General features: G+C 62.7%; 35 protein-coding genes. 10 read left to right on the top strand and 25 right to left on the bottom strand.

What is annotated here, in order from left to right:
* The coding region (locus tag ABF821_RS06080; protein ID WP_415529398.1) for an integrase core domain-containing protein at window positions 1–155 on the top strand (155 nt) is incomplete at its 5' end.
* A gap of 149 nt (window positions 156–304) precedes the next feature.
* On the opposite strand, the gene ABF821_RS06075 is transcribed toward ABF821_RS06080, so the two are convergent.
* Both ABF821_RS06075 and ABF821_RS06070 read right to left on the bottom strand, forming a co-directional pair.
* The gene (locus ABF821_RS06075) at window positions 305–1,411 is read right to left on the bottom strand and encodes a hypothetical protein (RefSeq protein ID WP_415529397.1); all 1,107 of its coding nucleotides are present in this window, start codon (window positions 1,409–1,411) and stop codon (window positions 305–307) included.
* Window positions 1,412–1,420: 9 nt separating this feature from the next.
* Window positions 1,421–3,616: a glycosyltransferase gene (locus tag ABF821_RS06070; protein WP_415529396.1), complete on the bottom strand. Its 2,196-nt coding sequence runs from the start codon at window positions 3,614–3,616 to the stop codon at window positions 1,421–1,423.
* A gap of 336 nt (window positions 3,617–3,952) precedes the next feature.
* Between ABF821_RS06070 and ABF821_RS06065 the strand changes: the two genes are divergently transcribed.
* Together ABF821_RS06065 and ABF821_RS06060 are read left to right on the top strand one after the other, a co-directional pair.
* On the top strand, window positions 3,953–4,954 hold the full coding sequence (locus tag ABF821_RS06065) for a hypothetical protein (RefSeq protein WP_415529395.1): 1,002 nt from the start codon (window positions 3,953–3,955) through the stop codon (window positions 4,952–4,954).
* 506 nt (window positions 4,955–5,460) lie between these two features.
* Complete coding sequence (locus ABF821_RS06060) at window positions 5,461–6,918, top strand: mannose-1-phosphate guanylyltransferase/mannose-6-phosphate isomerase (protein WP_415529394.1); 1,458 nt, start codon at window positions 5,461–5,463, stop codon at window positions 6,916–6,918.
* A gap of 577 nt (window positions 6,919–7,495) precedes the next feature.
* On the opposite strand, the gene ABF821_RS06055 is transcribed toward ABF821_RS06060, so the two are convergent.
* The 3 genes from ABF821_RS06055 to ABF821_RS06045 all read right to left on the bottom strand — a co-directional run bounded on the left by ABF821_RS06055 (window position 7,496) and on the right by ABF821_RS06045 (window position 11,214).
* Window positions 7,496–8,842 (bottom strand): glycosyltransferase family 4 protein, encoded by a 1,347-nt coding sequence (locus ABF821_RS06055; protein ID WP_415529393.1) that lies wholly within the window; start codon window positions 8,840–8,842, stop codon window positions 7,496–7,498.
* A gap of 77 nt (window positions 8,843–8,919) precedes the next feature.
* Complete coding sequence (locus ABF821_RS06050; RefSeq protein WP_415529392.1) at window positions 8,920–10,263, bottom strand: AGE family epimerase/isomerase; 1,344 nt, start codon at window positions 10,261–10,263, stop codon at window positions 8,920–8,922.
* A gap of 234 nt (window positions 10,264–10,497) precedes the next feature.
* Window positions 10,498–11,214 (bottom strand): response regulator transcription factor, encoded by a 717-nt coding sequence (locus ABF821_RS06045; RefSeq protein WP_182973034.1) that lies wholly within the window; start codon window positions 11,212–11,214, stop codon window positions 10,498–10,500.
* Window positions 11,215–11,472: 258 nt separating this feature from the next.
* On the opposite strand from ABF821_RS06045, the gene ABF821_RS06040 reads away from it, so the two are divergent.
* Window positions 11,473–11,931, top strand: coding sequence for a L,D-transpeptidase family protein (locus tag ABF821_RS06040; RefSeq protein WP_415529391.1), 459 nt, complete (start codon window positions 11,473–11,475; stop codon window positions 11,929–11,931).
* A gap of 92 nt (window positions 11,932–12,023) precedes the next feature.
* On the opposite strand, the gene ABF821_RS06035 is transcribed toward ABF821_RS06040, so the two are convergent.
* From ABF821_RS06035 to guaB, 3 genes are all read right to left on the bottom strand, one after another.
* Window positions 12,024–13,862, bottom strand: a complete 1,839-nt coding sequence (locus ABF821_RS06035) for a cation:proton antiporter (protein WP_183009578.1) — start codon at window positions 13,860–13,862, stop codon at window positions 12,024–12,026.
* A gap of 99 nt (window positions 13,863–13,961) precedes the next feature.
* On the bottom strand, window positions 13,962–15,254 hold the full coding sequence (locus tag ABF821_RS06030) for an RsmB/NOP family class I SAM-dependent RNA methyltransferase (protein WP_415529390.1): 1,293 nt from the start codon (window positions 15,252–15,254) through the stop codon (window positions 13,962–13,964).
* A 39-nt stretch (window positions 15,255–15,293) separates the two neighbouring features.
* Window positions 15,294–16,796, bottom strand: a complete 1,503-nt coding sequence (gene guaB, locus ABF821_RS06025) for an IMP dehydrogenase (protein ID WP_415529389.1) — start codon at window positions 16,794–16,796, stop codon at window positions 15,294–15,296.
* A gap of 117 nt (window positions 16,797–16,913) precedes the next feature.
* On the opposite strand from guaB, the gene ABF821_RS06020 reads away from it, so the two are divergent.
* On the top strand, window positions 16,914–17,510 hold the full coding sequence (locus tag ABF821_RS06020) for a nucleoside 2-deoxyribosyltransferase (protein WP_415529388.1): 597 nt from the start codon (window positions 16,914–16,916) through the stop codon (window positions 17,508–17,510).
* A gap of 18 nt (window positions 17,511–17,528) precedes the next feature.
* Here the strand turns inward: ABF821_RS06020 and ABF821_RS06015 are convergent, their stop codons facing one another.
* The 15 genes from ABF821_RS06015 to ABF821_RS05945 all read right to left on the bottom strand — a co-directional run bounded on the left by ABF821_RS06015 (window position 17,529) and on the right by ABF821_RS05945 (window position 33,961).
* Window positions 17,529–18,002: a cystathionine beta-lyase gene (locus ABF821_RS06015; RefSeq protein WP_415529387.1), complete on the bottom strand. Its 474-nt coding sequence runs from the start codon at window positions 18,000–18,002 to the stop codon at window positions 17,529–17,531.
* 154 nt (window positions 18,003–18,156) lie between these two features.
* A complete protein-coding gene (locus tag ABF821_RS06010; RefSeq protein ID WP_415529386.1) occupies window positions 18,157–18,612 on the bottom strand; it encodes a c-type cytochrome in 456 nt (151 codons plus the stop codon).
* Window positions 18,609–19,181: a methylamine dehydrogenase light chain gene (locus ABF821_RS06005; RefSeq protein WP_415529385.1), complete on the bottom strand. Its 573-nt coding sequence runs from the start codon at window positions 19,179–19,181 to the stop codon at window positions 18,609–18,611. Before ABF821_RS06005 ends, ABF821_RS06010 begins: the two co-directional genes overlap by 4 nt.
* A 24-nt stretch (window positions 19,182–19,205) precedes the next feature.
* The gene (locus tag ABF821_RS06000; RefSeq protein WP_415529384.1) at window positions 19,206–20,417 is read right to left on the bottom strand and encodes an amine dehydrogenase large subunit; all 1,212 of its coding nucleotides are present in this window, start codon (window positions 20,415–20,417) and stop codon (window positions 19,206–19,208) included.
* 310 nt (window positions 20,418–20,727) lie between these two features.
* Window positions 20,728–22,287: a SpoVR family protein gene (locus ABF821_RS05995; protein ID WP_415529383.1), complete on the bottom strand. Its 1,560-nt coding sequence runs from the start codon at window positions 22,285–22,287 to the stop codon at window positions 20,728–20,730.
* Window positions 22,287–23,594, bottom strand: coding sequence for a YeaH/YhbH family protein (locus ABF821_RS05990; RefSeq protein WP_182973023.1), 1,308 nt, complete (start codon window positions 23,592–23,594; stop codon window positions 22,287–22,289). Before ABF821_RS05990 ends, ABF821_RS05995 begins: the two co-directional genes overlap by 1 nt.
* Window positions 23,595–23,783: 189 nt before the next feature.
* Complete coding sequence (locus ABF821_RS05985; RefSeq protein ID WP_182973022.1) at window positions 23,784–25,730, bottom strand: PrkA family serine protein kinase; 1,947 nt, start codon at window positions 25,728–25,730, stop codon at window positions 23,784–23,786.
* 373 nt (window positions 25,731–26,103) lie between these two features.
* Window positions 26,104–26,907, bottom strand: coding sequence for an MBL fold metallo-hydrolase (locus ABF821_RS05980; RefSeq protein ID WP_415529382.1), 804 nt, complete (start codon window positions 26,905–26,907; stop codon window positions 26,104–26,106).
* A 3-nt stretch (window positions 26,908–26,910) separates the two neighbouring features.
* Complete coding sequence (locus ABF821_RS05975) at window positions 26,911–27,714, bottom strand: TatD family hydrolase (RefSeq protein WP_415529381.1); 804 nt, start codon at window positions 27,712–27,714, stop codon at window positions 26,911–26,913.
* Entirely contained in the window at window positions 27,711–29,249 is a 1,539-nt protein-coding gene (gene metG, locus ABF821_RS05970) for a methionine--tRNA ligase (protein ID WP_415529380.1), read from the bottom strand. The genes ABF821_RS05975 and metG overlap by 4 nt, the downstream gene beginning before the upstream one ends.
* Window positions 29,246–30,223: a DNA polymerase III subunit delta' gene (locus ABF821_RS05965; RefSeq protein ID WP_415529379.1), complete on the bottom strand. Its 978-nt coding sequence runs from the start codon at window positions 30,221–30,223 to the stop codon at window positions 29,246–29,248. Before ABF821_RS05965 ends, metG begins: the two co-directional genes overlap by 4 nt.
* The gene (tmk, locus tag ABF821_RS05960) at window positions 30,224–30,859 is read right to left on the bottom strand and encodes a dTMP kinase (protein ID WP_415529378.1); all 636 of its coding nucleotides are present in this window, start codon (window positions 30,857–30,859) and stop codon (window positions 30,224–30,226) included.
* A gap of 5 nt (window positions 30,860–30,864) precedes the next feature.
* Window positions 30,865–32,121 carry a D-alanyl-D-alanine carboxypeptidase family protein gene (locus tag ABF821_RS05955; protein ID WP_182973016.1) on the bottom strand — a complete coding sequence of 419 codons (1,257 nt, stop codon included), beginning with the start codon at window positions 32,119–32,121 and terminating at the stop codon, window positions 30,865–30,867.
* A gap of 2 nt (window positions 32,122–32,123) precedes the next feature.
* Entirely contained in the window at window positions 32,124–32,996 is an 873-nt protein-coding gene (locus tag ABF821_RS05950; protein ID WP_415529377.1) for a septal ring lytic transglycosylase RlpA family protein, read from the bottom strand.
* Window positions 32,993–33,961, bottom strand: a complete 969-nt coding sequence (locus ABF821_RS05945; protein WP_415529376.1) for a lytic murein transglycosylase — start codon at window positions 33,959–33,961, stop codon at window positions 32,993–32,995. Before ABF821_RS05945 ends, ABF821_RS05950 begins: the two co-directional genes overlap by 4 nt.
* Window positions 33,962–34,189: 228 nt before the next feature.
* On the opposite strand from ABF821_RS05945, the gene ABF821_RS05940 reads away from it, so the two are divergent.
* Together ABF821_RS05940 and ABF821_RS05935 are read left to right on the top strand one after the other, a co-directional pair.
* A complete protein-coding gene (locus ABF821_RS05940) occupies window positions 34,190–34,765 on the top strand; it encodes a DedA family protein (RefSeq protein WP_114726973.1) in 576 nt (191 codons plus the stop codon).
* Window positions 34,762–35,859, top strand: coding sequence for a D-alanine--D-alanine ligase (locus tag ABF821_RS05935; protein ID WP_415529375.1), 1,098 nt, complete (start codon window positions 34,762–34,764; stop codon window positions 35,857–35,859). Before ABF821_RS05940 ends, ABF821_RS05935 begins: the two co-directional genes overlap by 4 nt.
* A gap of 39 nt (window positions 35,860–35,898) precedes the next feature.
* On the opposite strand, the gene ABF821_RS05930 is transcribed toward ABF821_RS05935, so the two are convergent.
* Window positions 35,899–36,366 carry an MlaD family protein gene (locus ABF821_RS05930; protein WP_415529374.1) on the bottom strand — a complete coding sequence of 156 codons (468 nt, stop codon included), beginning with the start codon at window positions 36,364–36,366 and terminating at the stop codon, window positions 35,899–35,901.
* A gap of 116 nt (window positions 36,367–36,482) precedes the next feature.
* Between ABF821_RS05930 and ABF821_RS05925 the strand changes: the two genes are divergently transcribed.
* The 3 genes from ABF821_RS05925 to ABF821_RS05915 all read left to right on the top strand — a co-directional run bounded on the left by ABF821_RS05925 (window position 36,483) and on the right by ABF821_RS05915 (window position 39,930).
* Window positions 36,483–37,325 carry an undecaprenyl-diphosphate phosphatase gene (locus ABF821_RS05925; protein WP_415529373.1) on the top strand — a complete coding sequence of 281 codons (843 nt, stop codon included), beginning with the start codon at window positions 36,483–36,485 and terminating at the stop codon, window positions 37,323–37,325.
* Between the two features lie 99 nt (window positions 37,326–37,424).
* The gene (locus ABF821_RS05920) at window positions 37,425–38,216 is read left to right on the top strand and encodes a GDSL-type esterase/lipase family protein (RefSeq protein ID WP_415529372.1); all 792 of its coding nucleotides are present in this window, start codon (window positions 37,425–37,427) and stop codon (window positions 38,214–38,216) included.
* Between the two features lie 175 nt (window positions 38,217–38,391).
* On the top strand, window positions 38,392–39,930 hold the full coding sequence (locus ABF821_RS05915; protein WP_415529371.1) for an APC family permease: 1,539 nt from the start codon (window positions 38,392–38,394) through the stop codon (window positions 39,928–39,930).
* A 79-nt stretch (window positions 39,931–40,009) separates the two neighbouring features.
* Here ABF821_RS05915 and ABF821_RS05910 read toward each other — a convergent pair.
* Window positions 40,010–40,947, bottom strand: a 938-nt coding sequence (locus ABF821_RS05910) for a pyridoxal phosphate-dependent decarboxylase family protein (RefSeq protein WP_415529370.1), incomplete at its 5' end; no start/stop codon positions are given.

The raw sequence follows: 40,947 nt of genomic DNA, 5'->3' as shown, positions 1-40,947 counted from the left end.
ACACGCACTGGTTCATGAGCCTTGACGACGCCCGGGCAAAAATGGAGGCTTGGCGCCAGGACTACAACGAGGTCCGCCCACACAGCGCCATCGGCAACAAACCCCCGATATCGCTGCTGAACGGCTCTCCGGCGGATCTACCGGTGGAGCCTTGAACCCGGAAGTTTCCAGTTCACGCTGGCTCAAAGTCGGGGAGCACTTCAGCAACGCACAGACCCTAACTTAAATCTGAGGGCATGTCGGGGGCAGGGTCAACAACCGCCAAGACCGTTTCACTTTGGTAGCTGATTGGTTCGGTATGATTTCAATTTTCGTCAACCCACTGATCCGTCCAATGAATCTGAACGGCAGTGACATCGATATCCTGTTTCTCGTCTATGAAGACGCAGGTCTCCGCAAAATCAATATCCTGCGGCAAGCTGAAGTAGTGTTCGAGGATCAAACCTTTTACTGGCTGGATATTTTCAAGTTCATAGGTGGACCATAGCACCTTCCCCGAGTCAGATGTCACACGTAAGGCTATCACCATCGGAGAGTTAGCTCGCGGAATACGAATTTCGCCAAATAGGCGAATAACATAGTTGCCGGCCTTCAGGGAGATGTAAGGGCCGTAAATAAGCGTTCCCGCTTTCCCGGTGGAGCAGATGGAGATTGCATCTTTCAGGCCAATGTCAGTTTTTAGGCGTGGATGGGCAGCCGGGAAGTAATAGCCAGGCCCATCGAGTGGCCAATCAATCGTCCGGCCACTAACGGCCTCATCCACTTCGCGTGTAATATCCACCATGCGGGCACGGAAATTAGGAGCGCGAGAACGGAGATGCTGGCGAATAAAAGGGCCATGATTGACGAAACTCTCGTTTGCACGCTCGAACAAAAATGCGTAGCCGATCTCTAATTCTGTGACATAACGCTTCAGGATCAAATGCAACATCAACTGATCTTCTGGAATGCTCTTTCCCCAGATTGCTGCGTTGTCAAACTCTGACTCAGAAATTGCCTCGACAGCATTCCAATAGTCGAGAACAAGCTTCCTTCCATAGGTATGGGATAGGTTGATAGCAAATCCCCCAGCGTTGATATGATAGGGAACTGCATGATCTCCTGCGAAGATGCCGGCGTAACTATGTTTGTCATCAAGATAGTGTCTCAGGTCAAAGCTCGTATCTCCGATCATTGCGTCGGCATCTACATAGAAAATCCAACCCGTGACCCCACGATCAAGAAGTTCCTTCAGCATATAGATGCGATTGTAAGTTGCCTGCCATGGCATATGCCCGCGCTTAACCCCGACATAGCTCTCGTATCGAAATCCATTTTCAATACAGTAATTCCTGACAGTCCGGGATGTCTGGATCATCATGTCATAATAAAAGATGGCATCTGAAGTTTGTATGAACGTAATTGGTATCATAGGAACCTCTTAGGAATTGATCGCCGCAACGGGCAGATCTGACACCCGAGCCGTCGGAAAGGGGTGCCCCTTTGTGATGATAGCGTCCAGGGTCCGTAGCAGGGCCGCCGGATCGTCGCGCAGGCAATAAGCGATTCCGCTCCATCCGATAAAGAGCCCACGGGCATCGACACTTGGATAGGGACCTCTGGCCAGCAGATTGACAGTCACCAAGCCATCCACACCCACACGTCCCGTGAATCTGAAGAACGTGGGATGTTCCGAAAGTTCGATCGTTTCATTCCCGCATCCAGCATCCACAATGGCCAAAATCCCGATATTTGACGACGGTGCGTGATGCAGTTTCAGGAATAACTCGATAAAAACGCCCTCTTTCAGATCTGAAAGGAACGTGATCGTCGAGCGACGCTTAGCCGACCAGACTCCCCAATGTTCCGGAAGGTGCCACCCCTCGGTACGGGAAGCACGGAAAGTGATCATTGCGGCGTTACGACGCCCCAGGCTCAGGATGTCATGGTCGCCGCCAAAGATCACTTTTTCCGCAGGCAAATAGAAGTTCGGATGACACGGCGTTTCCTGCAACGCATCGTTATAATGTACGACGGCGGCATAAAATTCGCTACAAAACTGATCCCAGGTCTTGGGCTTGAACTGTTGGCAAATCTCAGTCTGCCATTGCGCCAGATCTTCTCGATCCGCGATAACCTGGCGAATGATGGGATAGCTCGCTTCCCAGTCAAACGGGTCAATATATCGTACGAAGCGCCCACCAACTTCCGGCATTGAAGTCGTATTCGATGCGATACACGGCTTTCCGTAAGCGAGGCTCTCGCCGATAGGTAAGCCGAACCCTTCGGCAAAACTGGGGTAAACCGTAAACAGGCAATGACGGTATAAATATTCCAGATCAATGTCCGAAATACCATTGAAGATAAACAGCCAGTCTCCAATATACCCTTTATCTTCGATATATTTACGAAATTCTTCGATTTGCCAACCCCATTTACCAACAAAGACAAGCTTTGGTGCAGCCTCTCCAAATTCCTCGCGAAGCTTTTCCCAGCATTCAACAAGAAGTTCGTAATTTTTTCTGATTTCTATCGTGGATACCGCCAATACATATTCGAATTTCTCCATATCTACAACATCGCGACTATAAATTCTTGACGTTTTTCTTGCCTTCTTCAATTCCGTGGGCAGCAAAATAGGCTGCACGGGCAGGTTATAATTCTTCAGTTTTTGAATATAGTCTTGCACATCGTCAGCAACGTACTGAGAATTTGTAAGAACAAAATCAGAAACATCTAAAACATCGCAGAATTTTATATTAAATCGCTCTGTTGCATCTTCAGCGACATACTTTGGCATCCGAATCTGAAGTAGGTCATGAATGAACAGGCCAAATCGCATCCCTTTTTTTCGAAAATGCAGCACAAGATCGTAATCTGAACAAATCCAAAAAGCGCCAGCCATGACGAGAATATCGCCCTTCGAGGGACGGACCTCTTCCCGCCCGTCATAGACTTCTCGGATGAGGGTCTCAACTTTTTCGCGATCGATGACCGGGTCATCAAACGCCTCGACCAGTTTCAACAAGGAAGGCGTCCGGGCGGCCAACATACGCAGGCGATCATATTCCGGTATAACCGGAACGATACGGTACAGCGGCGTATCGAAATGCTTGATGAACAGACAAAGATTAGCTATAACCCTTTGAATACCACTGAGGCTGTTATTATGCTGGACGTAGACCATAAAGTCGGTCACGTCGAGCCAGATTGTACAGATCGCTCCCGCTTGCACGGTTACCGGTACGTTAGCGAACGCGAGGCCGCCCAGTCTTTCGATTTCAAGTTTCGCATCGGCGTGGGAAGGCTCCAGGCCGAGCGCCTTGTGATACGAGAACAACGCGTCAGCCTGATGCCCCATGAGTTTAAGGAGATGCCCGCGCTGGAGATGGACATCCGCGTTGTCAGGCTTGATTTTCACCGCAGCGTCATAGGCACGCATCGCTTCGTCGAAAGCCTGTGCTTCCTTGAGACAATTGCCCCACTGCACGATATAACCAAACGTCTTCCGGCTGAGGCCGTAACGGTCCAGATATTCCTTGTAGAGAGACGCTGCCTTTTCCCACTCTCTCGCGTCCCTTGCGCTCGCGGCTGCAAGAGCAAGCGTTTTTCTTTCAGGAGAAAAAAAAATTGCCATAATTATTCGATCCTGCTTGTTGTTCGGTTGTCGCTAGGTTGAGCGGTTGGGCGCGACGCTAACCCCGACGAGGACCTGCCGTCCAGCGCCAGCGGAGGAATTTTGTTCGCCTATTAATAAGAATAGGAGGAGATATCGTCGGTGCCGAAGTTCAAGATAGCTCTTCATCTCCTCGCTTTCAGCACTCTCAGCCCCTTGGGGAGCCAGGCAGCAGAGCCAGAACCATCGGTCATGACCGCACAGCCAAGCGACATGGCGGAGGCTATCCAGACACGAATCACGGCTCTCTGCGCAGGCAGCGGAGGTAGCCTGCTACTACGGGCTGGCATTTATCATTTGACAAAGCCCATTAGCGTCCCATGCGCGATCGCGATTCGCGGGGAAGGATGGCAGGAAGCTCCCCACGAGGCTGTGCCCAAGGGAACATGGCTAAGCGTCGAACAGGTCGAGGCGCCCGCCATCACTTTCATCTCGGCTGCGGCTAAAGGTGCCTCAATCGAAAGCGTTGCCTTTGTCGAGCCAGGCCAGACCGTAAGGCCGGACGCTCACGGCGGCTGGGCGCCACAGGCGTTTCCCCCCGTAATCGTCCTACGTAACGTGGAGGGTTTCACCTATCTCCATAATCTCTATATGCACGGCGTTTCACGCGGGATCGAGAGTAGTAACGGCGGCAGGACGACGATCGACGGACTTTACGGCCAGTTTTTTGACAACGCCATCACCCTCGATTCCGAGATGGACGTGTCGCGCATTAATAATGTACATTCGTGGCCTTATATCTCCGGCGAACCACCAATTATGGCGTACCAGCAGACCCATCTCGAAACGATCATTCTCGGTCGCGTGGATGGTGCGTTCATCGACAATATATTTACCTACGGCGCGGAGGCAGGTCTGCGTTTCATTTCCGGCGTGGGCCGCAATCCCGGCGTCGCGACTGGAATCCAAATCGGCAAGCTGGGATGTGACAGCGTAGCCCATTGCCTGCGGGTGGACGCAGTCGGAGTCACCGCCATGGTCGACGAGATGCGGCAGTTCGGGCAAGAGGGAACTTCGTCAGGTCATCCTTTGCCGGGGGCAGACGCAGTACTCGTCAACGGGGAGATATCGCTACTTGCCGGCCAAGTTGAGGCACGGATGATCGACAAATCATTCCTGACTGTCACGAGTCGTACGCAGTGCAGCAATATTCGAATTGCCAATGCCTTTATCGACTTCTCGGCATCCCAAAACTCAAATCCGGTTCCTGTCGCGGCGGTCGCTTGCGGGCCTCATGGCGAAACCAACGAGATCCTCTTCGGAACAAAACCGGCCCTTGTCCTGAAGGCTGCCCGATGAACCGAACGGCTCCTTCTTCACTGGCAGCCACGGCAATTGTCACCTCGGTCGAACCCTCGCCTTATCGAACCACGCACGACCACACACCTCATCTTCCGTATTACAATGGATCATCCAATCTCGAATGGATTTAACAATCCGCCTAGCCTGAAACACAACGCTCCCGCGCAAGGCACCATCTTAGATAGTCGCCAGAACATGGTCCGCCATAGCGTCATAACCGTCACGAGCAAGCACGTTACCAACATATGCTTTCCCGAAAAATTTATACGCTACGATCATATTTTTCTTTTATTAGAAACCTAAAGTAATCTTATAAATCAAAAAAGTCAAATTGGTATGACGACCGACGATATGATTCGCTATCGGCAGAACCGAGTCATTTGGACCACATGCTCATACATACAAACTGTGAAAATCTACATTTTTCCATTTTATGCCTATTCAATGCAATCCCTTTTGATTAGGATACTAAAGAGTTATGCCAATGGAGCAGAAGCTCGTAGATGAAAACGCCTAATTATACACCCAATGTAGCCATCAATCCTCGAACAGTCGTCCCGGTTATCCTGTCCGGCGGATCGGGCAGCCGCCTTTGGCCGGTATCGCGCGGAAGTTTTCCGAAACAATTCTGGCCTTTACTTTCAGATAAAACGCTATTGCAGGAAACAGCTCTTCGTGGCGAGCAGCCCGGATTTGGGCGCCCGGTCATCGTGTGCAATGCGGATCATCGTTTCATTATCGCTGAACAGTTACGTGAAGTGGGCATCACCGATGCCCGCATTGTGCTGGAGCCGATGGGGCGAAATTCCGCGCCTGCGATCGCCGCTGCCGCGCTTTTGATCGCGGAGGAAAACCCAGAGGCAGTCATGTGGGTCATGGCGGCGGATGCCGCGATCAAGGACCAATCGGCCTTGAATGCCGCACTCGCCGTGGCAGTCGATGCTGCCCGTCAGGATTATATCGTTACCTTCGGCATGAAGCCAACAAAGCCGGAAACTGGCTACGGCTATATCGAGCGCGGCAGTGAACTCGCCGAGGTGCCCGGCGCCTATCGTGCCGCGAAGTTCATGGAAAAGCCGGACCGAGAGCAGGCGGCGGAATTAATCCGCGACGAACGTTATCTGTGGAATTCCGGCATGTTCGTAGCCCGTGCCAGCACCCTGCTCAAAGAAATCGAGGCGTTCGAGCCACTGGTTTATTCCTCGGTCAGGAATGCAGTCTCGGAGCGGACAACCGATTCGGACTTCGTGCGTCTTTCCGTGGAGCATTTCGCCCAATCTCCCGACATTTCAATTGACTATGCCGTTGCCGAACGCACCAAAAAAGCAGCGGTCGTGCCTGGGGATTTCGGCTGGTCGGATATCGGTAGTTGGGATGCCCTGTGGGAACTGACCCCGAAAGACGCGGACGGCAACGCAACCTCGGGAGATGTTTTTCTCGATGGCGCAAAGAATTGCTATGTCCGGTCAGACGGCATCGTCGCGACAGTCACGGGCGTCGAAGATCTGATCGTCGTGGTGACGAAGGACGCCGTTATGGTGTCGCATCGCGACCGGGCGCAGGACGTGAAGAAGATGGTCGCCCGCCTCACGGCAGCCGGGCGTCCCGAGGCACTCAGCCATAATCGGGTTTATCGGCCCTGGGGCTTCTATGAAAGCCTGATCCAGGGTGATCGCTTCCAGGTCAAGCGCATCTCGGTCGATCCCGGCCAGAAGCTTTCGCTCCAGAAGCACTTCCACCGTGCCGAGCATTGGGTTGTGGTCGCCGGCACCGCTATGGTTACCCGCGATGCCGACCTGATCATGGTGCGCGAGAATGAAAGCGTCTATCTGCCGCTCGGTGCCGTCCATCGCCTGGAAAATCCCGGCCGGATTCCGTTGACGCTGATCGAGGTCCAGTCCGGCCCCTATCTGGGTGAAGACGATATCGTGCGCATCGAAGACGTCTACGCCCGGGCATAACGTCGTCTGAATGGATGCGGGCCTGTTGGCACGGATGCCGCCAATAGGTCCGCTCCACAGATGGGTCGAACTCTCGCCTCACACCAACGTTGCCATGAACATACATGGCGCAAGCCGTAAGCGACGCCTATTTCGAGAGAAATACGCCCAAGGATGGCTGCGTAGATGCAAGGGTCGGGGGCGCACCACCACTCGCCGCCAATATCTGGTCAATAAGACACTGGGTGAGATCTGCGCGTAGGCTTTTATGTGAGCCTTCTCGAGTTCCCCCGTTCGCGTCCATCGACTCACCCCGTTCCGGGCATACTGCTTCGGTACCAATGCGCCACGCCACCTGAAGTCTGGCCGAAAACGTGGGCTGCTAAGCGAGAGTGCCGCGCAGCGGTACGGCCATTCGAAGCACGAAGCGGAAGCGGCCTTGATGGGGCTGGGTGCACCGGATCGCCGGTGAGCCGCGTTTTCCGGTCAGCCCCACAAGTCGGAGACCATCGACGTCGCACCGCTGGCAACTTGCCCGTCCATATTCGCGTCACATCCGACATGAAGTCTCTTCCACCGGGCAGAGACGTCAACAGCGTCAATTTTCAAGAGGGACAACGGATAGGTACATTTCCCGTAACCGTTCTTCGTATTTTTTCATATCGAAACATGCGGCCTGCCCTGGTCCCCGTTCTCTCAGGCTGGCGCGCAGTACATCGTTGCTGTCGAGTTCCTCGATCCCCGCACAGATAGAAGACGGGTCATATGCATCGACAAACAAGGCCGCTTCTCCAGCGACTTCGGGCAATGCCCCTTCGCGCGAGGTCATCACCGGCGTTCCCCAGGACAGAGCTTCCAGCACGGGCAGCCCAAAACCTTCAGAGAGCGACGGAAAAAGAACCGCGCGTGCTCCACGGATCAATGCGCCGAGAAGCGGCGCAGGCAGATATTCCAGTTTCTGAATACGTCCTGCTGCGATCCCGCGCTCCAGAAAGCGAAGCTCGTCATCCGCCTTCCAACTCATGGCCCCGACAATGACGAGTTTGCGCTCTGTCCGTGCCATAAGGAATGCTTCGATCAGACGGCCGATATTTTTCTTCGGCTCCAGAGAGCCAAAAAACAAAAAGAACTCCCCCGGCTGCAATCCGAACAATTCCATGATTTCTCGATTAATCCCCTCTTCACGCAAAGCATCAATCGACGTATTCGGCTCGAATGACTGATATGTATTATGTAGTCGACTTTCCACCTCTGGAAAAAACGACAAAATTTCCTTTCTGGACGCCTCAGACACAGTGCAAATCGCATCTGCGCTCTGCACGATCTTGCTGATCAATTCAAAATGGAATTTTTTGTTGTCAAGCGTCGTCTGGGGCAGTCTCAGTGGCACAAGGTCGTGAATAGTATAGATATTTCGCGCGCCTTTGATCCGGATCGGCAGAGGATAGGTCCAGTGCATGATCGCCGGAGGTTGGGGAACGGAGATCGTCATGAAACGACCCGTCGAGCGAAAGTGCCGACCAGCAACGTCATAGAGATTCTGCACATTCAACACCCGGTCGAACGCCGGCAACCTTTGAGCAAATCCACGCGCCTCGACCCGACCACTCATGGGTACCTCGACCGCTTTAGGCGCCCCCGTAACCTTATCGGCTACGAAATTCCGTACCCAACGCGGGATGATGGATTTGGAAGCCTTCTTCGTCGCGGTCTGACCCAGAATATCGAAGAACATGACTTCGCGCAGAGCGGCTGACATGTGAGGCGAAATGTCCATGCCATAGACGACATCCACGGTACACCCCATCGCCTTGAGGCAATGCGTCAGTGTCCGCGCATAGGTTGCAATGCCCGTTCCACGCGGGAGCGCCAGATTGAACCCATCCACACCGACATGAAGAGGAAAATCTCGAGCCAACATTGCCTCACAAAAAAGAAGTCTCACGAATTAAACAATTGAATCTACAAAAAATCGTCTGCTGTCAAAAACAGTGGGGCGGCCCCACGTTTCTCAGCAAATCGTCACGCACAGACAATCTCTCTCGCCGCGCCATAGATATGGTAGAGTGAACTGGCCGGCATATGGTCCACCATCGGGACCAGCCCCTCATCAAGACGATCAATCCATCCACCAGCAAGTTGCGCAGGCGCATAGCGCGCAAAAAAAAGCTCACTGATGGAAGACAGCAGCGCCTCTCCTCCCTCCCCTGCCTCCTTGCGGCGCCGACAGAGCAGGCGCAGAAGTTCGGTCTGTGGCCAGATGCGTGTTGAATGCGCGGACACCACGCCGTCCTCCGTCATGGCGTCATAGACAAGGCCCGTATCTGGCGCGCACCCTTCTGTGCTTCCGAAGGCAAACAACCGTTCGGCCATTGCATGCAGATGGTCCTCCGCCTGCGTGCCAGGTGCCAGCCTGCGATATTCGCCCAGTAACCATGCCCATTCGAACAGATGCCCTGGCTCGACGCGATTACGTCCCGCTGGCTCAAGCGGGACCCAGGCTGCATCGAATTCCTCAAGCACCGCGCCTGAACGGGGATCCATGAACCGACAAGATGCCAGGGTCACCAGACGCTCCGCCTGATCAAGATAAAAACCCTCCTCTGTTGCCTCGAACAAGGCCAGACAGGCTTCCAGCAGGTGCATGTGCGGATTCTGGCGACGTACGGCATTTGTCGAGGGCACACAGTCGCGGAAACCCTCATCCAAGGCAAATAATTGCCAGATTTCCTCCGCCGTTTCACGGGCAATCCGCCGATAGCGCGGGGCACCGGTCAGGCGGTAGGCCCAGGCATAGGCGAACAGGATGAAGGCATGGGCGTAAAGATCACGCACGCCGCTGGCTGGCGTGCCATCCGGCGCCAGCGAGAAGACCCAGCCCGTCCCACCATCAGCGTGTCGGTACAGTCGCTCGACGGTATCCAGGCAAAGCAATGCATGATCAAGCGCCGGGGCCGAATGATCGTACAGCCCGTCCAACCCTGCCCGGCAGTAGACCGCGACCTGCCGCGCCTGCACCATCAACCTGAGTTGAGGCAATGGAGCAGCCGTGCCACTCCATGTCAGCCGCTCATGATAAAGCCGTCGCCGAGGGTCGAATCCGCGCTCGCTCCATAAGGGCAAGGCCTGGGTCACCAGCCATTCATGCCACCTTGCCACGAGTGCATACGGCAACGGTGCATCATTCTCTGCCCGCCTGCTCATGGAGCGCACCTCGATCTTCCCGCCCCGGGCGTTTTCCGGCGTCCCAAAACGAGATTCGTGAGCACGATCATCTTTCCGCAGGAATTTAACGGAACCCTTTATTACAAGCGGGCAGTCGACGCCATGGACGATCACATCGCAACCCACGGTCGCGGCGTTCACGACACCTTCACACGCCGCAGACGATCGCACGGGGTTCGGGCCAGGGCAGACCCAGGAATGGCCCCGGCATGACGAAGGCGATCCAGGGGCGCCGATCGCCCCCACACTCTGTGGTTAGATGGCATCACCTAATCACATGAAGACGGTCTCAAAACAGAAAAACAGATGGCCCTCTCCGCGAGGGCCAGACCCGCATGCGCCAAAAAGCCTTTCCGACGCTACACAAGCAGACAATCAGGAGGCGCGCAGCCCCCCTTCCGGATCGAGACGATACCCACCGCCCTCGGTCACCAGCAGCGACGCATTCGTCGGATCGGGTTCGATTTTCTGCCGCAGCCGGTAGATGTGCGTTTCCAGCGTATGGGTGGTGACTGCCGCGTTATAACCCCACACCTCGTTCAGTAGAACCTGACGAGGCACCGGGCGCGTACCGGCACGATAGAGGAACTTCAGGATCGCCGCTTCCTTCTCCGTCAGGCGGATGCGGCGGTTGCGGGCAGGCTCCTGCAACAGCTTGGCCGAGGGACGGAAGACATAAGGCCCGATCGAGAAAACAGCATCCTCGCTGTTTTCGAAGATGCGCATCTGAGCACGCAGGCGGGCCAGTAGCTCGGCGATGCGGAACGGCTTGGCGACATAGTCGTTCGCGCCGGCATCAAGCCCGCGCACCACGTCCGTCTCTTCGTCGGAACCGGTCAGGATGATGATCGGTATCCGCTTTCCCTGCCGCCGCAGCTCGGCACAGAAATCGCGACCGTCGCCGTCGGGCAGAGACACATCCAGAATGATGGCATCGAATCGGGCGCCGGGTGCGTTCAGCTTTTCCCAGGCATCGGCCACCGATTCGGCCTCGATCGCCTGGAATTCTCCCTCCAGCTGCAATTGTTCGACGAGCATATGACGTAACGTCTGATCGTCATCCACTATCAGAATGGGACGCGCACCTGCCATCGAACCCTCTTTATTTTGACCAAACCCCATTCACGCGGGGCCTGCATCCTTATCCTATATCATTCCCGGGATGGAAACGGCAGCATCCGGGTCAGCCGACATGACACCATACTCACCATTCCGGTCACGTCGCCATATCCAGACCACAGGCCCGACAGTTTAGAACCGATTCAGAGCAAAAAGCGATCCAGGTTGGAGCGATTCATGATACGCACGTTACTAAAAACGAATACAGGGCACGGTGCACGTCTGCATTGCATGGGCGAGGAAATTCCGGCCGTCATCGGTGCCGCCGGCGTCCGCGTCCACAAGCAGGAAGGCGATCATGCCACGCCGGCCGGCCTGCTGACGCTACGGCGGATTCTCTATCGCGCGGACCGGGTCTCGGCACCCGTCAGTTCTCTTCCCATCGAACCGCTGGCACCCAATGACGGCTGGTGCGACGACCCCACCCATGCAGACTATAACCGCCCTGTGACACTGCCACACCCCGCCCGCCATGAGCGCATGTGGCGTGATGACGACGTTTACAATATCGTGATCGTCCTGGGCTACAACGATTCGCCGCCGGTCCCCGACCGTGGATCGGCGATTTTCCTGCACCTGCAATCGCCTGACCGGAAACCGACCGAAGGCTGCATCGCCCTGACCGAGGCCGATTTGCGCCGCCTGCTGGCGGCCGGCCTCTCGGAAATCGAGGTCCTTGCGCCCACCTGAAGGCACCTCGCCGCGGGCATGTCACTTATGAATCGGGTTGAAAATGCGGGCTGGCGAGCGATCACCGCCCGCACGCATTCCCGACCGCATTCCTATGCCTGCCCGGTCTGTTCCGGCGGTGCCGGCGGCTCCATGACCACGCCGATGTCCCCGGCCATCGGTTCCACCGGCGTTGCGTCCTCGGCCGAACAGACCAGGATCGCGCTCCCCTTGCGTATGGTCATGATCATCAGGCGGTTCCCGTCAGCCGAACCCGACGGCGCGGCGGGCGCGCTGCCCGAGGGTGCCGAAACGGGAGGCATGGCGCGAAAACGCCATCCGCGTTCGAACAAGGTTTCAAACAGAGTGAAATTCCACGCCGGCTCCCCCATGACCCGCCCGCGCGAATCGCGGCTCAACCCGCGATACAGATCCAGCCGGGCCACGCCGGGACTGACCTGAAACACGCGCTGGCGCCCGAAATCGGGGGCCAGCCGGGCGCAGACCAGTCCGTTATAGATCGCATCCGGCGTGGCGGCGATCAGGTAGTCGGCCGGGCGTTCCTCCAGGCTCTCCATCCCTTCGTCGGACAGCAACTCGGCCCGCAGGGTCGGAATGCCCGCCCGCGCCGCCGCCGCCAGCGCGCCGGCGTAGGTATCCACCAGCACAACCGGGCAGCCCAGACGATGCACCACCCCCGCCAGGTCGGTGGACCAGGCACTCGCGCCCACGATCGCCAGCGTGGGATCGTCCGACAGGGTCAGGCGCAGGGCACGGGCAATCGGACGCAGGGAAAAACCATGCAGGATCATGGTCGTTGCGATCAGGGCGAACACACCGGGCATCACCAGGTCCGCGCTGGGATAACCGGCATCGCGCAGTTGCAGTCCGGCGGCTCCCGCCACGGCGGCGGCGACGATACCGCGCGGCGCGATCCAGCCGACGAACAGCCGTTCCTGCCACGTCAGGCCCGAACGCATGGTGGACAGCAGGATGCCGACCGGCCGCACCACGAACAATACCGTCAGGGTCATGGCCACGATCGGCAGCGACAGGCGGGCCAGCACCTCGCGATGCAGGTCGGCCGTCAGCATGACGAACAGGCAGGACACGACCAGCACGCCCAGCGATTCCTTGATGCGCCGCAGTTCGCTCATGCCCAGCACGTGCAGGTTCGCCAGCGCCATGCCGAAGACGGTAGCCGCCATCAGCCCCGCACCTTCCATGAAGAAATTGCAGATGGCGAACACGCTCATCGCCAGGGTCAGGATGATGGGAATCCGCAGAATTTCCGGGATCAGGTCACGCCGGGACATAAACCGCACCAGCACCGCCGGAAAGACGCCGCAACACAGCCCCATCATGGTGGCGAACAGCAGGTGCGGTATGATTTCCGCAACGAACATTCCGGAATGCCGGTTGCCCTGAATCATCAGGAATTCCAGCACAAACGTCGCCAGAATGGCCCCGACCGGGTCGTTCAGGATCGCCTCCCACCGCAGGAAGGCCGCCACGCGGGGGCGCAGCTTGGTATGGCGCAGCAGCGGCAGGACCACGGTAGGCCCGGTGACCACGATGATGGCGCCGAACAGCCAGGACGCGCCCCAATGGAGATGCCCGACAAAATGGGCCGCCAGACTCCCCAGGACCAGATTGATCGGCAGCGCCACCACCGTCAGGCGAAGCACCCCCTCGCCCGCGGCGCGCCACTGGCGGAAATCCAGCCCCAGCCCGCCCTCGAACACGATGAAGGCAACGGCCAGAGAGACCATCGGATGGAAATAGCGCCCGATCGTCTCCGACGGATGCAGCAGGTTCAGTCCGGGACCATAGATCAGCCCCAGAGTGAACAGCAGGACGATAGCAGGCAGGCGAAACCGCCACGCAATCCACTGGGCACCAATACCGCCGCCCAGAACGCACAAGATCCCGATGGCCAGATTTTCCTGCATACACCTATCCCGGACTATTGGTTCGAAGAACCGCAGGGTACCAGAATATGTCGTGCTGCGTGAGCAGGATAGAACGCCGCATGGACGCGGCGCCGAAATTCAGGCGACCCGTTCCAGAATGGCCGCGAAAAAGCCGTCCGTGCCGTGGCGCAGGGGCGACAGTGCGATCATCCCGTCCTGCGCCAGATCGGGGGGCAGGCCGCAGCCGGGTTCGGGTCCGGCACGCCGAAACTGCGGCGACGACGCCAGAAACGACGCGATCCGGTCCTGATTTTCCTCGCGCAGTACCGAACAGGTGGCGTAGATCAGCCTCCCGCCCGGCCGGACCAGCGTGGCGGCGGTCGAGAGGATCTCGGCCTGCCTGGCCGTCAGTTCTTCCAGATCCCGTTCCGTCAGGCGCAGCCGCGCGTCCGGATTACGGCGCCAGGTGCCGGTTCCGGTGCAGGGCGCATCGACCAGCACCCGATCGAAACTGCCGGCCCGCCGCCGTGCCCAGCGATCGCCCGGTACCAGCAGATGCCGTTCCGCGTTATGCACCCCTGCCCGGCGCAACCGGCGCACCGCCCCCTCCAGCCTGGGCTCGGAGACATCGCACGCCACGATGTGGCCGCGATTCTCCATGGTCATGGCCATGCCCAGCGTCTTGCCGGCGGCACCCGCGCAGTAATCCAGCACGCGCATACCCGGCCGCGCATCGGCCGCCGCCACGACGATCTGGCTTCCTTCGTCCTGAATTTCCACCAGACCCGCCTTGAAGGCCGCCGTCGCCGTCACCGGCTGGCGCCCCGGTACGCGCAATCCCCATGGAGAGAGGGTCGTCTCCTCGGCGTGGATACCCCCTTCCGCCAGCAGGCGCGCCGCTTCCTGGCGCGTCGTCTTCAGCAGATTGACCCGCAGATCCAGCGTTGCCTCACCCGCCAGGGCGGAAACCTCGGCCTCCAGCGCGGTACCGAAGGTTTCCGCCAGCCGGGGCAGCAACCAGTCCGGCACTTCCAGCCGGACCGCCTGCGGCATTGCGGGATCGGCCAGCGCCTGGCCGCGCAGTCGCGCCGCCAGTTCCTGCTCGCCCGCTGTCAGCGGCGCCGGCCCGTAACGGTCGCCCGCAAACAGAATCCCCGGCGCCTCACCCGGCCGGGGCAGCAATTGCATCGCGGCGATCAGGCGCGTGCGGGGCGTGGCCGGCACGCCCGCCTGCTCCAACCACCAGCCGAGATGGCGCCAGTGCCGCAGCACGGCCCAGACCCGCTCGGACACCGCGCGGCGATCCCCACCGCCGATATAGCGGCGCTCGCGAAAGAAGGCGTTGGCAACGGCGTCGGCGGGACGACGCGGCGTCGCCTCCATCTCCGACAGCAGATCAATGGCGGCAGCAAGCCGCGCGCTGGGCGTCATAGTCGTCCTGTCAGTCGGAGATGGCGATCAGGGTTGGAGTCAGTCGCGCCGATAATTCGGCGCCTCGCGCGTGATCGCCACGTCATGGACATGGCTCTCGCGCAGGCCCGCCCCCGTAATCCGGCGGAAGCGCGCACGCACCTGAAGATCGGCGACCGTTGCCGAGCCGGTATAGCCCATGCCGGCCCGCAGCCCGCCGACGAGCTGATGCACCACGGCATCCATCCCGCCCTTGAAGGCCACGCGCCCTTCGATCCCCTCGGGGACCATCTTGTGGGTTTCCTTGATTTCCTGCTGGAAATAGCGGTCGGCCGAACCGCGCGCCATGGCGCCGAGGCTGCCCATGCCGCGATAGGATTTATACGACCGCCCTTCATACAGGAACACCTCACCCGGCGCTTCGGCGGTGCCGGCCAGCAGCGAGCCGACCATCACCACATCGGCCCCGGCGCCGATCGCCTTGACGATATCGCCCGAGGTGCGGATGCCGCCATCGGCGATCACCGGAATATCGCGTTCATGGCACGCCACCGCCGTCTCCATCACCGCGGTAAACTGCGGCACGCCCACGCCGGCCACGACGCGGGTGGTGCAGATCGACCCCGGACCGATACCGACCTTCACGCAATCGGCGCCCGCCTCGATCAGGGCGATGGCCGCCTCGGGCGTCGCGACATTGCCGGCGACCACCTGGATTCGGTCGTCAAACGCCTTGACCCGCGCCACGGCCTCCATCACGCCGGCCGAATGACCATGCGCGGTGTCGACCACGACGACATCCACGCCAGCCTCGATCAGCGCACGGGCGCGGTTGAAACCATCCTCGCCCACGCCGGTCGCGGCCGCGCAGCGCAGGCGCCCCATCTCGTCCTTGTTGGCCAGCGGATAGAGCACCGCCTTTTCCATGTCCTTGACGGTGATCAGCCCGATGCAGCGATTCTCGTCATCGACCACCAGCAGCTTCTCGATCCGGCGGCGATGCAGAAGCTGGCGCGCCTCGTCCCGGCCCACATCGGCGCGAACGGTCACGAGATTGTCGCGCGTCATCAGTGCATCGACCCGCTGGTTCGGATCGGTGGCGAAGCGCACGTCGCGATTGGTCAGCACGCCCACCAGCCGCTTGGTCTCGCGCTCGATCACCGGCAGGCCACTGATGCCATGACGGGTCATGATGGCGTTGACGTCCGCCAGGGTCTGGTCCGGCCACACGGTCACCGGATTGACGACCATGCCCGATTCGTAGCGCTTCACACGCCGCACATGCTCGGCCTGTTCGTCGATCGTGAGGTTCTTGTGGATTACGCCCATGCCGCCCTGCTGGGCCATGGCGATGGCCATCGCATCCTCGGTCACCGTATCCATCGCCGCGGAGATCAGCGGAATGTTCAGGCCGATCCGGCGCGTCAGCCGGCTGCCGGTGGATGTCTGTCCCGGCAGCACCCGCGATTCCGCGGGAACAACCAGAACATCGTCGAATGCCAGGGCCTCGCGAATGCGCTCTTCGACACGAAACACGGAAAGCGGATGGCTGGGGGAAGACATCGTGCTGGAACCTCATCTACCGTTGCAGGGGTCCCAGAGCCTCGGGTACCCGACCGTTGGCGCTTCCACATAAGATGCGAATCGGATCGTGGCAAGAAAAAGGAGAGCAGAAGCGGCATGACAGCGAACAGAACCGTCTATCTGGCCGGCGATCTGGTCTTCCGCCCCGGCGCGGTCGCCATTTTCGACCGGTTGCGCGCGCTATGCCGGGAGGCTGGGCTGGAGGGCCTCGCCCCTTTTGACGGCCAGGCCGGCATCGAATCGCTGCCGCCGGGGCTGGACACGATCCTCAAGATCGTAACCGCCGACCGCGCCCTGATGGATCGCTGCGCCGGCGGCATCTTCTGCCTCGACCCCTTCCGCCGATCCGCGGACATGGACCCAGGGACAGCGGTGGAAATCGGCTATATGATGGCACAGGGAAAGCCCCTCGCCGGCTACACCACCGACGGTCGCCCCTATCCCGAGAAAGTCGCCGCCTACCGAATCGCGGCATGGAACGACACCCTGCGCCCGCGCATCACCCCGGATGCGCCGGTCGGATCGGGGGCGATGGAAGACGCGGACGGCATTCTCGCCCATTCGGACGGTATGGTGCAGAACGGCATGACCGAGGGCTTCATCCGCCTCTCCGGCGGCACGGTCGCCGTGCATGATGATTTCTACCAGGCTTTCGCCATCGCCGCCGCCGATCTGGCGCGTCGCCTGCCCTGACGGGCAGGCAGCCGCCCGTTACCGGTGGTTGGCGCAGGCGACCGCCCGCGCCCACACTCCGGCCCGCACCGCCGGCAGATCGGTGGTGCTCAACGGGTGGCCGCGCTGGGTGCGGACCTCCTCCGCCGTGAAAGGCCGCGTGCCAGCCGGCGTGCTGCGACCACCGAGGTCGAACAGGACGAAATTCATCACCTGCGCCATCAGCGCGTCATCGCGGATCAGCGACATCGAAACGCCGGGCACCGTGAGCAGATACGCCCGTCCCTCCGGTGTGCAGCTCAACGTGCCGATTCGGTCCCGCAGGGTCGGAATATAGGTCTGTCCCGACAGCCCCTCGATCCCGTGGCAACCGCCGCATTTTTCCAGATAGGTGGTACGCACCTGGTCCAGCGCCAGCGCGGCCCGGCCCGACAGCATGGGGCCAACCAGGGCGGCAATCATCAGGGCCGCCCCCGTGAGGCGGGCAAGACGCCCGCGTGACCCGGAGATCATTTGAACCCTCAGCCTGCCAGACAAGCGTGCCTCGCAGCGAAAAGCCCGGCATGTATTTTCAGGCATCGGAGTCGTGCGGCCCTCATCGCCGCCAACATCGCGGCGCGGGACATGCGCGTCGAATCGTAGCCGACGCGCATGTCCGGTCAGTTTCTTACGGCAGCGGATGCGCCGCGTTGAGGTCTTTCCGCGCCGCCGCAACGGCGGACGAAGACATCGGCGCCGCACGCGCGGCCGCCACATCGGCTGCGGAAACAACCGGCGCCGGCTTGGTGCCGCCCAGCGACGACAGATAGGTCAGAATCGCGGCGACATCGTCATCGGACAGGCTTTTGAAGCTGGGCATGAAACCGACATAGGTCGCACCAGCAACGTCGATCGAACCGGCCAGACCGTTCATCAGCACTTCGGTCACGTATTTCTTGCCTTCGGGCGTCGAAACGATCTTGTCGATTCGGTTCGCAAGCGGCGGAAACTGGCCCGGCGCGCCGACTCCGCCCCCCTGGTGGCAGATGCCGCAATTGGCACCGTACAGCGCTTGGCCATCCGGCGCGGCGAAAGCCGGGCTCGCGGCGCCCAGAAACAGGGCCAGGGTAAGAATCTTCTTCATTCGGCAGTTCCCACAATTACGGCAGTCGAACAATTATAAAGCAACGAACCGGTACCGAAACACCAGATGATGTCGTTATTGGCCTGCGGACGATAAGTCGGCAGATCACCATCCATGCCCAGGCAGTTCTGTTCGTTGCAGGCATCCTGCCCGCAGCAATCGCGATAGGCGATCAGGTACGAGCGGCGGTCCTGCGGGTTGAAACACGTCCCGATCCACGAGGTCGGCGACGGATGCGTTCCCGGTGGGCAGCTATGAACCCCGCCGCCGCAGGTGGTGCACAGATTGCCGTCGATGGCGCAATAGCGCCAGTAATCGCACTTCGTGTTGTCCTTCACCTGCGCCTTCGCCGCGAAGGGCGACGGCGCGGTGGGAGCCGCCGCGCGGGCATCGCGCCGCCAGACCGGCAACAGCGGAAAAGCCGGAATCGCGGCGGCCCACCCACCCAGCCGGGCAAGCGCGCTCCGGCGGGAGGACCGGCCGGCGAGATAGCGGGCGAGCCGTTCGGCCATCGTGTCGAGGCCGTTCCGCGCCACGCCGACGGCCCCCCTGTTTTCAGGATTGGGCATATCGTTTCTCCGTCACGCGGGGCCTCATTCTCCGGGGGCAACCGTAAAGATCAGCGCATCGCCCAATGCCCCGATCTTGCGCACGGGCTTGCCGTCGGCACCGTCCAGCACCACCAGGTCGCCGGCCTCGTCCGTCAGCATGATGCGCGACTGCGCATCCTGGGTCACGCCGACCATCATGCTGTGGGCTGCCAGCGGGATACGCCGCACCAGCCGGTGCGTCTTCAGATCCAGTTCCCACAATTCGGACCCGGCTTCCTTGTGCGTCCAGAAAGTCCCCTTGTGCATCAGCACGAACAGATGCGAATCGCGCGCCCGCAGCGCCGCGAGCTGCCATCCGCCCGGCCGCCACGTCACCTCGAACGGGGCACGGGCATCCGATGCCGCCTTCAGGCCGGCGGCTTCCTGGATCGACCAGGGTTTGGCCACGCTGGATTGCGTACCCAGAGTCGTCTCGTAGATCAGGCCACTGTAGGAAATGAACCAGACATGGCCATTGGCCCCGACCTCCGGACTATGTTCGAAGACCGGATCGCGATCGGGCACGAAAAACGGCGGAGTCCGCGTCAGGGTCGGCTTGCCCTTCGCGTCCATCTGCACGTTCGCCAGAGACCCGTCGCCGCAGATCGACGAAAATCCGGCATTGCCCCACGGATAAACCAGCCCGCACCCCGGCACGTCCACCGTCCGCACGACCGATTTCAGGGCGGTGTCATAGACATGGACCGCATTGGTCGGGCTGGAATCGTAGACATAAACATAATGTCCATCCGCACCGATCGCCATGTCCGGCTTCTTCGGCGTAATCAGCGCGCGCCCCGGCAGGTCGATATCCGCGACCATTTCCAGCGTGCGCGGATCATAGGCCGCCAGCATGTCGTGACGCTTGCCGCGATTGCCACGTTCCCACGTCGTCTCGGCAACATAGAACGCCTTGCCCGCCGGGTCGGCCACCATGTTGGCGTTATAGGCCGCCTGCACCATTCCCAGCAGCCGGCCGGTATCGAGGTCCACGACATAGACCCGCCCGTCCTTGCTGTGGCGATAGACTCCATCCTCGACCAGGACCCGATGCGGGCCGCCGGGCGGCAGGGTGACGACGTCACTTTCCTCCGTCTGCAGGATCGGTTCGGCGGCATGCGCCGGCGTAAACGTCGAGACCGCCGTCAAAACGGTGGCGGCCAGCAGGGAGCGCGCAATCCGCCGCGCAACGCGACACCGCCGCTCAGTCAACATGCGACCGTCGGACCCACGAAGGACATATCATCTTCATCCCGCCAACCCTGTTGTTCGCCACACCATCCTCCGAATCGCGATTCGGAAGCACGGAAGCGGAGCGCGCTTGCCGCCTGATTTGATGTTCTTTCGATACAAATTTTTCGCCTGGAGGGCTAGTCTTCCCCTTTCGAAAAACCGCAAGTGCATTTCAGTTTTTCTGACACCAATGAAACATTGGTATGCGTTTCACGGGAAAACGGACATATTTGTATGTTTAAAAAAAAACACGCGCCCGCGTCATTATCGGCGCGTGTCTTTCCATGCCCCGCTATTGGGCCGGCCCGGCGGTATGGGTCGCAAGGACCGTCCCCGTCTGGTCATCCACCTCATTCAGCACCACACCATACCCCCACAGCGCGGCGAGGTAATCGAGCGTCTGGCGCGCATCGCGGGCCTGAAGCAACTGGCCGGCCCGGGTGCGATGCTCCAGCTTCAGGGTGCGGTCGCCCAGCAGGTCCACGTCGACAATCTCGATCTCGGTATAGAACGTGCCGGGATCGTAGACGCGCGCCAGACTGCGACGGATTTCCCGATACCCGGCCTCGTCATGAATGGCATCGACCAGCAGATAAGGCTGGGCTGTGTCATCGCTGAGACGGAACATGCGGAAATCGCGGATCACCCTGGGCGAGAGAAATTGCTGGATGAAGCTCTCATCCCGATATTCCGCCCAGGCATGCCGCAGCGTGCCGATCGCATTCCCATTGCCAGCGATGTCGGGGAACCACGCCCGGTCCTCGGCGGTCGGCTCGGTGCAGATGCGCACGATATCGGTCATCATCGCATAACCCAGCGCATAGGGGTTGAAAGACGCCCCTCCCCCCATGTCGAAACCCGGCTGGTTGATCACGTTCGACGTCGAATGGATGACCTCCAGATAGGCCGCATCGTCGATCCGCCCCAACTCGTGCAACCGCCGCATGATGTAGACATGCACCCAGGTCGCGCAGCCCTCGTTCATCATCTTCACCTGGGGCTGCGGATAGAAATATTGCGCGATCATCCGCACGATACGAATGATCTCCCGCTCCCAAGGGGCCAAGCGCGGCGCATTCTTTTCCAGGAAATAGAGCAGGTTTTCCTCGGGCAGCCCCAGCAGGCGACGCGCATCCCCTCCTTCGGCCGCCCCGTCGGCGCCACCGGCCTCGGTGGGAAGCGTCCGCCACAGATCGTTGAAGATGCTGTCCTCATAGGCCCGTCGCTCTTTCGCGCGCTGCTGCTCGGCCTTCAGGTCGAGCTTGCGGGCGCCGGAATGGCGATTGACCCCCTGGTTCTGCAAGGCGTGAGCGGCATCCAGCACCCGCTCCACCGCCCGCTGGCCGTGCCGCTCCTCGCAGCGGGCGATGTAGCCCCGCGCGAATTCCAGATAATCCAGAATGTCGGACGGGTCCGTCCATTCCCGGAACAGCCTGTTATTGCGGAAAAAATGATTATGGCCGAACGCCGCATGCGCGATCACCAGCGCCTGCATCGTCGCCGAATTCTCCTCCATCAGGTAGCTGATGCAAGGATCGGAATTGATGACGACCTCATAGGCCAGCCCCATCAGCCCGCGCCGATAGGCATTCTCGTGCCCGATGAAGCGCTTGCCGAACGACCAGTGCTTGTAGCCCACCGGCATGCCGTGCGCGGTGTAGACATCCAGCATCTGCTCGGACGTGATGATCTCCACGCGGTTGGTATAGGTTTCCAACCCCAGTTCGCCACGAGCGATTTCCTCGATCGCGTCGTAGCAATCGCGGATGGTCTGGAAATTCCAGTCATTGCCCGAATAAAGCAGCCCCCCGGACCGCGCCGGCGTGCCGCCTCCTGATATGATCTGATCCATCAAGCCTCCGCCGTATCGCGCTGACGGGAAAACAGGTCGCGGAAAACCGGGAAAATCTCCTTGCGGTCGCCCACCTGGCGGATCGCGAGATGATCGTTCTCATCGGCGATGGCGCGATAACTGCGCCACAGGTCGGTCTCGCCACGGATCACCGCCCCAGAGCCCGTGATTTCGATATAGGCATAATACTGCACCGCCGGCAGGATATCGTCCCGCAGCAGGCTGGCCGTCCGCGTGGTATCGGACGACGCATTGTCGCCGTCGGACGCCTGGGCGACATAGATGTTCCAGTTCGCCGACGGAAAACGCTCCCGCTGGATGGTGCGCATCAGTTCCAGCGCCGACGAGACGATGGTGCCGCCGGTGCGCGGATCGTGGAAGAACGTATCCTCATCCACCTCCTCGGCACTCTCGGCATGGCGGATGAAGACGATTTCGACCTTCTTGTACCGCCGCTCCAGAAACACATGCAGCAGCAGGAAGAACTGCTTCGCCAGATCCTTCATCCGTTCGGTCATCGAGCCCGAAACGTCCATGATGCAGAACATCACCGCCCGCGTCGCCGGCTGCGGCATGATGGTGTAGCGCCGGAACCGCAGATCGACCGGATCGACCCACGGAATCCGCGCCAGCCGCTGGCGCAGCATCCCGCGCCGCTCGCGCAGGCCCTCAAGTTCCTCCAGTTCCTCGGGCGAAGCCGGACGCAGGGCTTCCAGCGCCGCGATCCGTTCCTCCACCTCCAGCAACTCGGCCGGCTTGGGCCGCCCCAGTCCCAGGCGCCGCGCGATCGAGCGCCGCATCGTACGCCCCAGATCCAGATGCGACGGCGCGCCTTCATTACTGAGGCCCGAGCGGGCAGGCACGCCATTTTCGGTGGTCGAGATCTCGCGCTTGAGCAGGTCGGGCAATTCCAGATCGTCGAAAAACAGATCGAGGAACTCGTCCCTGCTCAGCACGAAGCGGAAGGAATCCTCACCGCCCCCCTGCTCGCCAGCCTGCCCGGCCCCAGACCCCTGGCCGCCACCGCCGCCCGGAGGACGTTGCAGCCGGTCGCCGCGCGAAAATTCGCGGTTTCCGGTCAGCACGATCTCGCGCGTGCCCTCGGAGAAGACGCGATGCAGCGAAGGTTCGTGCAGCGCATCCGCCGGGACCGAAATCGCGTTGCCCTGCCCCACTTCCCGGATCTTGCCGCGCGCCACCGCATCCCGCACGGCTGTCTGCACGGCCGAGCGGGCGCGTTGCAGCACCCGCCGCCGGTTCTCGAGATTTTTCCCATGGGGATTGGGACGTCTGTCAATGATATCCACTGGCCGGCACCATTCCCGTTCAGAGGCTGTTTCGAAAATAATGCTGATGCTGCGTCGATAGCGGGCCACCTGCGGCCGAACCCGCGCGGGCTGTCGCACCTCGCAGCGGAGCCGGCCTTGCCGGCCGGTCGCCGCGCGGTAAGGAAACCGCGCAGGACCAGCCGTCAGCGGCACCCTGGCAACAGCGCCTCAGGCGGATTGCTTCACCCGCATGTACCATTCAACGAGCCGGCGGACCTGACGTTCCGTATAACCGCGCGAGACCATCCGCTCGACGAACTCGTCATGCTTGCGCTCGGTCTCGCCGTCCTTCTTGGAGCCGAAACTGATCACCGGCAGCAGATCCTCGACCTGGCTGAACATCCGTTTCTCGATCACGTCGCGGATCTTCTCGTAGGAGGTCCAGGACGGGTTGCGCCCGCCATTGCCGGCCCGCGCGCGCAGCGAGAACTTCACCACCTCGTTCCGGAAATCCTTGGGGTTCGCGATCCCAGCGGGCTTCTCGATCTTGGTCAGTTCCGCGTTCAGCAACTCGCGATTGAGCATCTGCCCGGTATCGGGGTCCTTGAAATCCTGATCCTCGATCCAGGCATCGGCGTAATCCAGATAGCGGTCGAACAGGTTCTGGCCGTAATCGTTATAGCTCTCCAGATAGGCCTTCTGGATCTCGTGGCCCAGGAATTCGGCATACCGCCCCGCCAGTTCCGATTTCAGGGTCGCCAGATAATGCGCCTCGATATCCGCCGGAAACTGCTCGCGCCGCACCGCCTGTTCCAGCACATACATCAGATGCACCGGATCGGCGGAAATCTCGGCCGAATCATGGTTGAAGGTCGCGGACAGCACCTTGTAGGCGAAGCGCGTGGACACGCCATCCATCCCCTCATCCACCCCGGCGGCATCGCGATATTCCTGCATCGTGCGTGCCTTGGGGTCGGTCTCGCGGATGTTCTCGCCGTCATAGACCCGCATCTTGGCGAACTGGGTGGAGTTCGGATGAGGCTTCAGGCGCGACAGAACCGCGAAACGCGCCAGCATTTCCAATGTGTTGGGCGCGCAGGGCGCATTCGCCAGGCTGGAGGACTGCACCAGCTTCTCGTAAATCTTCGTCTCCTCCGCTACCCGCAGGCAATAAGGCACCTTGATGACGCAGACACGGTCCAGAAAGGCCTCGTTGGTGCGGTTGTTGCGGAAGGTCTGCCACTCCGCTTCGTTCGAATGGGCCAGGATCACGCCGGTAAAGGGAATGCTGCCGATATTCTCGGTGCCGACGTAATTGCCCTCCTGCGTCGCCGTCAGCAGCGGGTGCAGCATCTTGATCGGCGCCTTGAACATCTCGACGAACTCCAGCAGCCCCTGGTTCGCGCGGTTCAACCCGCCCGAGAAGCTGTAGGCATCGGGATCGTTCTGGCTGAAATGTTCGAGCTGCCGGATATCGACCTTGCCCACCAGCGCCGACACGTCCTGATTGTTGTCGTCGCCGGGTTCGGTCTTCGCGATCGCGATCTGGCGCAGGCGTGATGGATGGACCTTGATGACGGAAAAGCGCGACAGGTCGCCGTCGAACTCCTCCAGTCGCTTCAGCGCCCACGGGCTGGCGACACCGCCCAGCAGCCGGCGGGGAATGCCATATTGTTCCTCCAGCGCCGCGCCCATGCGGTCGGGGTCGAACAGGCCCAGCGGGCTTTCGAAGACGGGGCTGACATGCCGCCCGGCCTTCAGCACATAGATCGGCTCCTTCTCCATCAGGGCCTTCAGCCGCTCGCCCAGGGACGATTTGCCACCTCCGACGGGGCCGAGCAGATACAGAATCTGCTTGCGCTCCTCCAATCCCTGCGCCGCATGGCGGAAGAAGCCCACGATCTGCTCGATCGTCTCCTCCATGCCGTAGAAATCCGAGAAGGCCGGATAGATCCGCAGGGTACGGTTCATGAAGATGCGCGACAGGCGTGGATCGCGCGAGGTATCGACGCTCCTGGGTTCGCCGATCGCCTTCAGCATCCGCTCCGCCGCGGTTGCGTAGCAGGACGGATCGGTGCGGCAGGCTTCAAGATAGTCAGACAGGCTCATCTCGATTTCGCGACGCTGATCGCGCATCGCAGTCGCCAGAGAAAACACGTTGAAATCAGAAACCATCCTGGGGAGTCTCCGAACCGGCGCCAGAACCCGTCATTGCGTCTGGACGCCATGCACCATGGATAGGCATTGCCTCCGGGGAGCCGCCCCCGGAGCGGGAAGAACCGTCAGTTCCGTTCGGTCTGCAATCGGGTGGTCAATACACAATCCCCCTTGCTGTCTTGCCCATTTACAGGCAGATAGGCACGCTGCCGCCCCAGACAAGGGCGACTGGCAATGGTGGAATCGCAGTCATGTATCGCGCTGCGAAATCCCGGGTCGTCATCGCCGAGGCTATCGCTCCCCGCATTCGGGATTCAACCTAAATCGCGCGCGCTGCGTAAACACGCATCCGGACAGCAAGAGTTTTTCGAAACGATCCGACGCGTTGCGGCTACGCACGGCTCAGCGAAAAAGGCACCCGCAGACCGTCGAAGGCCGCCTCCACCCCCTCCGGCAGGTTGTCGCGCATCCAGGCCCAATCCATGTCGGTACCCATATGCGTCAGGATCATCCGGCGCGGCGCCACGCGCTCGCGCCACGCCAGCACCTGGTCCAGCCAGGCATGGGCATTGTGCGGGCCTGTTCGCTGGTAACAATCCACCAGCCAGGTCTCGACCCCCTCCAGAACGGCAAACGCCTCTTCGGACAGGTCCGCCACGTCGGTGGAATAGGCGATCGTCCCGCACCGCACACCCAAGGAGAGCGTGCGGCCATGAATCTGCTCGAACAATGTCAGACTCAGCCCCGCAACGTCGTATGTCTGGCCGGCATGCACCTCCCGCGACACCACGACCGGCCGATAGAAACCGGGCGGCACCCAAGGACGGAAAGCGTACGCAAACCGCGTTTCCAGCTCCGCCAGCACGGACGGCGTGGCCATGACCGGCAAAGGACGGCCGATCGCCCAGTTGATCGCCCGGACCTCGTCCAGTCCCGCGATATGGTCGGAATGGGCATGGGTGTAGAGAATCGCATCGAACCGGTCGATGCCCTGCGCCAGCAACTGCGCGCGCAGGTCGGGGCCGGTATCGATCAGCACCGCCCGCCCGTCATCACCCAGCAGCAGGACCGACGCCCGACTGCGTACATTGCGCGGTTCCGCAGGATCGCATAACCCCCAGTCGCCCCGGCCATCCGGCCCGCCGATCATCGGCACGCCGGCAGACCCGCCACATCCCAGGACGACCAATTCCATCGCTCAGGCCGCCCGGCTGAACAGGCGGTGGAAATTTTCCGTGGTCACATCCGCCAGTTGCTCGGGCGCCAGGCCATGTTCTTCGGCCAGGCGCAGCGCGGTATGGGCGACCAGAGCCGGTTCGTTGCGCTTGCCGCGACGCGGCACCGGCGCCAGGTAAGGCGAGTCGGTTTCGACCAGCAGCCGGTCCCTGGGAATATCGCGCGCAATCGCCCGCAGCGCGTCGGAGCGCGGAAAGGTCAGGATTCCCGAGAAGCTGATATACCCGCCCAGTTCCAGCGCCACCCGCGCCAGATCGGGGCCGGAAGAGAAGCAATGCAGCAGGAAACGGAACCGCCCATGCGCTTCCACCTCCTCACGCAGGATCGCCGCAACGTCCTCATCCGCCTCGCGCGCATGGATCACCAGCGGCAGGTCCATCCGCCGCGCCGCCGCGATATGCGCGCGGAAGCGCGCCTGCTGCAACGGACGCACGGCTTCGGCGCCATGGAAATAATCCAGACCGCTCTCCCCGATCCCGACCACACGCGGATCGTCGGCCAGCGCGATGATGCCGTCGGCATCGGTCACATCGCATTCCTCGACATGGTCGGGATGGGTGCCGACCGTGCACCACACCCGCACGTCCGGCCGGTCGAAGCGGGTCAGATCCTTCTGCTGCTGCGCCCGCGACAGGCGGGTGCCGATCGTCACCATCCCCTCCACCCCGGCCGCGCGCGCCCGGTCCAGCAGGTCCGGGATTTCATCATCGGTGAAATGGTCGAGATGACAGTGCGAATCGATCAGCCCGGTCGCGGCCCCGTTCATTGCGCCGCGTCCTCCACATAACGCGGGAAAACCCCCTGCGGCGCCGGAAGAACACGGCCCTCGGGCAGCGGCCGGTCCAGAGACGCGAAATCGCGCTCGTCCTCCGCCGCGCCCAACTGGGTCAGCATCGCGGCCATGCTGCCGGGCATGTAAGGCTGGAGCATGGTGCCGATCACGCGCAGCGCATCCACCAGCACGCGCAGCACCACCGCCATCCGCTCCGGGTCGGTCTTGCGCAGCGCCCAGGGAGCCTGATGGTCGATATAGGCGTTGCAGGCCCGGATCACCCGCCACACGTCCTCCAGCGCGTCGGTCAGCGCGTGGCGGTCGATATGGCCGTGCATCAGCGTGGGCAGCAGTACCGCCTGCGCCAGCAACGCATCATCGGCCTCGGTCCGCACGCCCTGCGCGGGCAGCACGCCGCCGCAATTGCGCGCCACCTGCGTCAAGGTCCGCTGGGCCAGATTGCCCAGATCGTTCGCCAGTTCGACATTCAGCCGATTGATGATGGCCCGCCGGCTGAGGTCGCTATCGCCGCCGAACGGCATTTCGCGCATCAGGAAGAATCGCACCGGATCAACGCCGAACTGCGCAACCAGGTCGCGCGGGTCCACGACGTTGCCCAGCGACTTGCTCATCTTCTCGCCCTCGATGGTCCACCAACCATGCGAGAACACGCAATCCGGCAGGTCCAGCCCGGCGGCCATCAGCAGCGCCGGCCAGTAGACCGCGTGGAAGCGGACGATATCCTTGCCGACCAGATGCAGGTTGGCGGGCCAGAACCCGGCGAGGAGATTGTCGGCATCGGGGAAGCCGATGGCCGACAGATAGTTGGCCAGCGCATCCACCCACACATACATCACATGGTCCGGATCGCCGGGCACCGGAATGCCCCAGCGGAAGCTGGTGCGGCTGATGGACAGGTCACGCAGCCCCTGCCGCACGAAACTGGCCACCTCATTGCGCCGCGACGCGGGCTCGATGAAGCCGGGCCGGGTCTCGTACAGTTCGAGCAGCCGATCGGCGAATTCCGAGAGTTTGAAGAAGTAGGACGGCTCGCGCACCCATTCGACCGGCGCCCCCGTCGGCGCCACCTTCGTGCCGTCCGGGCGGGTGACCAGTTCGTCCTCGTTATAGAAGCTCTCGTCGCGCAGCGCGTACCAGCCTTCGTAAGCGCCCAGATAGATATGTCCGTTCGCCGCGATCCGCTCCCACAATGCCTGGGCGCCGGCGATATGCCGGGGCTCCGTCGTGCGGATGAAATCATCGTACGAGACATTCATCACGTCGTACATCGCGCGGAAATCGGCCGAAACCTGATCGGCAAAAGCGATCGGCGCCACGCCGGCGGCCTGCGCCGCCTGCTCCACCTTCTGCCCATGCTCGTCGGTCCCGGTCAGGAAGAAGACCTCATCGCCCGCCAGCCGCTTGAAGCGCGCCATGATGTCGGCGGCGACGGAGGTATAGGCATGACCGATATGCGGCGCCCCGTTCACATAATAGATCGGTGTCGTGACGTAATAGCGCCCTGTCATCTTCCACTCACCAAAGTCAGGCCACTCAGCAGGGCCTGTTGTTTATCCAGATTGAACCGTTCCGTCTCGACCCGAAGGTCGGTCAGCCGACGCCACAACTCCGCCATGCGGCGCGCCGACAGCGATCCGTCCGCGTGATCTCCGCCGCGCCCCTCGCCCAAGGCAAGGGCGCGCGCATGCTTCGATATGGCATCACACAACAGATCGAAGAAGACCGGAAAGCCATTTTCCCGCTTCAGTACGCTCTCGGCGATCTCGTACATCGCCCCTTCATCCGGCGGCGTTTCGAGCACACGCGCCACCAGCCCGCCCAGCACGGCACCGTCTCCCGCCAGCAGCGCCAGGGCACGACCGGGCGACCCATGGGCCAGCGGCGCCACCCGCGCGATCTCTTCGGGCGCACTCTCCGCCGCCACGCGGGCCAGAACCTCGTGCATCCGTTCCGGCTGCAACGGTTCCAGCCGCAGCGTGCGGCACCGGCTGCGGATGGTCGGCAACAGGCGGCCCGGCGCCGCGCAGGTCAGGATCAGGATCGCGCGGGGCGGCGGCTCTTCGAGAATTTTCAGGATCGCATTGGCCGCGCTGCGATTCATGAAATCCGCGCCGTCCACGATCACCACGCGCCATCCGTCCTCGGCCGCCGTGCGGTGCAGAAACTGGCCGATCGGCCGCACGTCGTCCGCCACGATCTCGGCGCGCATCCGCTGACGTTTCTCGTCCATGCCACGGGCGATATAGAGCAGGTCGGCATGACTGCCGGCCGCGATCCGCCGCGCGGCGGTGCTGTCCGCCGCCGTCGCCTTCAGCAACACCCGCGCCATCCAGAAGGCGAAGCTCGCCTTGCCGATCCCTTCCGGGCCGGTCAGCAGCCAGGCATGATGCAGCCGCCCGGCACCCCATGCCTCCTCGAACGCGCGGCGGGCATCGTCATGCCCCACCGGCTCCGGGCCGTCGCGTGGCGCACTGCCCGCCATTCAGGCGGCTCCCGTCAGCCGCGCATCGACCAGTCGGGCAACCTCTTCCGCGATCGCCTCCGCCGGCCGGTCGGCGGCCAGGCACACGCAACGCCCCGGCCGCGCCTCGGCGATCGAGGCAAACCCCTCGGCCACGCGGGCATGGAACGCCTCATCCGCCGCTTCATAGCGGTCAGCCCGACCGCCCCGCGTATGCAGGCGCTGCAAGGCCCGCGCGCGCTCCAGCGTCAGCACCAGCGTCAGGTCCGGCGTCAGCCCGACCTGCCCGGTCAGCACCTCGATCAGCCCGATCGTCGCCGGGTCGCCCTGCCCGGTCCCGTATCCCTGATAAGCCATGGTCGAATCCGCGAACCGGTCGCAGATCACCACCGCGCCACGCGCCAGCGCCGGCCGGATCAGCCGGTCCACATGGTCGCATCGCGCCGCGAAATGGGCCAGAATCTCGGCACGCAGCGACAGGTCATGGCCGCCGAACAGCAGGAAGTCGCGCAACGCCTCGGCCCCCGGCGTGCCACCCGGCTCGCGCGTGCGCACCACATCATGGCCACCGGCCCGCAGATGCGCCTCCAGCAGCCCGACCTGGGTGGATTTCCCGGCCCCTTCGCCGCCCTCGAACGTAATGAACAGGCCCGGCACCGCGCTCAGTGCCGGCCCAGTTTCTGGCCCAGCACCGTCGAGGCACGCGCCAGCAGACCCAGCCTCGGCACGGCCTGCCCAGCCACGAGCTGCATCCTGATGTCCGGCAGGCCGGGATTCGTCAGCACCAGATCACCCAGCACCTGCCCCGCCGCCACCGGTGCCGCGACGGGCGCCTGATAATCCACCCCGATATGCACCCGGGTGCGCCACCCATGCGGCAGCGTCATCACCACATCGCGGGTCGCGACCAGCGGCACGGTCGGCTGGGTGCCCAGCCAGACGGCTGCCTGCTCCACCACGTCACCCCGACGGAACAGCGTCGCATTCTCGAAATTCGCGAACGCCCATTCCAGCAGCCGCTCGCCCTCATGGGCGCGCGCATTGCTCGACGGCATGCCGTTCAGCGCCAGCACCACGCGGTTGCCACCCCGATCGGCGCTGGCACACAGCCCGAACCCGCCGGCATCGGTGTGGCCGGTCTTCAGCCCGTCGGCCAGCCCCTTGTCCACCAGTACGTTGCGGTTGCCCTGCGATATCTTGTTGAAGCGGAAATCCTTCTCCGAGAAGAAGTGATAATATTCCGGAAAATCGCGGATCAGCCGCACCGCCACGGTCGCCACGTCGCGGGCGGACATATAGTGATTGTCGGCCGGCCAGCCGGTCGCATTCATGAAGTGCGAATTGGTCAGCCCGATCTTGCCCGCGGTTTCGTTCATCAGGGCGACGAACTGTTCCTCGGAGCCGGAAATACCTTCCGCCAGCACGATGCACGCATCGTTGCCGGACTGGATGACCATGCCCTGGATCAGATCCTGCACCGGAATGCTCTCACCGAGGGGCACGAACATCTTCGAACCCTGCATCCGCCAGGCCTTCTCGCTGACCGGGAGCGCCTGATCCAGCTTCAGCCGGCCCGATTTCAGCATGCCGAAGACGATATAGGCCGTCATCATCTTGGTCAGCGACGACGGCGGCATGCGTTCGTCGGCCGCCTTCTCCAGCAGCACCGTACCGGTCGTGACATCGACGATGCAGGCCCAGCGGGCGAGGGTATCGACCGGCCCGATCAGGCTGGCAGCCGGCGGCCCGGCGGGAGCCGTGGCCTGATCCGGGCCGGATTCATCGTCCGATTGCGCGGCCGACGGAGCACCGGCGGCGCCATGCGGATGATGCCGGCGCGGCGCGGCGGCCGCCAGAGAACCGGTAGCGGCCAACGAGGCCGTCCCGGCCAGAAGAAACCTTCGGGTTTGCACGTTCATCCTTATTCGACGACGATCCGGGCGCCGGTCATTCCGTCGCCCAAAAGCTGGTCCAGCGCCCTGTCCGCCCCGGCGACATTCGTGAATGGCCCCACATGGACCCTCCAGAGTGCCCGCCCGCGCTCCTGCACCGGGATCACCCGCCCACCGGTCCGCGCGGCGGCGACGTGAGCGTAACGCTGGGTGGAAAACGTTCCCGCATCGACCCACAACATGCCGCCCTGAACATATCCCTGCCGCACGTCAGGCGGCAGGTCGCGCATCAGGGCCGAGACATCGGTGGTCCCGACCGCACCAGCGGGCGCTGCGACGACCGTCCCGCCACTTCCCGGACGATCGAGCGATTCCGCGCGAATCTGGTCAACCGGCGCGGCCGAGACATCCAGATGCTGGCCGCCCGGCAACGCCTCGGCCAGTTGCTCGTTCTCGGCCTCGTGCCCGATGATCTCGACCTGCACCGGATTGGTACCAATCCCCAGCAGGGCCGCGACGCGGGGCGTCAGGCCGACCAGCCGTCCGCGTTCCTCCGGGCCACGATCGTTCAGGCGGATGGTCAGTTCCCGCCCGTTCTCCATATTGCGCACGGTCACGATCGCCGGCAGTTGCAGGGTGGCATGGCGGCCGGTCAGGGATTGCGGATCGTACTGCTCGCCGTCGGCGGTGATGTACGGCGTCTGGTCGGGGTCGGCCACCGCCAGCCCGGTCTGGCGATAGCCGAAATCCTCGCGCGGATATTGCCACACCCCGCCCATCTCATAGGGCGCGCCCACCACGTAGTGCGGGTGCGCGGGCGGCAGCGGCGGTTCGGCCCGATGACAGCTCGCCAGCCCCAGCACGGCCAGCGTCGCGGGCAGGGTACGGCACGCGCGCGTCACGTCACGTCGCGCCCCAGCAGCCCGACGGCCAGCGCGTAGAAATCCGAAGGATTATAGCGCCGGATGACGGAGAAGTTGCGATAGACCATGAAGGCTTCCCCCCCCGGCCCATCCGGGCGGATCACCGCCCCGCGAATATCGGCGCGCGAAAACGCCCGCCCATCCGCCCGGCGCACACCCTGCCCCATCCAGTCCTCCAGGGTACGGACATTGCCGCGCCCCAGTTCGGCTTGCGCCAGCGTCGCCGGCACCGTGATCTCCTGCCCCCAGGGCTCGCCGGCCACCCAGCCGCACCGGGCCAGATAATTGGCGATCGAGGCCATCACGTCGGGTTCGCTGTTCCAGATGTCCCGGCGGCCGTTACCGGTAAAATCGACGGCATACCGCAGATAGGCGCTGGGCATGAACTGGGGCTGCCCCATCGCGCCGGCATAGCTGCCCAGCATCGAATCGGGTGCGACATCCCCATGGTCGAGAATCCGCAACGCATTCATCAGTTCGCCCCGGAAGAACGACGCCCGCCGCCCGTCATAGGCCAGCGTGGCCAGCGCATCCGCGACATGGAACGACCCCATCCGCGTGCCATAGGCCGATTCCAGCCCCCATATCCCCACCAACGGCTGACGGTCGACATTGAAATGCCCGCTGACATCCGCCAGCAACGCGGCGCGACTGGCCGCCGCCGCGCGCCCGTCGGCAAGCTTCTTCGGTGTCAGCACCTTCTGGCGGTATTGCGCCCAGGTCAGGGTAAATTCGGGCTGGTGGCGATCCAGTTCCAGCACCCGTGCATTCGGCGCATGCAGTGCCAGCGCGCGGTCGATGATCGTGGCCGACAGGCCATGTCCCACCGCCTCGGCCCGCACACCGGCCAGAAACGCGGCATAGGATTGCGTCGCCGCCCGCGCGGCGGGCACGGCGGCGAAAGCGGCCGAGGCCGACAGCAGGAAATCACGGCGTCCGATCATGACGGAAGCTGTGCCACAACCGGCCGGTGGCTTTCAATCCTCGCCGCTGGCGGCAGGCGATTTGGCGGTGATCGCGAAGCATGCCACAAGGTCCGCAGCCCGGGCACCGCCCCGGCCGGTTCGTCCGGCCGCCGCGTCGAACGGGTTCCATGGGCAAGAGGTTCACGACGTGAGGATTCCGAGCCGATTTTTTCTGCCGTCCCAGGACTGAACGGCGGCAACCCGGTCATGTTTCCCTCACTCTCCGCCCTGTTCGCCAAAGCCGGGGCAGCGCCTGTCGTCCAGGCACTGGTCATCATTATCGGCACCTTCATCCTCGAAGACGCCGCGACCATCCTGACGGCGATGGAGGTCCAGACCGGCCAGGTCGCCCTGCCCGTTGCCTTACTCGCACTTTATGTCGGGATCGTGGCCGGCGATCTGGGCCTGTACGGCCTGGGCAGGCTGGCGGCCCTGTGGCCCGCGGCCCGGCGCTGGGTCAAGGTTCCCCAGGATGAAAACGGCGGAAACTGGTTCGGCCGCAACGTGTTCCGTATCGTGTTCATCAGCCGTTTCATCCCCGGCGCGCGCCTGCCGCTCTATACCGCCTGTGGGTTCTTCAACGCATCGGTGCGGCGCTTCGCGCTGGCGGCGATCCTGGCAACCCTGATCTGGACAACGCTGCTCTTCGCGGTATCGCTACAGGTCGGCCATTTCCTGATCACCCATCTGGGTGCATGGAAATGGGCCGGAATGGGAGGCTTCGCCCTGACCATTCTTCTCGTCGGCCGGATCGTGGCCAATGTGCGGAGTCCCTCCCGATGACCCATGCCACCGCCGCCGCCCCCTCCAAGGCAGGCGCATCCCGGCCACCGTCCCCGCTGTCGATGTTCGAATTCTGGCCGGGCTGGGCCTTCTACACTCCCATCGTGCTGTACTGGATTCTGATGGGCCTGCGCCATGGCGACCTCAGCCTGCCCACCGCCGCCAACCCACGGATCGAAACCGGCGGCCTGTGCGGAGAGAGCAAGACCGACATCCTGGACATGGCCGGCGATGCCGCACGCCAGTGGATCGCCCCCTACACCACCGTCACCACCGGATCGGCCGACGACGCCGCCGCCGCGACAGCGGCCCTGGCCCGCGCCGGACTGACGCTGCCGGTCGTCGTAAAGCCCGATATCGGCTGCAACGGCACGGGCGTGAAGCTCGTCACCACCCCTGCGGAACTGGCCGCCGCCGTGGCGCTGTTTCCGCCGGACATCCGGCTGGTCATGCAGCGCCTCATCCCCTTCGAGCACGAGGCCGGGATCTTCTACATTCGCCATCCCGACGAAGAACGGGGCCGGATCACATCGCTCACCTACAAGGAAGCCCCAATCCTGGTCGGTGACGGCCGCTCGACCGTCCGCGAGCTGATCGACGCCGACGCCCGCACCCGCCTGGTGCCGCATCTCTACCTGCCCCGGCTCGGCGCGCGGGTTCACGACGTTCTGCCGGCGGGCGAGACGATGCGCCTGGTCTTCGCCGGCAACCACTGCAAGGGCTCGATCTTCCGCAACGGCGCCGACGACATCACGCCGGCCCTGACGGAACAGATCGACCGCATCATGCGCGACATCCCCGATTTCCATTTCGGCCGAATCGATTTGAAGTTCGAGTCGATCGCCGCCCTGCGACTCGGCCGGGGATTCGAAATCATCGAAATCAACGGCGTGGGGTCGGAAGCCACCCATATCTGGGACTCCCGCACCACCCTGCGTGAGGCCTATGCCGCACAGTTCATGCATTACCGCGAAACGTTCCGCATCGGCGCCAAGAAGAAGAAGGCCGGCTGGCGGTCATCCGGCGCCTTCACGATGCTGCGTTACTGGCGCCTCCAGAAGAAACTTCTGGCTTCCTATCCGCTTAACGACTGAGAGCCGGTTCCGTGGCGCCCCCCGACAATCCGGCGCGGGCTACGGCGTCGAATCGGAGGGCAGGCCACCATTCCCGAAGATGTAATTACTGACCTGCTGCTCCAGGCTGACGGCCTCCTGCGCGTTGGTGATCACCGCGCCGGCTGCCAGCCGATCCTTTGCCTTCCCCGGCTGGATCATCAGCGAATCGTCGCTGGTCATCGTCGCACTGCCGATCACCACCGCGCTGTCGTTCGGCAGAGACAACGCCCGATCCACCGTGAAGCGCACATTCGCCACCGCCATCACCGGGTCCAGCACGATATCGGTCACGCGCCCCACGGGCACGCCAGCCAGTTGAACATCCGCCCCCACATGCAGGCCGTTGGCGGATATGAACCGCGCCGTCAGCGGATAGCGGTCACCGCTCAGATCGGTCTGCGAGGCGCGGGCGTAGACGTAGAATACGACCGCCACCAGCAGGACCAGGCTGCTGAAGACAACCGCGCTTCCTTTTTCACGCACCAAATGCCTCTCTCCTCATTCCCTGCGGCCCGCAATTCGCCATACTCTCAGGCAAGTGCTTGCCGAGCTGGTGAAAAATGGGCACCACGCCAGTCTAAATCGCCATGGACAGCCGGACAATGACAGTTTTCCAAGCCATCATGATCGCGATCCTCCAGGGCGCGACCGAACTCTTCCCGGTCAGCAGCCTGGGCCACGCCGTCATTGTCCCGGCCCTGCTCCGCTGGGTGTTCGATCCCCAGGGCGAGATCTTCCTCCCCTTCCTGGTCATGCTGCATCTGGGGACGGCGGTCGCCCTGCTGTATTTCTTCCGTAGCGACTGGATCGCCATCTTCCGGGGCCTTTCCGGCCGCCACGGCAGCCAGCGACAGGCGGAGAGCATCCATATCCTGGCCCTGCTGGTGGTGGCCACCATTCCCGCCGTCCTGATCGGCGGGCTGCTGGAACATTGGCTGCGAGCCTTGTTCGGCAGCGCCCGCTATGCCTCGATCTTCCTCGTCATCAACGGCTTCCTGCTGCTGTTCGCCGACCGGCTGCGCGGCAACCGCGCCGTCCAGCCCGGTCGTCCCATCGCCTCGCTCACCTATGCCGACGCCCTGATCATCGGCCTGTGGCAGTGCCTCGCCTTTTTCCCCGGCATCTCGCGCTCGGGGGCCACAATGGTCGGCGGCCTGTTCCGCAAGCTCAATCACGAGGGCGCCGCGCATTTCTCGTTCCTGATGGCCCAGCCGGTCATCATCGGCGCCGCGGTCCGCGAGGCCGCGCATATGCGCCACGTCACCCTCGCCCCCGGGCAGATGCAACTGGCCACGGTCGCCGCCGTGGTGGCGGCCATCACTGCGCTGGCCAGCACCGCCTTCCTGATGCGCTATTTCCGCAAGCACGAGCAATGGGCGCTCCGCCCGTTCGGCTATTACTGCATCATCGCCGGCGCCGCCGCCTATATCGTCCTCGGCCACTGAGGCTCTGCCCGCAAAGTCACCTGCCGACGATCCGACACGCTCGCGCGGCAGGCCGACTTTTCAAACAGCGCCCACGAGCCACCAGAAATTCCGGATATCATGACCCGTTCCACCCGCTTTCGCCCCGTGCTGGCGATCACCACGCTGCTCGCCCTCTCCGCCCCCGCCATCGCACCCGCCGCGACCGCCAATCTGGCCGTCGAGCAGGTCTCGCGCATGGACACTCCGTGGTGGCACCACCGCTTTGCCGACAAACAAGCCGAAATCGCCAACGGTCAGTTCGATGTCGTCTGGCTGGGCGATTCGATCACCCAGAACTGGGAGCGCAACGGCCCGGAACCCTGGCGCGACTTCGCCCCGGTCTGGCAGCATTATTATGGTGACCGGCACGCCATCAATCTTGGCTTCAAGGGCGACAGCACCTGCCACGTCCTGTGGCGCCTGGCGCATGGCGAACTGGATTTCCGCAAGCCCCCCCGCCTGTTCATCCTCATGATCGGCGCCAATAATTTCGGCCATGTCCATATCGACGCGGCCCACACCTATCCGGGCATCACACGCATCGTCGATACGATCCACGCCCGCTTCCCCACCGCGCAGGTCCTGCTGCTGAAAGTCCTGCCCTCGATCCGTTCGCCCTGGATCAGCGCGAACACGCAACAGTTGAACGGCATGCTGGAGACCGACATCCGCCAGAGCCGCCCATGGCTGCACCTGCTCGATGTCGGCAGCGCCGTAGAGGCCAACGGCGCGCCCGACCGGACACGTTTCCTGGACCCGCATCTGACGCCGCCCGACCCGCCGCTTCACCCGACCGCGGCCGCACAGCAGGATATCGCGCGCATGATCGAGCCGACCGTGGCAGCCATCCTCGGCGACCACCGCCACTGAGCACGCCAAGCGGACAGCGCGCCCAGAGATCGCCCGACGGACCTGCTTTTCGAACAGCGTCGAAAGCGCCTGTTCACATCCCATCAGACCACGGCGCGCCGTGCCGTCTGCGGCCTTGCGCACGAACCCCTTTTGCAACGATACAGGCATTCCCCGTTATGATATTGTGAAATTTATGCCTCTCCCTCCAGCTTCTACCAGTCGCCTACGGCTCCGAAAAACCATCCAGCAGATCGAAGCCGAGAGCCAGAACCACGGATTGCGGCGCACGCTCGGCCCTGTTCAGTTGATGATGCTGGGGATCGGCTCCACCATCGGCGCCGGCATTTACGTCATGACCGGCACCGCCGCCGCCAATTACGCGGGGCCGGCCATCCTGCTGTCCTTCCTGGTCGCCGGCCTGGCCTGCCTGTTCACCGCGCTGTCCTACGGCGAACTGGCCTCGACGATGCCCGTCTCCGGCTCGGCCTACAGCTATGCCTACGTCTCGATGGGCGAAGGGGCCGCCTGGGCGGTCGGGTGGCTGCTACTGCTGGAATATGGCGTGTCCTGCGCCGGCGTGGCGGCCGGGTTTTCCGGCTACGCCACCAGCCTGCTGCACGATCTGGGCGTCCAGGTGCCCGGCTTCCTGAGTACCACCCTGGTCCAGACCCTGCCCACGGCCCATGGCGCCAGCCTTCTGGTGGCCCCCCGGCTCGATCTGGTGGGCGCCCTGTCGGTGGCGGTGGTCACCGGCCTGCTGGTTCTCGGCATCGAGGAATCGGCGCGGATCAACACGCTGATCGTGTTCATCAAAGTCGGCGTGCTGATGCTCTTCCTCGTCTTCGGCATCCGCTACATCCATCCGCAGAACCTGCTGCCCTTCATCCCGCCCAGCGAGGGCGGGTTTCATTTCGGGGTGCCCGGCATCTTTCGCGCCGCCTCGGTCATCTTCTTCGCCTATGTGGGGTTCGAAACCGTATCGACCGCGTCGGCCGAGGCCCGCAACCCACGGCGCGACGTGCCGCTGGGCATCATCGGTTCGCTGGTGTTCTGCACGCTGGTCTATATGTGCGTCGCCACGGTGCTGATCGGGGTCGTTCCCTTCCGCCAACTGGGCGTGGCCGACCCGCTGGCCATCGCGGTCGACGCGATCGGCCAGCCCTGGCTGGCGCTGCTCATCAAGGTCGGTGCCGTGGTCGGCCTCTGCTCGGTCATCCTCGGCCTGCTCTACGGCCAGACCCGCGTCTTCTTCACCATCGCCCGGGACGGGCTGCTGCCGCCGATCTTCTGCCGCCTGCATCCCACCTTCCGCACGCCGTGGGTCGGCACCATCGTGCTGGGCGCGATCGTCGCCGTCGCCACGGCAACCCTGCCGATCGACATCATCAGCGACCTGGTCAGCCTGGGCACGGCGGCCGCCTTCGGCATCGTCTGCTTCACGGTCATCTGGCAGCGCAACGCCCGGCCAGACCTGCCGCGCCCCTTCAGCGTGCCGCTGGGCGGCATCCGGATCGCCGGCGTCTGGATCGGCGTGGCACCGGCGCTGGGCATCGTGTTCTGCCTGATCATGGCCGGCCCCCTGTTCATCGACATGGTCCGCGCCCTGTTCAACGGCAATCCGCTGCCGATGATCCTGCTGGGCACCTATGTGGCGCTGGGCATCCTCAGCTACGCATTCTACGGCCATTCCCACTCGCGCCTCGGCCGGGAAGACGGCAAGGCCATCATCTGAGAAGCTGACGGAACAAGCGCGCGGGCGACGGTCCAGTGCGCACCCGGCCGCCCCACGTCACCCGCACCGCTCCCGCATCCTATCCGGCGACGGTCTCCAGCCGCTCCGCCAGCAACCGCAACAGCGCGTCAATCATCGCATCGGCATCCGCCGCCACCGTGCGATGATTGACGATGGCCGCCCGAATCGCCCGCACGCCCCCCACCGTGGTCGTCGACGGCGCGGCGACACCCGATTCGTGCAGATCCTTCACCAGTTCGCCATTCAGCCAGTCCAGATCCACGCCGGGCACGCGCACGCGGAAACAGACGATATTCAGCCCCACCGGGGCCAGACGCTCCAGCAGCGGTTCCGCGTCCACCCGCCGGGCCAGATGCCGGGCCACCGCGCAACATTCATCGACCATCATCCCCATCCGGTCGGTGCCGTAGGTGCCCAGCGTCATCCATACCTTGAGCGCGCGAAAGCCGCGTGACAGGTCCGGCCCCAGATCACAGAACCAGGGCGCATTACCCGCCAGCCCCCGATCCTCGCGCGACAGATAGGCCAGGGACTGCGCGAACGCCGCCGCCTGCCGGCCCGGCGTACGGACCAGAATGCACCCGGCGTCATAGGGAACCTGCGCCCATTTATGGAAATCGAACGCCAGACTGTCGGCCCGCTCCAGCCCCCGCAACGACGAACGAAGAGCGGGCGAGAGCATGGCCAGCGCACCGAATGCCCCATCCACATGGAACCACAGCCCCTCCCGCGCCGCGATATCCGCAATCCCGTCCAGATCGTCGATCGCGCCGGTATCGACCGTACCGGCGGTGCCGATCACGATAAACGGCTCCAGCCCCGCCGCGCGGTCGGCGGCAATCGCGGCCCGCAACGCCGCCAGATCCATGCGGTGATCGGCATCCACCGGCAAGACGCGCAGCGCATCGGTGCCCAGCCCGGTCAGGTCGAACGCGCGGGCGATGCAGCCATGGGCGGTGGCGGCGGCATAACCGACCAGCCTGCGCCCGCCCACCC

Origin of the sequence: Gluconacetobacter sp., from assembly GCF_047721585.1 — a bacterium.
GTDB lineage: Bacteria > Pseudomonadota > Alphaproteobacteria > Acetobacterales > Acetobacteraceae > Gluconacetobacter > Gluconacetobacter dulcium.
The sequence above is the reverse complement of the archived record's forward strand: the minus strand, read 5'-3'. Positions and strand labels throughout refer to the sequence as shown.

Bases quoted from the DNA above. Each gene is read 5' to 3' on its own strand.
- ABF821_RS06075 (WP_415529397.1), bottom strand. From the start codon at position 1,411: ATGATACCAATTACGTTCATACAAACTTCAGATGCCATCTTTTATTAT.
- ABF821_RS06070 (WP_415529396.1), bottom strand. From the start codon at position 3,616: ATGGCAATTTTTTTTTCTCCTGAAAGAAAAACGCTTGCTCTTGCAGCC.
- ABF821_RS06060 (WP_415529394.1), top strand. From the start codon at position 5,461: ATGAAAACGCCTAATTATACACCCAATGTAGCCATCAATCCTCGAACA.
- ABF821_RS06045 (WP_182973034.1), bottom strand. From the start codon at position 11,214: ATGGCAGGTGCGCGTCCCATTCTGATAGTGGATGACGATCAGACGTTA.
- ABF821_RS06040 (WP_415529391.1), top strand. From the start codon at position 11,473: ATGGGCGAGGAAATTCCGGCCGTCATCGGTGCCGCCGGCGTCCGCGTC.
- ABF821_RS06035 (WP_183009578.1), bottom strand. From the start codon at position 13,862: ATGCAGGAAAATCTGGCCATCGGGATCTTGTGCGTTCTGGGCGGCGGT.
- ABF821_RS06030 (WP_415529390.1), bottom strand. From the start codon at position 15,254: ATGACGCCCAGCGCGCGGCTTGCTGCCGCCATTGATCTGCTGTCGGAG.
- guaB (WP_415529389.1), bottom strand. From the start codon at position 16,796: ATGTCTTCCCCCAGCCATCCGCTTTCCGTGTTTCGTGTCGAAGAGCGC.
- ABF821_RS06020 (WP_415529388.1), top strand. From the start codon at position 16,914: ATGACAGCGAACAGAACCGTCTATCTGGCCGGCGATCTGGTCTTCCGC.
- ABF821_RS06015 (WP_415529387.1), bottom strand. From the start codon at position 18,002: ATGATCTCCGGGTCACGCGGGCGTCTTGCCCGCCTCACGGGGGCGGCC.
- ABF821_RS06010 (WP_415529386.1), bottom strand. From the start codon at position 18,612: ATGAAGAAGATTCTTACCCTGGCCCTGTTTCTGGGCGCCGCGAGCCCG.
- ABF821_RS06005 (WP_415529385.1), bottom strand. From the start codon at position 19,181: ATGCCCAATCCTGAAAACAGGGGGGCCGTCGGCGTGGCGCGGAACGGC.
- ABF821_RS06000 (WP_415529384.1), bottom strand. From the start codon at position 20,417: ATGTTGACTGAGCGGCGGTGTCGCGTTGCGCGGCGGATTGCGCGCTCC.
- ABF821_RS05995 (WP_415529383.1), bottom strand. From the start codon at position 22,287: ATGGATCAGATCATATCAGGAGGCGGCACGCCGGCGCGGTCCGGGGGG.
- ABF821_RS05985 (WP_182973022.1), bottom strand. From the start codon at position 25,730: ATGGTTTCTGATTTCAACGTGTTTTCTCTGGCGACTGCGATGCGCGAT.
- ABF821_RS05980 (WP_415529382.1), bottom strand. From the start codon at position 26,907: ATGGAATTGGTCGTCCTGGGATGTGGCGGGTCTGCCGGCGTGCCGATG.
- ABF821_RS05975 (WP_415529381.1), bottom strand. From the start codon at position 27,714: ATGAACGGGGCCGCGACCGGGCTGATCGATTCGCACTGTCATCTCGAC.
- metG (WP_415529380.1), bottom strand. From the start codon at position 29,249: ATGACAGGGCGCTATTACGTCACGACACCGATCTATTATGTGAACGGG.
- ABF821_RS05965 (WP_415529379.1), bottom strand. From the start codon at position 30,223: ATGGCGGGCAGTGCGCCACGCGACGGCCCGGAGCCGGTGGGGCATGAC.
- ABF821_RS05955 (WP_182973016.1), bottom strand. From the start codon at position 32,121: ATGAACGTGCAAACCCGAAGGTTTCTTCTGGCCGGGACGGCCTCGTTG.
- ABF821_RS05945 (WP_415529376.1), bottom strand. From the start codon at position 33,961: ATGATCGGACGCCGTGATTTCCTGCTGTCGGCCTCGGCCGCTTTCGCC.
- ABF821_RS05940 (WP_114726973.1), top strand. From the start codon at position 34,190: ATGTTTCCCTCACTCTCCGCCCTGTTCGCCAAAGCCGGGGCAGCGCCT.
- ABF821_RS05935 (WP_415529375.1), top strand. From the start codon at position 34,762: ATGACCCATGCCACCGCCGCCGCCCCCTCCAAGGCAGGCGCATCCCGG.
- ABF821_RS05925 (WP_415529373.1), top strand. From the start codon at position 36,483: ATGACAGTTTTCCAAGCCATCATGATCGCGATCCTCCAGGGCGCGACC.
- ABF821_RS05920 (WP_415529372.1), top strand. From the start codon at position 37,425: ATGACCCGTTCCACCCGCTTTCGCCCCGTGCTGGCGATCACCACGCTG.
- ABF821_RS05915 (WP_415529371.1), top strand. From the start codon at position 38,392: ATGCCTCTCCCTCCAGCTTCTACCAGTCGCCTACGGCTCCGAAAAACC.